Source organism: Ancylobacter sp. 3268 (assembly GCF_031456575.1).
In the GTDB taxonomy this organism is placed as follows: domain Bacteria; phylum Pseudomonadota; class Alphaproteobacteria; order Rhizobiales; family Xanthobacteraceae; genus Ancylobacter.
The window spans coordinates 1-53832 of record NZ_JAVDUX010000005.1; the positions used below are offsets into that span (position 1 = coordinate 1).

Genomic DNA, 53832 nt, shown 5'->3' on the forward strand with positions numbered 1-53832 from the left:
CTGTCGGGATCAACCGAGGAGCGTCAGCACCGCGTCAGCGGCGCGCCCCGTCGATGAACGGCGTTATAGGGGGGGCCGTTCCGGGTGTCAACAGCGATTTGGCAGGGCATTCGAAAAATCGACATCGATGCGTCGCCGAACCGTCACGAGAGCCGCCCGAATGCCTTGTGACGCAAGGCTTCCGTGCGGCTCAGATTTTCACACCAGATAGCCCTGGCGCTGTAGATAGGCCACGATCTCATCCGCCAGCACTTCGGGAGCCTGCTCCCCGGCCGCAAGATGGATCTCCGGGTTCGCCGGCTCCTCGTAGGGGCTGTCGATACCGGTGAAGTTCTTGATCTCGCCGCGCCGGGCACGGGCATAGAGGCCCTTGGGATCGCGGCGCTCCGCCACGTCGAGCGGCGCATCGACGAAAATCTCCACGAACTCGCCCGGTTCGAGGATCTCTCGGGCCATTTGCCGCTCCGCCCGGAAGGGCGAGATGAACGAGGCCAGCACGATCAGACCGGCATCGACGAACAGCTTTGCGGTCTCGCCCACCCGGCGGATGTTCTCCACCCGGTCGGCCGCGGTGAAACCGAGATCCTTGTTCAACCCATGGCGGACATTATCGCCGTCCAGCAGGTAGGTATGCCGGCCGAGTGCATGGAGCTTCTTCTCGACCAGGTTGGCCACCGTCGACTTTCCAGAACCCGACAACCCGGTGAACCACAGCAGCACCGGCTTTTGCAACTTCATCGCCGCACGGGACGCTTTGTCGACCTCCAGCGCCTGCCAATGGACATTGGTCGCCCGGCGCAGGCCGAAATCGATCATCCCGGCGCCGACGGTAAGATTGCTCATCCTGTCGATGACGATGAAGGCACCGGTCTGAGGCACGTCGGCAAAAGGATCGAAGGCGATCGGCTGCTGGGTGGCGAGATTCACCACCCCGACCTCGTTGAGCGCCAGCTGCTTGGCGGCCAGCTTCTGGAAGCTGTTCACATCGACCTTGTGCTTGATCTCGGTGACGCTGGCGCTCACCGTGCGGGTGCCGATCTTGATGAGATAGGGCCGGCCCGGCAGCAGCGCGTCGTCATGCATCCAGATCAGGTGCGCCGCGAACTGGTCGGACACCTCCGGCCGCGCGGCGGCGGCGGCGATGATGTCGCCACGGGATATGTCGACCTCGTCCTCCAGGGCGAGGGTAACGGCTTCGCCGGCTTCCGCCCGCGGCCGCGCACCATCCTTGGTGACGATCGCCTTCACCTTGCTGGTGCGCCCCGAGCCAGCCACCACGATGGCGTCGCCCGGCCGCACCGAGCCGCTCGCCACCGTACCGGAGAAGCCGCGGAAATCGAGATTGGGCCGGTTCACCCATTGCACCGGCATGCGGAACGGCCGCGCCAACGCATCGTCGGCCACCGGCACGCTCTCCAGATGCTCGACCAGCGTCGGGCCATCGTACCAGGGGGTGCGCGGGCTTCGCTCCAGCATGTTGTCGCCATAGCGGGCCGAAAGCGGCACCGCGATCAGACTTTCAAAGCCAAATCCGGCAGAAAATTCGCGATAGGCGGCGACGATGTCCTCGAAGACCTTCTGCGAGAAGTCCACTAGGTCGATCTTGTTCACCGCCAGCACTACATGGCGGATGCCCAGCAGCGAGACGATGAAGGAATGCCGCCGCGTCTGGGTAAGGATGCCCTGTCGGGCATCGACCAGGATAACCGCGAGATCGGAGTTCGAGGCGCCCGTCGCCATGTTGCGGGTATACTGCTCGTGGCCGGGCGTGTCGGCGACGATGAACTTGCGCTTGTCGGTGGCAAAGAAGCGATAGGCGACGTCGATGGTGATGCCCTGTTCGCGCTCGGCGGCAAGGCCATCCACCAGCAAGGCGAAGTCAAGATCGTCGCCGGCAGTGCCATGCTTGCGCGAGTCGGTCGACAACGCCGCGAGTTGATCCTCGAACAGCAGCTTGGTGTCGTAGAGCAGACGCCCGATCAGCGTCGACTTGCCATCATCGACACTGCCACAAGTGAGGAAACGCAGCAGGCTCTTGTTTTCCTGCGCGAAAAGATAATCGGCGACGACGGTCGCTTCGGCGGGCACGCTCATCTCAGAAATACCCTTCTCGCTTCTTCTTTTCCATCGAGGCCGAATCGTCGTGGTCGATAAGTCGCCCCGCCCGTTCCGAGGTGCGGGCGATCAGCATTTCACGCACGATGTCCTCCAGCGATGTCGCCTCGCTGTCGATGGCGGCGGTGAGCGGGTAGCAGCCGAGCGTACGGAACCGCACCATCCGCTGCTCGGGCGTCTCACCCGGTTTCAGCGGCATGCGCGTGTCATCGACCATGATCATCTGCCCATCGCGCCACACCACCGGCCGGCGGGCGGCGAAATACAGCGGCACGATGGGGATGCGCTCGGCCAGGATATATTGCCAGATATCCAGTTCGGTCCAATTGGACAGGGGGAAGACGCGGATCGATTCACCCGGCCGGACCCTGGTATTGTAGAGGTTCCATAGCTCGGGGCGCTGGCTCTTCGGATCCCAGGCATGGGTTTCGGTGCGGAAGGAGAAGATGCGCTCCTTGGCGCGGCTCTTCTCTTCGTCGCGCCGGGCACCGCCGAACGCCGCGTCGAACCCATAATGAGTCAGCGCTTCCTTCAGCGCCTCGGTCTTCATCACATTGGTGTAAAGCGAGGAGCCATGATCGAAGGGATTGATGCCCTGCGCGATGCCGGCCTGGTTGGTGTGGACGATCAGATCGAAGCCGAGTTCCTTCGCCATCCGGTCGCGGAAGGCGATCATCTCGCGGAACTTCCAAGTCGTGTCGATGTGCATCAGCGGAAAGGGCGGCCGGGAGGGATAGAACGCCTTCACCGCCAGATGCAGCATCACCGCCGAATCCTTGCCAATGGAATAGAGCATCACCGGCTTTTTGAACTCGGCCGCCACTTCGCGGATGATGTGGATCGACTCGGCCTCAAGCCGCCGCAAATGGGTCATGCGCTCTGACGACACGGCACAGTCCTTTCAACATACGCGCCCAAAGCTCCGTGGAAGAGCCGATCGGGCAGCGCCTCATTCATGATGGCGTCACGTCCGGCAACCGAGCGACGCCCGCTGCGAGCGCCGGATCGCCGAAGGCGACGAAATACGGATTGGCGAAGTCTGAATCGCCAGCCTGCCGGCGCTTGCCGTAGTGCAGCGGAGCACCGTCGAGCCTCACCACCGCGCCGCCGGCCGCGCGCAGGACGGCGTCGCCGGCGGCGGTGTCCCATTCCATGGTGCGGCCGTGGCGGGGGTAGAGATCCGCCACCCCTTCCGCAAGCAGGCAGAACTTCAGCGACGACCCCGCCGAGACGAAGGCATGTCCGGGGAAGCGCTTCAGCCATTCCGCCGTTTCCGGCGAGCCATGTGAGCGGCTGCCCACCACCTGCAGGCAGGATGTGGCCGGGCGAACAGCAATAGCGGTCTCGCCGACCAACGCGCCGTCTTGCACCTTCGCCTTGAAGGCATGCCCCGGCCGACCGGCGTAGAGCAGTCCGAGCGCGGGGGCGTGGACGACGCCGACGGTGGGGATGCCGTTCTCGATCAGCGCGATATTGACGGTGAACTCGCCATTGCGGGCGAGAAACTCACGGGTCCCATCGAGCGGATCGACCAGGAAGAAGCGTTCACCGATCTCTGGCATACGCCCGGCAGCACACTCCTCCTCGGCGACGACGGGTATTTCTGGCGCGATCTCCCGCAGGCCCGCCAAAATCACCGTCTCCGCGCGCTCGTCCGCCTCGGTCACCGGTGAATTGTCCACCTTGTTCGAAACGGCGAATTCCGTCGCGTAGACGTCGAGAACGACCCGGCCCGCCTGCAGCGCCAGCTGCGCGAGACGAGAAAGAAATTCTTCGTTACGAGAAAAAACCGCTTCTTTCATGTTTTGGCTCTATATCTTACACAAGCCATCAATGGAATATATTTAATTACAATTATTCTATGTTGTTTTAGCTTGGCCGCGGCCCGGCATGAGGCGCCTCAGCGGCCCACCGCTCGCTGCTCCCGGCGAGATATGATAGGCAGCCCCCGGTCGCAAAGACCCTGTTTTCCTGCTGGCAAAAGCAAGAAAGGACAAGGCTGTGAGCAGCAATGCCAATCTCTATGCGGCAATTGAGGCAAGTGCCCGGCGCGCTGACGACGCGGTCGCCTTCTCGCTGGACGGCTCGACGCTCAGCTATGCCGAGCTGCTCGCCTTGGTGGCCCGCTATGCCAATGCCTTGACCCAGCTCGGCGTCGGGCGCGGGGTGCGCGTCACCGTGCAGGTGGACAAGTCACTCGGCAATGTCGCGCTCTATCTGGCGACGCTGAAGATCGGCGCGGTGTACCAGCCACTCAATACCGCCTACACCGCCGCCGAACTCGACTACTTCCTCGGAGACGCCGAGCCGACACTGCTGGTCGCCGATCCGCATCGGGTTGAAAAGCTACGCCCGATCGCCGCCGCTCGCGGGGTGCGCCACGTCGAGACACTGGATGCCGCCGGCGAAGGTTCACTCGCCGAACTCGCCGCCACGCTGGCAAGCGAGGCGCCGACCGCCATTTGCGAACCCGATGATCTCGCGGCGCTGCTCTATACCTCCGGTACCACCGGCCGCTCCAAAGGAGCGATGATCACCCATCGCAACCTGTCTTCCAATGCCGAGGCGTTGCTGGATAGCTGGGCCTTCCAGCCTGGCGACGTGCTGCTGCACGCCCTGCCGATCTTCCATGTCCACGGGCTGTTCGTGGCACTGAACACCGCGCTGCTGAACGGCTCGGAGATCATCTGGCTGCCGAAGTTCGACCCCGACACGGTCATCACCCATCTCCCGCGCGCGACGGTGATGATGGGCGTGCCGACCTTCTACACCCGCCTGCTCGCACATCCCGGCCTCACCCGCGAACTCTGCGCCGGCATGCGGCTGTTCATCGCCGGCTCGGCGCCGCTGCTCGCCGAAACCCATCGTCAGTTCCAGGCCGCCACCGGTCATGCCATTCTCGAGCGCTATGGCATGACCGAATGCGGCATGATCACCTCCAACCCCTATGTCGGGGAGCGGCTACCAGGCTCGGTAGGCTATCCGCTGCCGAATGTGTCGGTGCGCATCGTCGGCGAGGATGGGACGGAGCTGCCCCGCGGCGAGGTCGGCATGCTGGAAACCAACGGCCCCAACCGGTTCCTGGGCTATTGGCGCATGCCGGAGAAGACCGCGGCCGAGATCCGGCCCGATGGCTTCTTCGTGACCGGGGATCTCGCCAGCATGTCCCCTGACAACCGGGTGACCATCGTCGGGCGAGGCAAGGATCTCATCATCTCCGGCGGGCTGAACATCTACCCCAAGGAGATCGAGATGGAGATCGACCAGTTCCCCGGCGTGGGGGAATCCGCGGTCATCGGCGTGCCGCACCCGGATTTCGGCGAGGCGGTGGTGGCTGTGGTGGTGGCGCGAGCCGCCCCGACGCTCGACGATCAGGCGCTTGGCGAGTGGCTGGCCGGCCGGCTGGCCCGCTTCAAGCTGCCCAAGCACATCGCGATCGTGGAGGAGTTACCGCGCAACGCCATGGGCAAGGTGCAGAAGGCCGAGTTGCGCACGCGCTACAAGGCCCTGTTTCCCGGCGAATGAACGTCTCCAGGTTCGAGACGCCGGTGAAAGGATGACGAAAGCTCTGGAACCGCCGGCCCTTCCACGACGTTTGGCTAGAAATCACCATTCGCAAGCGGGCCAACCTCAAGGTCCGATAGGGAGATTCACGCCATGGGCTTGTTGTCCCGGGATATCAAGTCACTCAACGATCTGCTGGTCCAGGGGCTTGGCGAGGCGCTTTATGCCGAGCGGCGTTGTGCGCGCGTGCTGCCAACCCTGAACGTCAAAACTTCCGACATCCAGCTAAAAGGCGAGCTGAATGCGGTACTTGCGGGCAGTGCCGCGTGCGTCGGCCGGGTGGAGGCGGTGTTCCGCCTGCTCGACCGATCACCCAAGGCGGCGGAGTGTCCGGCTATCGATGGGCTGTTCATCGGCGCGGAGGAAATCAATGGCGAGATCGACGATCCGCATGTGCTCGATTCGGCGATTGCCGCGGCGCTGCTGGACGTTGGCACCTATAAGACCGCCCGCTACGCCACGCTGATCGGCTGGCTGCGGCAGCTCGGGCGGAAGGACGCGGCGGAATTGCTGCAGCCCAACCAAGCCGGGTGCCGGCGCTTCGTGGAGGCGCTGCACATGCTGACCGAACGCCGGTTGAACCCGCGCGCCGGCGGACGACTGGAGCCGGCGCCGCGCCTCGCCAGCTGAGGCCGGCGAGGTGTACGATGCGGCCGATCCGAGGCCGATAGACCGATGTCAGCCGCCGCACGAGCAGCGCGCCGGCCGATAAGCGTATGGGCGGCGTCAGCCCCAGCCGACGATGCCCTTGATCTCCAGGAAATCGTGAATGGCCCAGTCGGCATATTCACGACCGTTGCCGGACTGCTTGTAGCCGCCGAACGGCGCCATCGTGTCCCATTCCGGGTAGTTCAGATACACCGAGCCGGCGCGCATGCGCGCCGCCACAGCGCGGGCATGCTCGATTTCCTGCGACTGGATATAGGCGGCGAGGCCGTACACCGTATCGTTGGCGATCTCCACCGCCTGGTCCTCGCTGTCATAGGACAGCACGGAGAGCACCGGCCCGAAGATCTCCTCGCGGGCGATGGTCATGTCGTTGGTGACATGGCCGAACACCGTCGGGCGGATGTAGTAGCCGCGATTCAGCCCCTCCGGCCGGCCGGGGCCGCCGGTAACGAGGGTGGCGCCCTCCTTGATCCCCGCCTCGATCAGCCGCTGGATCTTGTCATACTGTATCTGGCTGACCACCGGGCCGAGATCGGTGGCCTCCGCCTTGGGATCGCCGGTGACCAGGGCCTCGGCGGCCTCCTTGGCGATGGCGATTGCCTCGTCGTGGCGTCCGGCGGGCACGAGCATGCGGGTCGGGGCGTCGCAGGACTGGCCGGTGTTGGAGAAGCAGGAGCGCACGCCCTGCGCCACCGCCGCGGGGAAATCGGCATCCGGCAGGATGATGTTGGCCGACTTGCCGCCGAGTTCCTGCGCCACCCGCTTCACGGTATCCGCCGCGGTCTTGGCGACGATGATGCCGGCACGGGTCGAGCCGGTGAAAGACACCATGTCGACGTCCTTGTGGCCGGCCATCACCTGGCCGACATCCGGGCCGGTGCCGTTGACAAGGTTGAACACACCCTTGGGGGTGCCGGCCGCCTCCATCACCTCGGCGAAGACGATGCCGCTGATCGGGGCGATCTCCGAGGGTTTCAGCACCACGGTGCAGCCGGCGGCGATGGCCGGCGCCACCTTGCAGGCGATCTGGTTGAGCGGCCAGTTCCACGGGGTGATCAGCGCACACACCCCGATCGGCTCCTTGACCACCATGGTGGTGCCGCGGTGCTCGGTGAATTCATAGGCCTCGAAGGCCTTGATGGTGGCCTCGATATGGGCGCGGCCGGCCCAGGCCTGCGCGTCACGGGCGAAGGAGAGCGGCGCCCCCATCTCCTGGCTCACCGCCTGCGCGATGTCCTCGAAACGCTCGTTGTAGGCGGCGAGGATGCGGTTGAGCAGCGCCAGGCGCTCTTCCTTCGGCACCTGCGAAAAGGTCGCGAAAGCGGCCTTGGCGGCGGCCACCGCCTTGTCCACATCGCCCGCCGAACCGATGGCGATCTGGGTATAGGCTTCCTCGGTCGCGGGATCGATGACGTCGAGCAGGCGCGGCTCGACCGGATCGACCCAGGCGCCGTCGATGTAGAATTTCTGGTGGTGGCTCATCTGCGCTCTCGTTTGAACGGATCGGCAAGAAAATCGGCAAGAAAACCAGCGGTGCCGGCGACAGGGATTCGCCACGCCGGCCACGCCGATTTATGCACGGCGGACGCGGGATGAACATGGCGCACTTCCGATGATGTCGCCGCGTTACACCTTATGCCATATACCACGCCGTATATAAGGTACGCGCGCGCGAGGCCGGTCCGCCGAACGCAGGCGGGCCGAACGCAGATCCGCCTCAAGCGGCCTCGTGCGCCCCGCTTGCCGGCATGGCGAAGCCGAGCGTCTCGGCCCGCGCGGCCAGACGATGCCGGACAGACTGGGGCAGCTGGCGGGCCGACTTCACCCGCGGCAGGTCGAGCTCGGCAATCGGCGCTTCCGGCGCGTCCCGCCAATTGTCGAACCGGCGGCGGGTGACATTATCGACGAAGGTCTCGGCGGGAATGCCCTCGGCGAGCACCAGCGCGTGGTCGTCGAGCTCCACATGGTAATAGACGAAGCTGAGCGGCAGGGCGCCATAGCGCGCGATACTGGTGCCGTTCACCAGCGCGCCGGCCTGTACCATCAGCCCATCGACGAGCAGCGCATGATCGGCGGAGACGAACAGATCGCGCCGCGGCAGGTTCTCGTCCAGCGCGCCGGCGGCGATGCGGATCGGCAGCACCCGCAGCGGATCGGCGAACAGCCGGCTTACGGTCTGCCGGGCCAACCAGCGCACCGGCCGGGCCGGGCCATCGCTGGTGAGGACCAGGTCGCCCACCTTCAGCGTCTCGATCGCCACCTCGCCCGTCGGCGTTGCGATCCGGGTGCCGGCGAGGAAGCAGACCACGAAGCTGTCACCGTCCCGCTCCGCATAGGCGCCGGCGATCTGCGACGTATCGGTGAACCACAAACCGACCCCGCTGCCGAGTCCGGCGACCAGCCCGTCGCCGCTCGCCCAGTAGAAATAGGCATTGCCCGATCCATAATCGGGAGCGGAATAGGCGAAGACCGGATTGAGGGAATCCAGAACCGGATCGTCGACCGTGCCGACAAGTACATCAACCAGAGGATTGTCGGCCTGTCCGGGTTCGCTGCCGCCGATGACATACCCATCGGCGTCCACGCGATAGGCGAAGCGAAATATCTTGATGTCCATGCACCGCCCCCACCGGCGTCATCGGCGATGCCGCGACGCCTTGAGCGCCCCGCCTCCGCCAGCGGGCACCCAATCGGCGACAGGAGTATCAAACCACCGGCGATCTGGAAATGGCCGCCAGGTGGGCCCGGATGGCCCCGCCCGGATCGCCCAAGCATTGGGCAGCCGATCGGCGACGCATCGGCATACCTGCCCTTGCGTCACAAACAAAACCGTATCACCACAGGCTTGGCGGCGGATTTGCATGCCGATTGGCCTCCCTTGCCGCCGGACGCGGCCGCCGGCAAGGACTGCGTTCCGCCCATCGCCCGACCGGAGGTGCCCACCATGTATCGCGTCGTGTCTCGTGCCATCTCGCGCGCCATGCCCCGCCTGATCCGCCGTGTCCCGTCCCACCACGCGCCGGAGTGCCCGCCGCAGCCGGCCGCCTCATCCATTCGCGCCGCCGGCTGGCGCGCCGGAGCGTTCGGGCTTGCCGCGACGATGGCGCTGGGTGCCGCCGGCGGCGCGCAGGCCCAGACCCAGGCACCCACACCGGTCAAGTTCACGCTCGACTGGGTGTTCCAGGGCCCGACCTCGCCCTTCCTCGTCGCGCTCGACAAGGGCTACTACAAGGCCGAGGGGCTGGACGTGACCATGGATCCCGGCCAGGGCTCGGCCGGCGCGGTGCAGCGCGTGGCGTCGGGCGCCTACGACATCGGTTTCGCCGACGTGAACTCGCTGATCGAATACAACGCCAAGAACCCCGGCAAGGAAGTGCTGTGCGTGTTCATGGCCTATGATTTCCCGCCCTTCGGCGTGTACACGCTGAAGAAGACCGGCATCGCCAAGCCGGCCGATCTCGCCGGCAAGAAGCTCGGCGCGCCGGTGTTCGACGCCTCGTTCCGGCTGTTCCCCGCCTTCGCCAAGAAGGTCGGCATCGATCCGAAGAGCGTCGAGCACGTCAACCTCACCCCCCAGCTGCGCGAGCAATCGCTGGTGCAGGGCGCCGTCGACTTCATCTCCGGCCACTATTTCTCCTCGGTGCTCGACCTCAAGGCGCGCGGGGTGAAGCCGGAAGACATCGTCGCCTTCACCTATAGCGACGCCGGCATGGACGTGTATGGCAACGGCATCATCGTCTCACCCGCCTTCGCCGGTAAGCCGGAGGTGGTGAAGGGCTTCCTGCGCGCCACCGCGAAAGCCTGGAAGGAGGTCGCCGCCGACCCCGCCCTCGGCATCGCCGCCGCCAAGGCCCGCGACCCGCTGATCGACGACAGGCTGGAGTTGGAGCGGCTCAACATGTCGCTCGCCATGAACGTGCTCACCCCCTATGTGAAGGCGAACGGCATGGGCGACGTCGACCCGGCGCGCTTCGCCCGCTCGGTGAAGGATGTTGCCGAGGCCTTCGGCCTGCCGACCGCGCCGACGCCGGACAAGGTGTTCACCAATGCCTATCTGCCGCCGAAGGAGGAGCGGATGGTGGCGCCGTGAGGTGCCGCCCCGGCGCCTGCCGGCGGCGGGCCTCGATCCCTTCCTCGTGAGTTTCTTGCCCGCATGACCGCCTCCGCCTCTCCTCCCCTCGTCGAACTCGACGCCGTCAGCCTCGCCTATGGCGAGGGGCGCGAGCGCACGCTGGCCCTGGCCGACGCCACCATGACGATCGCCAAGGGCGAGTTCGTCGCGGTGGTCGGCCCCTCCGGCTGCGGCAAGTCCACGCTGATGAAGCTGGTGACCGGCCTCATCCCGCCGAGCTCCGGCGAGGTGAAGGTGCGCGGCGTGCGCGTCACCCGCCCGATCAAGGGCGTCGGCATGGCGTTCCAGAACGCCACGCTGCTGCCCTGGCGGACCACCCGCGACAACGTCATGCTGCCGCTGGAGGTGGTCGAGCCGCACAAGAGCCGGCTGCGCGCCGAGCGCGGCGCCTATTTCGACAGAGCCCAGAGGTTGCTCGCCTCGGTGGGGCTGGGGGAATTCGGCGACAAATATCCCTGGCAGCTCTCCGGCGGCATGCAGCAGCGCTCGAATGTCTGCCGGGCGCTGATCCACGAGCCGGAAATCCTCATGCTCGACGAGCCGTTCGGCGCGCTCGACGCCTTCACCCGCGAGGAACTGTGGGGGATCATGCAGGCGCTGTGGCTGGAGCGGCGCTTCACCGCCGTGCTGGTGACCCACGACCTGCGCGAGGCGGTCTATCTCGCCGACACCGTCTATGTGATGAGCCGGCGCCCCGGCCGCATCGTCCAGATCCGCACCGTCGACCTGCCGCGCCCGCGCACGCTGGAGACCACCTTCCGCGCCGAGTTCGTCGATATCGTGCACGAGTTGCGCGAGCGCATCCAGATGGAGCACGGCTGATGGCGCTGACCGCCCGACAGGAACGTCTCGCCCGCCTCGCCATGCCCTGGCTGACGCTGGCGGTGCTGCTCGCCGCCTGGGAGCTCGCCTGCGTCCTGCTCGACGTGCCGGAGATCGTGGCGCCGCGTCCCTCCCGCGTGTTCGAGGTGATCGTGCAACGCTGGGACCTGCTGCTGCGCTTCTGCCTGGAGACGCTGTGGACGACGATGATCGGCTTCGTGCTGGCGATCGGCTTCGGGCTGCTGCTGGGGCTCGCCATCGGCGCCTCGCCCTTCGTCTATTCCGGGCTTTATCCGCTCTTGATCGCCTTCAACGCCATCCCGAAGGTGGCGATCGTGCCGATCCTGATGATCTGGCTCGGCATCGGTGCGCTGCCGGCGATCATCACCGCCTTCGTCATCTCGTTCTTCCCCATCGTGGTGAACGTCGCCACCGGCCTCGCCACCATCGAGCCGGAAATGCGCGACCTGATGCGCTCGCTCGGCGCCAGCAATTACGAGATCCTCACCAAGGTCGGCATCCCCCGCGCCATGCCCTACCTGTTCGCCAGCCTGAAGGTGGCGGCGACGCTGGCCTTCGTCGGCTCGGTGCTCTCCGAGACGGTGGGCGGCAATCGCGGCATCGGCTTCCTGATGCTGTCGGCCTCGGCGCGCAACGACAGCGCCACCACCTTCGCCGGGCTGTTCGCCATCGCCATCATGGGCGTCGCGGTGTACGCCGCCTGCGCGCTGGTGGAGCGGCGCATGACCCGCTGGGCGTTCCGCGGCGAGCTGGTGCGCTAGATCCCGGGCCGGAGGCCGATGGGCGCCGGCGCGCCCGGAGGATTCCGACCGCCTTATGCAAACGATATTCGGCGCGCCGGCGGGCGGGCGCCTTCATCCAACTGACACATGCCGCGGCTAACCAGCCCTCGGGCGGTGTCCCTCACCGGGCCGCCCCGCGGCATCGGCGCGGCGACCGGCCGAAGCGGTGCAGCCGAAGGAGCGCCGTCATGCCCATCCGCCGCCCGGTCCACTTTTTACCGGACAGAACCCCGCCGGCCGCGCCGTCGCGGCGCCGGCTTCTGCTCGCCTCCGCCGCCCTCGGCTTGCTCGCCCTCCGCCCGGCACAGGCGGCGGACCGCCTCGGCTTCGAGGAGCTGTATGGCAGCCAGGGCGTGTTCGGGCTCACCTTTTCCGACAAGACCAAAAGCCTTGCCGGCCGGCGCGTGGCAATGCGCGGCTTCATGGCGCCGCCGCTGCAGGCGGAGGCCGATTTCTTCGTGCTCACCGAGATCCCTATGGCGCTGTGCCCGTTCTGCTCCTCCGATGCCGACTGGCCGGACAACATCATCGTGGTGCGGCTGGGCCGCGCCCAGACCTTCGAGCAGGCCAATGCGCTGATCGAGGTGACCGGCACGCTGGAGGTCGGTTCCTGGACCGACCCCGTGACCGGCTTCGTCAGCCTGCTGCGCATTGTCGGCGCCCGTTTCGGAAAGGCGTGACGTGCCGACCCTCACCGTGGAAGAATTGGAGGTCCGGTTCCCCGGCCTCGACACCCCGGCCCTCGCCATCCCCCGGCTCGGCATCGCCGCCGGCGCCCGCATCGGGCTCACCGGCCCTTCCGGCTCCGGCAAGACCACGCTGCTCAACCTGATCACCGGGCTGGAGCGCGCCGGCACCGGCCGCATCCTGTGGGATGGCACCGACATCGCCCGCCTCTCCGAGGGAAGGCGCGACCGCTGGCGGGCCGCCAATGTCGGACTTGTGATGCAGGATTTTCACCTGTTCGACGGGCTCTCCGCCCGCGACAACGTGCTGCTGCCGCTGCGGCTGGCGCGTTTCGCCCTTCCCGCCGGCGCCGGCGAGGAGGCCGACCGGCTGCTGGGCCGCGTCGGCATCGAGCGGCGCGGTCAGAAGGTGGAGACGCTGTCACGCGGCCAGAAGCAGCGGGTGGCGGTGGCGCGGGCGCTGATCGCCCGGCCGGGCATCCTCATCGCCGACGAGCCGACCGCCAGCCTCGACGCCGAGGCCGGGGCGGTGGTGGCGGCGCTGCTGACCGAGCTGGCGATGGAAGCCGGGGCGACGCTGATCGTCGCCAGCCACGACCCGCGCCTGCTGGAGCGGCTCGACCGCGTGGTGCGGCTGGAAGCCGGCCGCATCCGACCGGCGGAGGGCTGAGCCATGTTCCGTCTCGTCGCCGCCGACCTGCGGCGCAACGCGCTCGGCGCGCTCGCCATCGTGCTGATCGTCGCCTTCGCCGCCGCGCTCGGCGTCGCGGTGACGCTGCAGGAGCGGGCGCTGCGGCTCGGCAGCGCCCGGGCGGCAGCCGCCTTTCCGGTGATTGTCGGCGCCGCCGGCAGCGAGACCCAGCTGATTCTTTCGGCGGTTTTCCTGCAGCCGGCGCCGCTCGGCCTGGTGCCGGGCAGGGTGTTGGCCGCGCTCGCCGCCGATCCGCGCGTCGCCTGGGCGGCGCCGGTGGGATTCGGCGATTTCGTCGAGGACTACCCGATCGTCGGCACCACGCAGGCGCTGGTCGACGGCCTCGGCGGCCTGCGCGAGGGCCAGGGCTTCGCCCGGCTCGACCAGGCGGTGGTCGGCGCCCATGTGCAGCTGCGGACCGGCGACCGGTTCCACCCGCTGCACGGCCAGGCCTCCAGCGGCGGCCACATGCATGGCGAGACCACCTATGAGGTGGTGGGCCGGCTCGCCCCGACCGGCACGCCCTGGGACCGGGCGGTGCTGGTGCCGATCGAGGCGGTGTGGCGTACCCACGGCATGGAAGCGCTTGAGGAGGCGGCCGAGGGCGCGCATGGGCACGCCGGCGAGACGCCGGGCGAGGACGGGCATGCGGGGCAGCAGCCCGCAGGGGACGAGCCCGCAGGGGAGGAACTTGCTGGCGACGGCCATGCCGATCCGGCGCAGCAGCACGCCGGGCCGGCGACCGACCCGCATGCCCGCATCGATGCCGCGCGGGTGACCGCCGCCGGCGCTCCCGGCGTGCCGGCCATCGTGGTGAAGCCGCGCAGCATCGCCGATGCCTACAAGCTGCGCCAGGAATGGCGCACCGACACCACACTGGCGCTGTTCCCCGCCGAGGTGCTGACCCGGCTCTATGCGACGCTGGGCGACGCCCGCCGCGTGCTCTCCGCCGTCGCCATGGGGGCGCAGGCGCTGGTGGCGGCGGCGATCCTGCTGGTAATCCTGCTGCATGTCGGCCAGCGCCGGCGCCAGATCGGCGCGCTGCGTGCCTTCGGGGCGCCACGGCTGGCGGTGTTCGCGGTGGTGTGGATGGAAGGCTTCGCGCTGCTCGGCCTCGGCCTGCTCTCCGGGATAGGCCTCGGCTATGGCGCGGCGCTGGCGATCGCCGCGCGGCTGCAGGCGCAGAGCGGCGTCGCCCTGCCGGTGCTGTTCACCGCCGACGATCTGGCGCCGCTGCTGCTGCTGGCCGGCGCCACCGCGGCGCTGGCCGCGGTCCCCGCTTTGCTCGCCTATCGCCAGTCTCCCGCCGCGGCGCTGCGCGGCTGAGCGGCGCGACGGCGCGGGGCCCAGCCGCTGGGAGAGAGTGGAGCGCCGTTCCGCGAGCCCGGCTGCCTCGATGGCCGGAGATGACGGAACCGCCGAAGCGGGCAACGACGGCGCTGGCCTCCCGGAAGGGACTACAAATATTGAATAAAAACAACATCTTATGGAAGAGTGGGAAATTCATTTCCGGCACGTGTTCGCATGGGTTTGCTGGGTGTCTCTTTCCCACCAAGCGAAGCTAGAATGGCACCGTGCACGTCCACTCTTTCGACGCCGCCGCGGACTTCAAGATAACCCACCGAGCGCCAAGGGTTCCGCAGGGCGCACACCTGACGCGGCGGGCGGCATTCTCCAAAGCATCCGTGTCGGACACGTTCGGGCCGCGCAGCAGGTCATCAGCCGCGAGGACACCTCGGTGAGCGCATTTCGGGCACTCGACGCCCATCCTCCAGCCATAGGCGCGGAGCCCTTTGATGTTCACCGGCTCCTGAGCAGTGCTCATGCAGCACGGCCTCCCCGCACAACCTTGAAGCCGGAAAAGGGTTCATCCGGTGGGCGGGTTGGCGGCCAGTCCAGGCACCGCGCTTGGCAGCCAGGGTTGTACGGGTGCGTCTGCCGGCGGTGCATGCAGTCGATCGACAGTTCCTTGATGACCTCGCTGAGAAGGGTTTCCGGGCCGTAGCGGGCGGCGAGCCGCGCGAGCTTATAGACGCCGTACCGTTCGCAGCGCGGGCATTGCACGCGGACGGTAACGTACGGGAAATCGGAAAGCCGGGTGTCCATTCCTGATGAGAACGAAAACGGAACAAAAGAGTCAAGGCGCTATCTGGTCGGACGTCATGGTCGCGGATAGTCGCCCCGCTCCGCACGGTCGCAGGCAGCGAGGATGGCATGGGCGAGTGCGCGCAAATCATCCATCGTTCCCACGATATCGTTGTGACCTCGCACCAGGATGATGCGTCCGGTCGGCAGATCGAGCACTGCCCGCTCCGCCCCCGGCACACCAAGCTGCACGCATTCCGGCCGCCGGCTACTTGAGGACATGGGCCTTGATCCCGGCCCAGACCACCACCATGGCGGCGCCGGTGACTATGGCGAGCACGGTGTAGCCGATCCTCCCCGCCGCGGCGTCGGTGGCCCGCCGGAGCCGGCGCACAAACCGCATGTCTTCGCGCGCCTCGCGGCGGTCTTCAGCGTCCTCGGTGTAGAGACCGACATCTTCGAGCCCTCGCCGAACGGCCTTCTCCATCTCCTCCCGCAACTCATCGCGCGAGATGGAGACGACGACGGATTCAGACATTTCGTTCCGCATCAACTCACCACCCGCACACGGCCTTGCCGACCGCATTGTTCGCCTTCACCTGTCGGATGGTATCGTCGGTGTCCTGCACCGACCACGACACCGGGCGCAACTGGCGGCACACTGCCTCACCCGTCGCGCCGGAACCCGTCGTCGTCGCGCAGCCGGCCAGATATAGCGTCGCGATCAGCGCGCTCGCGAGCCGCAGCACCCTTGCGTTCGATGTCATTGACGATCTCCTGTTCCTTGGCCTTGGCGCGCTCGGTGGCGCCGGATGCACCGCGGTTGCGGCCGGCGAAATAGGCGAGAGCGGCGGCGGCAAGGCCGCCGAGCGCGACACGGAGGGGCTGCGGGAGCATCAGCCAGAACGGCCACCACAACTGCCATGTGGCGGCGAGGGCGGCGCCGACGGCGAACAGCCATGCCCACCACGGCACCCAGTCGAGGATCCAACCGAGCACGGTCATGACAGCGCCCCTATCAGGAGCAGGAGAGCGCCAGCACAGATCCATGAGACCACCCAGGCGACCAAGTAACCGTCGCCATAGCCGTAGCTACGCAGATGGGATGTCGGAGGCGGGGGCGGCGGGATGTCGCGAGCCCGGTTCATGCCGGCACCGGCAGTTCGGAAAGGTTTCCGATCGCCTCACCGGATAGCGCCGCAGCGATCTTCGCCTGACGGGCGTTCGCGTACTGGCGCCAGCAGATGCCGGCGACGGCGGCCACGGCGCCTACCACCGTGAGGGCGAGCACGATGTTGCTGACGACCGGCAGCGAGCCGGCCAGCGGCTCGATCTGCGCCTTGACCTGATCTAGCGCGCCGCCGGTGACGAGCGCGCCAGCGCCGGAGCCGGTGACGGCATCGGCAATGCCCTTACCGGGCAGAGGCTTGATATCCTCTGGTGTCGCCTTGGCCTCCATGCCGGCCATGTAGACCGGCTGAGGACCGACGGAGCCCATGGCCATCGCCTGGCCGTTCGCCTTCACCGATGCGATACGGTTGGACCAGCCCTTGCCGAACGTCTTCCACGTCTTCAGCGCCTTCAGCATGCCGAGGCGGCGGGCAAGGATGTCAGCGATCAGCGCGTCGTGGTCGGGATGTTCGCGGGCGGCCTTCAGGGTCGCCTCGCCCAGGAGACCGTCGGCGGCAACGCCAAGCGCACGCTGTAGCCAGATCGTCGACTGCCGGGTCCCGGAGTTCACGCCGCCGTCGAAAACGACGAAATCGACGCCGGCCGGCAGATCGTCGCCGCGGATCTTGTCCCAATATTGCAGGCGGTAGATTTCGCGCACCTCGGTATCGGTGATCAAGCGTACCGATTGCTTCGAGAGGCCCTTGCGGGTCCGGAAACCGTCATAGACCGCCTGGGTGATGCCCTTGTTGGTGGCGCCGCCGGGGTCGGCCGGGTGGTTCACATAAGCCCCCTCATAGACAAGGACGCGCGCAAGCGCATCCGCGTAAGACGCTGCGGACATTTCATGCTCCAGAAATGGAAAAGCCGCCCAGCGGGCGGCGGATGTGAAGCTGAGATGCACCGCGACGACGGCGCCCAATCAGCAATTTGTAACAAGTTTTTGGGTTGCGTAATGGTACGGCGCTCGCATACCGTGCGCGCCGCCATGATCGTCAGTGCCGGGAACCGACTCCGATGGGAACAGTCGTCGCAGAAATCGACGCCGCAATCGCCAAGCTGACCGCCGCCGCATCGGCGGAGCGGAGGCAGCGGGCATCGGAAGCTGGCATCGAAGGGTTCGGGGAACTCGACGCCTTCAGCAGTGCGCTGCTTGAGGCCGTCTTCACCGCCCTCAACGGCATCAAGGAAAGCATGATCGACGCATCACAGCTCGCCGAGGCGCCCAATCGCCGCCCGGCGGAAGGCTAGGCCACCGCGTCACCGCTATGGCGTTGCCATGGCGATCAGTTCGGCATCCGTGACCGCCGCCGCGATCACCGCCACGCGCGTGGCCGTGCCGCCCCAGGGGCGGGCATAATCGATGCCGCGGTTCTTCACCGTAACGCGCGTGAGCGAGGTCGGCAGGAGCGCCGTGCCGTTGGTCCGCACCGCCGCGCCATTATACGAGACACCGAGGTTGGACGTCGCGAACCGCGCGGCGACGCTGACATGGGTGCTGTTCGGCAGCACCGCCAGCGAGCGCATTTCGTCGCCGGTCTGGATGGCGCCGCCACGGTAGCAACCGATCTCGCCGCGCCCGGCCGGCGAGACCTGGGTACGGTCGATCCAGATGGCATTGTCGAGCAGATCGCCATCTTCCCCGTCATCGAGCGACAAGGCCCATTGAGCCGCGCCGCTCGGCGTCGTGCCGGCGGCAACACCTTCGAAGAAGAGCGAGCACGTCGTGATTGAACTCGGGAGTGTGATGGAATCTCCGCTCGGGTTCTCGGTATAGAACCCCGCCGTCACCATGTCGGCGAGCGCGTCATAGACGGTTCCGTTGTAGTAGAACCTCTCATTGGCGTAATCGAAATCCAGTATCGCACTCACGAAAGGCCAGGGGTATTTCGCTACGACAGCCTCGGCATCGAAATTGATGTCGGAGACGAGCAGGATCGTCATTATGGTCTCTCCTTAGAAAAGCCAGGGGACGTCGATGAAGTATTGCTCGGCCCACCGCTCCAGGCCGGGTGGGTTCGCGTGGACGCCGTCGCCGTTGTTGTAAGCGGAGTTCCAGGCCCCATCGTCGCCGCCGAGCGACAGCGCCCGCGCCACATCCACATAGGGGTAGTCACCGAAGTACCGGCTCCGGATCCATCCGTTGATGGTCGTGTTCTTGGCCGTGGCGCCCGTGCGCGGCGCCAGCGTCTGCAGGATCGGTGTTGCGCCGCGCGCCAGCACCTTGGCGATCGCCGTCGCCGTGTTGGTCTGCCAGGTCGCCGTGTCGGTATCGTTGGTGCCCTGGCCGAGCACGACGAACTGCGGATTGAAGATGTCGAGATCGACAGGCATGCGAGCGAGCATCCCGCCGGACGTGTCGCCGCTGCGGCAGACATTGAGCATGTCGCCGCGCCCCCGCAGCGCCTCGACCTGGTGTGCCCAGCCATAGCGCCAGTCGGGAACGCCGCCGAACCCCTCGCCGTTGCTGTCGCCGAACAGCAGGCAGAACGGCTTTTGCTGCACGCCGGCATAGAACTCGAAGAGCCGGACGAACACATTGCCGGACAGGAAGGCCAGGCCGGGCTTACCCCACTGGCGGCCGGCACCGTCCGCATCATCCTGCTCACCGGAGAGGCTGACGACCTTGCCGGTGATCGTGTCGGTGAAGCGGGCGATGTTCACGCCGCCGAGCTTTTCGAGGTCGACGACATAATCGCGGCCGGCGACCAGGGTGAACGGGATGGCGACGGACTTGCCGCCGGTCGGCGCGCCCGATCCGTTCCATGGCTGCATCAGCAGCACGGCACTCGATGCGCCAAGGGAGGCGTCGACGGTGACGACGGTCCCGAGCGTATAGGAGCCGCCATCCATGGGATAGGTGACGACGGCCACCTTGGAGGTCGGATCATCGAGGCGGATATGCGCGACGATCCGCTTGCGGCCGAGGGCGGAGAAGGTGTCGAACATCGCTAGGTTCGTCCAGCCGCCCGACACCGGCGAGACCAGCCCGTTCGAAACCGTCCAGCCGGTGACGGACCAGCCCGCGGGGGTTGAGGTGCCGGTGAAGAACTGCCGAAAGACCGTCGTGAGACCCGCATTCCGCGCTACGCCGGCAATGGTGCTGTAGATATTGTCGATCTCCTTGCAGAGGATCCGGCCCGATCGGGTGACGGCGAAGCCGCTTTTGCCGTCCGGCCCGACAAGGGCGAGCAGATCCGCAGAGGGAACGACCTTCACCGAGAGCCCAGCCTGTGCTCCCGCCTCCGCCTTGCTCTCGATCTCCCGAATATGCTTGTTCAGGATCTTGCCCGATCGGGTGACCGCGAACCCGCTCTTGCCGTCGGCGCCAACGACGGCAAACAGATCGGCATCCGGAGTGACGGGTGCCCGCGCATCCAACGCCGCCTTGCTCGCGGCCGGCGTCATCGCCTTGCTGGTGATCGCCCCCGCCAGCGCCTCGGCATTGGTTGCCGCCGGCACCGTGATGGTGCGGCTGGCTTCCAGCGTGCCGCCGCCGGCCGCAAGGCCGCCGCCGGTTATGGTGAGGCCCTGCAAGGCGGTTACAGCAGCAGCAGCACCGTCGGCTGTATCGGCGGCGCCAGCTGCTGTGGAAGTGGCCGCTGTGGCGGCGCTCGTCGCCGCCTCGGCGGCTGCTTCCGCCGACGAAAGCCCGTCGAGCAGTTCTTCGATCGCGTCCGGATCTCCCGTGCCGGCAAGGGCCGCGTTCACGGCGCTCTCAACCGCCGTCGCCCAATCGCGGACTTCCGGCTTGGGCGGCTCGCGCCGTTTGCTCGCAGGGTTGCCGGCCTCGTTCCAGTCGCGCCAGATATTGGCGCCGCCACCATGCGGAAAGTCGACCATGATGTTTCCCAATAAAAAAGCCGCCCGGAGGCGGCTGAGGAAGAGCGATCGGCGAAAGGATTATGGTTCTTCTTCGATCGTGATCGGGTTGCCCAGGCAGGGCACCCGGGCACTTTCGACGGAACTACCGTTCATCGCGGCGACGAAGAAGTAATAGTCGTCAGGTTCAAGGTCTTCGACCACACGGCTATTGTTCGTGGTCGAGGGGGCACCGAAGGCCGGCGGCGGCACCAGCGTAGCCGTTGCCGGATTGTTCGTCGTGTTCCGATAGATACGCGCCGCCTTGTAGTTGCTGCTGTTCGGCGCATTCCAGATCACTTCCGCACCGTCGGTGCCGGAGGGAATTACCCGCACCAAGGAGGGTGCGTCCGGCGCCGTCGGGTCCGACTGCGTCGTCACCCCCAACACGGTCGACCAATTGGACGTCGGGGTCCGCCACCTCACCCGAAGATCATAGGGGGTATTGTCCGCGACGTTTTCGGCGACGGCCTTGCGGTACTTTTCGTCGCCACTTTTCACCATGGTGATGTCGGTCCATTGATCGGTGCCGGCCGGCGAGATCTGCGCCTGCGCGGTAGATGACGGACGCGGCAGTGCCCCCCATGTCATTTCCAGCGTCGGCACATAGGAACCGGCGCTCACCTCCCTGGCGCTGGTAATCACCACAACATCGGTTGGCGGGCCGACCGCGGCCGAACTCAATGGCTCCGGCACCGGTGGCGCGGTGCCCTCCTCCGTGGCGGGATCGAAGGCATAGGCCGAGCCGTCCATCGCCACCACCTGAAAGGTGAACTCCTTTGAGTTGGTGTCGAAATCGACGCCCCGCACCTTGAAGGGGCGGTCGATCTCCAGCTCGTCGATCTGGAAACGAACCCAGCGCTCGCCCCAGGCGCGGATGGCCGGGAAAGCGCAGCGGATCCATCCCTGCATCTCGGAACTCGCCTCATGCGCCGCGATCTTGGCGATGCGCCGCGCATGATTATGGTGCTCGATCTCGTAGGCCTCGATCGGCAGCCGCTTGCGCTGGCCGGAAAACGAGATGTCATCCTCGATCCGCCAGGGATCCATATCGGCTTCGGCATAATCCGCCGCCACATGGCTGTACTTGACGCGGACTTCGTTGGCCTCGCGCAATGGGCCGGAGCGGTCGCTCAGGTGGAAGTCAAGGATCAGCCGGTTCGGAATGGTAACGGTCGGCTCGGTATACATGCCCGCGTCGATTGCCAGCATGCCGTCACCGACAAGATCGATCGTGCCATCCATAGCGGTCAGCATCCGCTTTATCACCGCACCCGGCGTCTCGTCGAAGGTCCAGTCGAGCCCTCCATGGTAACGCGGGATCGTTCCGCCCGCCTTGATCGGAACCGCCTCGTCCGCGAGCGTCGCGGCCGCCGCGAGCCGCCCGGTGTGGATGTATTCCGGCGCGATCTGTGCGCCATCCTCACGGCACACATACTCGGCCAGTTGCAGCGGCAGATTTCGGGTGAAACCCGACGTGCCGGTGCGGGGGTCGTAGCAACTGCCGAAGCGGCCGATCCGGTTCACCGTCGGAATGCGGTTCGGATAGACCTTGCCGACCTCGTCATCGTCGACGGGATAGCACCGCATGTAGGAGAGCGCGATACCCCGGCCACGGTGATCAGCCGTCCACCCGCCGGGAAAGGCCGAAACGAGGTCGTCGAAGGCCGTCTGATCGTTGCTGCCGGGGCGATCCTGAATGCGGATCACATTGGCCGGGTAAGGCTCACCGCTTGCCCAACCCGAGCCGTCAAGCTCCACCTCGTTATTGTCGATGAACGTCTTTTCCCAGCCGTCGACAATGGTGTCGCCATGCGCGAGCACCTGGTGGAGGGTGCCATCCTTCACCTCGGCGAAGAGCCAGCTGCCGCCGACCCGCCGCCGGCCGAGATGGCCTGTCCGGGTCGGAATATCCTGCTTGTAGGTGCCGGAGATGTCGGAAGGCTTGGGAGCCGAGGATTTGGAGCCGAGCAGCGCACTGACACCAAACGTCACGCCAGCGGTGATCGCCGCCGAGGTAATCGTGCCAAGAGCGGTAAGGCCGCCGGCGGTAGTGCCGAAGGCCGGGCCGAGCGACAACACCAATGCCGTCGAAAACGGCTCAGCCTCGGCCGGTCGCGGCGCCGTCACCAGCACGGTGAGCAGGGCCGTCGACGCCAGCAGCAGACGACGCAGTTTCATCCAAGGCTCCATGCGATGACGTGGTGGGTGCGTAGACGCGACACGCCGTCAGGGCTCTTGCCGATCCAGCGCCCGTCGCCGAGCGCGATGGCGCCGACAAGCAGATGCCCGGCGCGTACCAGGGCGACGTCGCCGAGCCGCGGCTCGAAAGTCCGGCGAGCCCCGACGCGCCGCATGCCGGAACGCACGACGCGCAGAAGTCCGCCATGCTCGGCGAGCCGCGCACGGCAGCTGGCTTCGTCGCTATAGGTGCCGCGCCAGCCCTCGGCCGGGTCGGTGCCGTGGTTGACGCGCCACCAGTCGGCGGCGATCAGGATGCAATCGCGCTCTCCCCAGACATGAGGATGTTGCGCGAGCTCGCGCAGATAGCCGGCCAGCATCAGGCGAGCTCCGGGAACACGATCACGCGGTTGGTCATGCCCATCACCCGCTCGCACGCCCGGTCACCCGGGAAGCGCGCCTGCTGGTCGCGATCCGTCCAGCTGCCATTGACGGCCCGGCCGCGCAGGACGAGCGGCGATTCCGCCTTCAGTGTGATGATGCGCTGGAAGCCATTGCCGGACCGCGAGCGGTCGATGTCGAGCGAATGCATGCGCCACCAGGAGAAGGGCAGCGGCAGGTCAAGGCACTGCCAATGTTCGTCGAAGAATTGCAGGTAAACGAAGCACAGCCGCCCGTAATATTCGGCCGCCGATGCCTTTGCCTTCACCCAGAAGGTGGGATCGACCCCCGACAGCGTGAAGGTTTGTTGCGGAGCGCTCCCGTCGAAGGTCTTCTTGATCGGGCCGAGCCGGCCCATATTCTGCGTGCCGCCCCACAGATTACCGTCATTGGTACGCACCGCGCCGAAGCCTGGCCAGCAGCGCACCATGCCGGACTGGAAGTCGAAGCGCACCAAAGGGGCGAAGCGTATCTCCCGACCGTCGAGATAGGCCTCGATCGTTTCAGGAAAGTCCATGAGCGCTCTCCCGCAGCTGGATCGAGCCCTCGCTGGGCGCCCGGGCGATGCGCTCGAGGCCTCCCTCATCGTCGCTCACCAGCTGCATGCGGCACACCGGATGGCCGAATTCGACCGCCGCCCCGGCTGCGGCATAGGCGCGGGTCGGCGGGCGGATTTCGAAGGTGCTTTCCGCGCCGGAGACGGTGGGAATGCTGGTGATGATGTGCATCCGGTCGACGATGGAGAATTTCATCCCGCGCCGCAGGTCGCCGCCAAGCTCGCGCGTGACGGTGATCTGCGTCGCCCGAAGATCGGCGTCGGCCGCGAGATGAAATCTCGTGGTCGGCTGGGTATGGCCGGAACCATCGGAAAACATCGCCCCGTCGGAATAGGGGATGCCGCCGATGTCGACGCCATAGCCGGGCAGGGACGGCGCCAGATCCTCGGCAAAGGCCGGGATCAGGACCTCGCCGAGCGTTCCATCGAGCGAGGCGATGAACCCTTCCCATTCCCGCATCTGATCCGGCGTGAAGACACCGAAGGAAAGCGTCGCGCTCCAATATCCCGCATCGGTGCCGATGCCCTGTTGCAGGCCGGCGGGCGACACCGGGCCTGTCATAGTCATCGGCACGATACGGAAGAGCGCCCGCTTTGGCCGCAGCGCATACGGCCAGTTCTGGGGCGACGGCATGATTGCTCCTACCCGCCGTCAGCCGGCGCGATATTGCTTCTCTTCGATGTTCGGCAAGAGGTTCGCGTCATACTCGGCGAGCGCCTGCTCAGCCGCCGCTCGCGAGATCCTCGCGATCGTCTCATCGCCATTTGCGCCGGCGAGATTGATCGTCATCTCCACCTTGCCGCGCGATTGGCCGGCGGTTCCTGCCGTGGCGGCCGCATTCCCCTGAGTGGCGAGAGCCGCCAGAGGCGATGCCGTCACCCGCCGACCCTGTTTTGCCATCTGGTGGATGGCTTCCAGCCTGTCGGCACCGATATTGGCGGTCGCCGTGGCGTCGAAGACGAACTCCTCGCCATGCACCATGCCGGCCAGCTTGCCGCGCTTGCCGCCGGTATAGCCGCCCTCGTCAAAGCCGAAGATCTTCCCGACTATGCCGAGCACGCCGCTGAACAGGCTGCCGAGGCCGCCGAGGCCGCCCCCGGCGGTCGCTCCTGCCGCCGTCGTTCCCGCCTGGCCGAGCCCGCCCAGGATGCTCTTCGTCGCGTCGCCCAGGCCGGTGGAGAAATCTCCGGCGGCAGAGGCGGCCGACTTGGTCGCATCGGCCATGGCTGTGGACGCCGTGGCGATTTCCGTGGTCGCGGTACGGAAGCTGACGACGTCCGACATCGGGAAGGCGGCGGTGGACACCCCGTTGCCCTGATTGCCGCCCGATACCAGAACGCTGTTCCCCTGCATGCCGGCGAAGAAGCCGACATGGCCCGAGGCTCCGGCCGCCTGCGGCGACAGGTTCACGATGTCGCCCAGCTGCGGATTGCTCGTCGCCTGCCCCCAGGACTGGAACGACGATGCGAGGTTGGAGCCGGTACCGGTCAGTCCGGATTTTGCCAGCACGGCATTGGCATAGGCGGCACACCAGGCCTGATCGGCCGGGTTCAGCTTGGCCGTGCCGGAAGCGGAGAGCAGGGTCGAGAGCGCCGCGTTGTCCCGTCGCTCATTCAACCCCTCATAGGACTTCGACAGCGAGAGAACGCCCGCCATCGAATCCCCACCCGCGACGTGATCGGAGCCGATGCCGCCGCCCGCTGCCTTGCCGGCAATATTGTCATTGGCAGACGAGCCGATCAGCCCGGCGGGGATGCTGCCCTCGGCAAACCGTACCCACATGGCATTATCCGAGCTCGACCCGAGCGGGCCGGACTTGGCGAGACCGGGCACCAGCCCCGGCATGGCGCCGGAAATCAGCTTGCTGATACCGTCATCGATCGTCTTGCCGATCTGGGCACTGGCAACCGACTTCACCCGATCAAGCAGAGCGGCGCCGACATCGCCGCCATTGAGGAAGGCCGACGCGATCTGCTGGCCGGTGCCGCGCCACAGATCCTGCATCTCGGCGACCTTGGCGTTGAGCTCGATCTGCTTGGCAATGGCCTGGTTCTGGGCGCCGACGATCTCGTTGTTGGCGTCGAGAAGCCCGGCCGAGCGCATCGTGCCATAGACCTGCTGGTCGATGTCGCTGCGGCCAAGCTGCTGGCGCTCGAAGATCAGGTCCTGCTGCAGACGCGCGCGGCTGATCGCCTCCTGCAACTGGCCCCAGGCCTCCGCCTCGGCCTTGATCTGGCGGATGCGGTCCGCCGAGATGCTCAGCGAGCCGGTCTCCTGCCACGCCTCGCGGCGGGCCTGCGCCTCCGCCTCGAGCGCGTAGCGCAGCTTCTCCGATTCGGCGATGCCACTGCTGATCGACTGCAATTCCAGCCGGCTCGCCGCAAAGCGTTCCTGAATGGAGAGCGAACGCTCGATCTCGGCATCCTGCTGCTGTCGTGCGGCCTCCGCATAAACGGTTGCCACCGCGCGCTGTGCTGCGGCATCAGCATCAGCCGCCGAAGCCGCCTCCTTCAAGGCATCGGCGCGCGCCCTGTCGGCCGCGATGGCCGCACGCTGCGCCACGGTGCGGGCATTGATCGCCCGCATGTCGAGGTCGTGCGCCTCGGCGGAGCGGCGCGCCTCAGCGATGCCGAGCACTTCCTCGCGCGCGCGCCGCGCCGCTTCCTCGAGGGCCGCGGCGCGGGCGGCCATGGCACCTTCCGAACCGCCTTGCTCGGCGTTCTTCTCCAGCGCGTTACGCAGATTGCCGTCGATGATGCGCAGGTCTTCCATCACCTGACGCTGCCGCTGCAACTCCGGCACATAGTCGGTGATCGCCTTCAGGCTGTCTCGGAAGGAGCGCATGCCCGGCACGCCATCCCGCGCCGCGTCGGCGACGGCGTCGATCGCGGCCTTGGCGCCCGGGAGCGAGCGCTCGGTCTGCGAGGCCGCGTCGGTGATCTTGAGCAGCTCATCGGCGATCGGCCGCAGGTTGGGCTTCGCCTCGGCGAGCTTCGCCACTTCCTCGCGGAACTGCACGATGCGCGGATTGCCGGCGGCGACCGACTTCTGCAGGTCGTCGATCTGTTGGCGGAAGGCCGCATACCGGTCGTTCATGACGAAGACCGGATCGTCGAAACCGGTGGCGATGCTGCCGAAGGCCTCGGGCGCGCTCGGCCGGGTCTGCAAGCCAAGCTGGCTGACGACGCTATCGGCCTGCAGGGAAAGCTGCCCGCGCAGGGCCGAGAGGTTCCGCTCGGCCTCGCGACGCTGCAGCCGATCGCTCTCATTGACATATTCGCGCAGGCTGGATTGCGCCTCGCCATAACGATCGCGGATGCGGCCGACGAGCGCCTCATGCTCCTTGAGCACGTCCTCGGCGGATTTCCCGCCATCCTCGATCTCGGAGAAGAAGTAGGCCGCCCCGGCCGCGACGGTGGCAAAGCCGAGCACGGCCAGGTTGACCGGATTGGTGACGAAGGCGAGCAAGCCCTCGCCGAGTGCGCTGACGGCGCCCTTCAGGCCGCGGTCACCCAACTGGCCGGCAAGCTGGCCGCCCTGCTGGATGATCGGGAGGAAAAGGCCTCCGCCGGCCGCGATCTGGGTGCCAAGATCCATGAACTGGGCGCCCATGAGCCCGATCTCATGGTTGGCCAGCTTGGTGGACGCCTCCACCTCTCCCATCGCCTGCTTGGAGGCACCGCCAAGGCCCCGCAGCTGCGCATTCGCCCGATCAAGCGCCGACATCTGCGCCGCGAACGGCGCCGAGGCGCTGCCGAGCGAGGACAGAGCCGACTGTGCGGCGCTGTTGCGCGAGGCGAGCAGGCCGGGCGCCATGCCCTCGACGGTGCCGGTCAGGCGCGCCATGGCAAGGTCGCCGGAGCGGCGCAATTCGTCGAGCCGGCGGGTCGCGTCGGCCGCGGCCTGCCCCATGCTGCGCAGCTTCGCTTCCGCCGTGCCGATATTGGCCAGCTGCGCCGTCACCGGCGCCGACGCCGCACCGAGCGAGCGCAGCGCCTTTTCCGCGCTCACGAGCTCGGAGGTCAAGCGCTCGGTGCGCACCGATCCGATCTTGGCCGCGAGCGCGTCCATGGAGGCCGAACCGGCGTTGCCGACTGCCTGCAACTCGGCCTTCACCTTGCCGCCGTCGAGCACGGCAAGGCGAACATTCACATTGCGCTCAGCCGCGGCCATTGGTCAGTCTTTCATTGATGGCGGCGATCGCCGCGCCCTCGACGTCATGGAACATTTCGGCGAGATAGGCGGGCCGGAGCCCGAAATCGCGCGCGAGGGCGGAAAGCGCCGGATAATCGAAGCCGATCGCCATCAGCGGCTGGCCGGCAGTGCGCAGCTGCGCGCCGGCCGCCTCGAAGACGCGCCAGGCGAGGCGCCCCTCGCGCGAGCGCGGCCGGTTCACTTCATACGGGCACTCTTCGCAGCGCGACGGGCAGGCCGCGCAGTAGCCTTCGCCTTCGCCGAAGTGCCACGCGGCGAGGGCGACGAGGCGTTTTTTTCCGCCACCAGCGAGAAGCCGGGCAGCACATACTTCTCATGGAAGCGTCCGCCGAACACCGGCAGGTCGAGCAAGGCCTCGACCGCGGCCGGGCTTACATCGATCGGATTGCCGTCGACATCGCCGACACCGGTCCACCCGGTGATAGCGGCGATGCCGACGCCCTTGGTGAAGGCGGTCTCCTGCAGGCCGGCCAGCACGGTGGCGCTTACGGTCTCCGGCACGGCGCCGAGAATGCGGGTCATCTCGGCCCGTGCCGTGAAGAGCACGTCGGATTTGAACGGGCGCACCGTGACGGTGACGCCATGATCGAGGTCGAGGGTCTGCACGTCGCGGGCGGTGCCGAGGTTGATCATGATGTCCTGCGAGACAGGGGCCGTTGTGGCCGATGAAGGGTAGGGGGATCAGTAGGAGGCGACGTCGTTGACGAGCGTCGCCGTCAGCATCGGCTGGCCGATGGCCGGCCGGGCCGCCTGGGCGGCGAAGGTGTGCTGGATGCCGCCCGGGCCGCTGATCGGGCGCTTGGGCTTGGGCAGGTACATCGACGGCATGTTGAAGGTCAGCGAGAGATCGGCACCGAAGGCGAAGCCGAATTCGAGCTCCATTGGATCGCCGGAGGTGGCAAGCGTCACCAGGGCCGTCGAGTCGAAGCGGGCGACGAGGTTCACGGTCGCACTGGTGCGGATCGCATTGAGGTCGGAAATCAGGCTGTCGCCGCGACCGACATCCTCGCCGACCTCGACGCCGTTGCCGAACGAGAACTCGGCCGAGGTGATCTTGCCGAGCGCCGCGCCATCCTTGCGGATGAAGCCGTGGAACTGCGTGAAGCGGGTCATGTCGCCGAGCGAACCGAGCACGCCGGCGGCCGTGGCGTTGATGGGCGGCCCCTCCTTCTGGCCGCGAAGGCCGATCGTCGCCTGCAGGCTGCCATTACCGCGCGACTGGGTCAGCGACAGCGTGTCGGCGACATAGCCGGAATGCATGGTGAAGGCCGGCACTTCCGGCGTCTGCACCTCGATCGATGCCGACGGCAGCGGGAACGCCCCGGAGGTGAAGACGTGGGTATAGACGTCCTCATCGGCCGTGGTGAGGGGAGCGCCGAGCAGCAGCTTGAGCCACACCCCGAAATAGCGCGGATCGACGCCGACGACGACATCGCCGCCGGCTTCCGTGGCGCCCTGCTGCGGCCTGATCGGATCGCGACCGAAGCCCAGCTGATCATCGGCGACGAGCGGCCGCTCGGCGCCGATGGTAGTGGAAATGAACGGCATCTTGCGGAAGCCGGCCACCGGCGCCGTGCCGAAGGTCGCCTCAAAGGCGAGCCCCATGGCCGAGTTGATACCGAAGGCAAGGCCCATGGCACTCTCCTCTATGTCAGGATGTCGGGGAACCTCAGCCGAGCGGCGAGGTGGTGGTGTAGACGAGCGTGACGGTCACGATGGCGGAGGCGAGCGCGGCGCCGCCGTCGGACGGCTGATCGCGGCGGCTCGGCGCCGAGGGTTCCGCCCACAGCACCGCACCGCCGAGCGTCGGATCGGCGATAATGGTTGCGCCGAGATCCATCAGCAGCGCGTCGAGCAGCGATCCTCGCGCCGCCGTCGTGGCGCCATCGGCATAGATCTCGACGTCGGCCTGGTGCTGCCACTCATAGGATGGCGGCGACAACGACACCGAGGGCTCACCGGGCTCACCATCGCGAACGATGAACAACCCACCCGGCCCGACGCTCGCGGGCACGTCGACGTTGCGCTTTACGTCACTTGCCGGCCGAACCGTGGCGATTGACTGCCTCAGTGCTTCGAGGGCGGCCTCGCGCACGCTCATCGATTCCCTCCCGGCCAGCTGTCGACGATCAGGCTCGGCAGCCGCGCCCGCCATTTCTCGGTCGCGGCGTCGATTTCGAGCCGCTGGCGCAGGGAGACCTGCGGCACCAGGATGAAAATCACCGTGGTGGTGCGACCTTCCAGCCGGGTGGCAATCGCACCCTTCCGGGTTCGCTGGTTGCGCGCCGCCTGGCCGCGCGCGTCGACGCGGACATTGTCCGCGACCAACAGCGACGGGCGCCCGCGCCGATAGACGAAGCGCAGCCGCAACCCGGTGCGTCGCTCCCAGCCTCCCGGCGTGATGCGTTCGCGTCCCACGCCGTCGCGTTTCACACCCTTTACGCCGGCAGCAGCGGTCGGGATGGCGAGAAAGAAGCCGTTCGGCGAGCGGATCGTCACGCCAGAGCTAAACGAGTAGACGATCTCCGGCGCGCGGGAGAAAACGAACCCGGCGGCGCGCAGGCTCGATTGGCCGGACGGATAGATTTCCGACCGCCAGGTGTTCGCTAACCGCTGCCCGAGACCCGCACCCGTCACCTGCTGGCGCAGATCCGTCTGCAGCCCCCGCGTGGCGGTCCTGACGCCCCGCGTGACGGCCTGCTCCGTCGCCGCGAGCTCCTCCCGCATGAAGATGTTGATGTCGCCATCAAGCGTCGCGCCGAGCAGGCTCATGCCGCCACCTTGCGACATCCGCAGGCCCAGATCCGATGATCGTCATCGCGCCGCCGCGGCTCGCCATCGATCATGTAGACGATGCCGTCAATCTCGAAGGTATCGCCCTCGGCGGGAACCGCAATATCGGCCTCGCGCACGTCAATGATGGTCGTTGCTCGCACTAACTGAGTGCCGGCGATGGCGATCAGATCATCGGGGCGGCGCGTGACAACCCGAAGCTCGACGACTGGATCGTCACCGCCGGCACGGAAAAGCGCGTCGGCGCCGAGGTGGACATCGTTGAAATAGAAGTCCACCCCATGCGCATAGGCGGACATCAGACGATGCCGGGCAGCAGCACGAGGCCTGAAGCGTCGCCATTCGCCGCCGCCGCCACGGCCACAGCAGCCTTGGTGTTGGTGGAAACCGTGGTGGTGAAGTTCTTGGCTGTGTTGTCCCAGTAGAGCACCGCGCCCTCAGTCCAGGCCTGACCGGTAGCCTTGGGCAGGGTGAAGACGCCCCTGCGGGAGAAGGCCACCTTGACGCCGGCGTCGGCGCTGAAATTGGCGACGGCGACGAGCGCGCCGAGCAGATAGGCGGTGCCGCTGACGACGCCGCCGGCGGGGGCGGTAAGGTCGAGGGTATCCCCCGGCGCAACGAAGTTCTTCATGGAGATGTCTCCGATTGTCGGATTGAGGGGAAACGCCGGCCAGGCCGGCCGGCGTCAGGATCGTGGATTAGGCGCCGGCGTTGCGGTAGCCGAAACGGAAGTCGATAGCGCCACAGCCGAAGTCATGCTCCAGGCTGGCCGCGACACCCTGCGTGCCGAACGGTTCGTCCATGCGGATGCGCGGCGCGGTGTAGCCATCGAGCAGTCCCCACTGCCAATTGGTGCCGAACGCCGGATCGGCGTAGAGCTCCCAGGCATTGCCGGTCATCTGACCACCGACGACAACGTCGAGCCTGCCCGAGAACGGGTTTACGTTACCCGCCTGCTGCGGCTGCACCGCCGCGACCAGTTGTTCCGCCTCGGTTTCCTTGTCGGGGGACACCAGCAGAATGCGCGCCGCGACATTCATCGCCGCACCGTCGAGCCGCTTCATCTTACGCAGCGCCGCACGACCAAGAGAAACCGAGGCGACATTGATGGCCGCCGCTGCGCCGGCGAGATTGCCATGGTCCGCATGGAACACCGCCTTGCCATCCTCGATCAGCGTCGGGCCGACGCCGGCGGCGACCGCCTTCATGGCAAAGAAGGTCACTTCCTCGAAAAGAGCGACGGTGGTGCCCTGACCGGCGAGAATCTGGTCGATGGCGCCGAGATTGTCGTTCACCAGCATCTGGCGGGTGAAGTTGATAGCGATGGCGTAGGGAACGACGATCACGGTCTCCTTCTTCTCGCCGAACGATCCGTACTGGATCTCGCCCGACTGCGTGACAGGCTTCAGCATCGGGAAATCGCCGACGCGGATGACGTCATGCGCTCGGAAGTCTGAGAAATTCCGCTGCTGGGCAATGCGACGATACACGGGCTGGGCGGCCGCATAGGCAGCCTCCAGCCGGGCATTCAGCGCGCCGGAGAAGATGATCGGGAAGTCGCTGGTCGAATGGAAGGCGCGTTCCAGAACTTCGATCCGCTCCCGACCGGTGCGGGGCATGTTGCGCTGACCGATGGCGACCGCCGCCATTTCGGCAAGGCTCAGTCCCATGAAACTCCGGGCACGGTCGCTCACCTGCCCACGCTGGCCGGAAGATTCCGAGAGCGTGACGGTCAGCGCCTCGGTCAACGCCTCGCGCCGGCCCTGTGGATCCTCGGAGGAGCGCCCGACACTCGCCCGGATGCCAGGCTGGTCGGCGCGGGTGGCGAGATGATCGAGCACGATGCCGCGAAAGGCGTCGATGGTCGTACCGGCTTCGATCGCCTGCTCGACGATAGCCGCGTCCACATTGTGAGTGCGACCGAGATTGCCGATATCGAGCACCCGCTGGCGTTCGCCGCGCACCGCCTGATCGGTGCTCGCGGTCGGGGCCGGCGCCGGAGCCGGGGGAACGGGAGCGGCGCGGGTATCCGCGACGGTCGGCGCAGCCGGGGTGTTGGTGTCGACGACGGGCGGCGTCGCCTGGGGCACGTTGCGACGCATGGCGTCGTTCTCCTCTGCAAGGGCCTCGGCCCGGGTGGAAGGGGTTGAAGCGGCGCGAACCATCGCGCCGGGATCGGCGGGCACCGCGACGAGCGACACCTCGAGGAGCTCCCAGCGGTCGGCCCGCCAGATTTCCTGATCGTTTTCGACGGCAGTAAGCGTCCAGCTGGTCACGCGATAGCCGACCGAAAGGCCGGTCAGGTCGCCCGATCGCACCCGCGCCTCGGCTTCACGACCTTGATCGCTTTCGGCGAAGCGAATTGTGCCGAGCAACTGCCCGCTGGCGACATGCGCCTCGGTGATCACGCCGAGCACGTTGCCGATGCTCGACGAATTGTGAGAATCGAGCAGCCGCACCTGACCCGCGACGACGCGAGACAGGTCGATTGCCTCCGGCGTCACCGCCAATTCCTCGAAGATCCCCCAGCGGCGGACACGCGACCCGGTCGAAAAGATCGCCGTAACGGTGCGCGCCCGTTCGTCATAGGTGGCCGGCGCAATGCGGGCGAGCGCGTCCGCATTGGCCTCGCGATGCACGAAAGCGCCCGGCTCAAAGCCGTCCGGGCTCGTCCGCGGCTCGACGGATCGCCTCATTCTTCTCTCCTGATGTGGGTCAGTTGGCGCCGGCGTCCGGCGTTTGCTGTGCGGTGCCGGCCCGGGCCGTCTTGCGCGGATCGACGTCGAGGATGATGCCCTGAGCGTCGAGCAGCTTGTTGATCTCGGCGATTTCCTCGATCTGGGCATCCGGGTCGATACCCCACGCCGCGATGAACTGGCGGAGCGTCATCCGCCCCGACCGAACTGCCAGAATGTCGGCGGTCATGTCCTTGACCGGGTCGATCGGCTCATTGGCCGGTGTGATCCAGTCGCAGGGATAGCCGTCCCTGCGTTGCGGCAACGCGCCGGAAAGCACCGAAAAATCAATGAAGCGACGCCAGGTCGGCGCACAGAACATCGGGATGATGTTGTGATACTGGATCTGCTCGACGAGGCGGCGGAACTCGATCTTGCCGGCTCGCAGACTGGAGTAGTTTGCCTGCCGTAGATCGCCCGTCAGTTGGTCATAAGTGATCCCCGCGCCGGCCGCCATCGCCATGAGTGTGTGGATCATGAACGGGTCGAACACCGGGGCGGAAGTCGGCTGCGCAAAGGTGATCTGTTCGCCGGCCTTGAGATAGGTGATCATGCCCGGCTCGAAGGATTGGAGCCGTTGGCCGTCGCCATCCTTTCCGGGCCTGCCGATAGCCGGCTGATCACCCTCGACATTGGTGACGAAGCCGGAAAAGCAGGCTTCGACGCGAGCCTTCACCAGCGACGACTGGTGATAGTCGGCGATATCGCGCGCCGTCATGATGATCGGCGCAAAGGTCGACACGCCGCGGATCTGCCCGGCCCGCTGCTTACGGTAGACGTGCAGCACGTCGGAGGCGTCGATGCGAACGCTCTCCAACGACTTCAGCCGGCGGATTTCGCCGGGGTGCTCGGGGAACAGCCAATAGGCCGCGCGCTTGCCGAGAGCGTCGAATTCGATCCCCAGCAGTGTGTTCGGGTCCTGCGGCATCTGGTGGCGGGCATCGTCGATATGATCGGCCTCCAGCAACTGGATCTGCAGCGGAACCGGAAGGCCATCACTGGTACGGCGGGGCCGAAAGCGCGCGACGACTTCACCAGCCTCGACGATCTCGCGCACGGCAAGCGACTGCAGCCCGTAGAAATCCAGCTGACCATCGGCGTCGCACTGATCGCTCCAACGTCGCCACAGGTCGTTTACCTTGCGGTCGATGGTGCGGGAACCGGTCTTCGATACCGGCATGATACCGGCACCCACCAGGTTCGCCGCGAGCACGTCGACGATCCGAGAGGCGTGCGGATTGTTGCGCACGAGGCTTCGGGCACGATTCCTCAGTTCCGAACTCGCCGGGCCGATCTCGGCATTCGCCGACGTGGCTGGCGCGCGACCGTTGCCGCGCCCACGCCGCGCCCCGTCATAGGCACGGGTCGCGCCATCGAGGGCTTTGATCGCCGAACGGGCACGCACGCGACTGAGGCCGGCGGCGGGGTTCACCCACGACACCAGCCGATCGAGCATGTTCATGACGTCACCAGCACCGATCGTTGACAGCGATCACGCTGCGAGAGGCGGAAGAGGCCGCATCCCCCGCAACCTCACTTTCCATGCGCGTCAGCTGCGCTTGCATTTCCGCGAGCGAGTAGAATTCGTGAGCGCGACCGTCCGAATAAGTGACCTTGCGGACACCCTGCGCCATAGACTTCTTGAGCCGGTCGATATCCGCCTGCGTATAGGCCATCGCAGCCCTCTATCTCTGCATCCAGGATCCGCCCCCATGCGGGCGGGCGAAATTCGATGCCGGAGCCGGTTCCGGTCCGGCCGCAGCTGATGCGGCAACCTCGATAGGCGGCGGCGCAGCGGTCACCGGCACGACATCGAACAGGCTAGCCTGCTCTTCCGGCGGCGCCGTCTCCCGTTCATTCTCAAGCTGTTCCCACACCGGCTCCGGGAGATCGCGGCAGCCCAGCCGGATGGCTGCTGCCTCGGCCTGAAGATGCGTATCCAGCATCTCGTTCGCCTGGCCCGGATCCGGCACCCATTGGTACTTCACATAGCCGTCGCGCCGCTTTACCGGCTTGCGGCGCTCCGCCGTCAGCTGGCGGAAATACTCATCGTCGAGGCCGCGCGGCATGCCGATATAGCCGCGCTGGAGCGGATCGGTCTTCGCCAGGTTCCGATACAGCGCCATCTTCAGGATGGACGTCCCGAAATTGTAGAACCGGCGGGAGTAGCGGAGCAGCGTGCCATCGCGCCGGCGTTCTTTTCGCACCCGCTCCAGCAGCGGCACATGATCCTCATGGCGACCGCGCACCATGATTACGCGCGTATCGGGATGCCGACGCGCCCATGCCCAGACGTCTTCCGTCCAGGCATTGCCGTCGATCGCCAGCAGATCGACGCCGATCATGCGACCGAGAGCGTTGCGCCATTTCTGACCAAGCAACGCATCAAGCGTCTGCTGGCAGGTAGCGTCGGTGATGTGACCGCGGATGACGCCGGCATCGATCACCCAGCGGCGGCGATCGCGGCCCCACCCGACAGCCTGCCATTCGACGCGATCGGTCTGACAGTCGACACCGACCGTGACGAGCAGAGCTCCCAGAGGAATCTGGCCTTTGGAATAGTCAGATCCGGCTGCCCGGTCGCGGATCTCTTCCCACGGAACAGATTCACCAGCCGCCCGATACGCCAGCCCCACGGAATCGTTGGTGAATGTCTGTTCGGTCGCGGCATCGCCGCGGGCCTTCAGCCATTCCCGCGCAATACGCTCCCAGCTTTGCAACGGCGAATAGGCCGACCAGATCCAGAACGACCTATGCTCTCGCCGAGCCGACGGGTTCGCGGCGCGCCACTCGATCTGCGAGACCATCCAGCGCCGATGATGTTCCTCAATAGGCTTGGCGCAATCCGGATCGACGCAGACGAAATGCGCCGCCTCCGGCTTCGTCTCGTCGAGATGGGCAAGCATGTTGTCCCATTCGAGGACCTGCATGACACCGCAATGCGGGCAAGGCACGAAGGGCCGCTCCTGGCTGCCTGCCTCGAAATTCCGCGTGATGCGACAGCCGGGCATGACCTTCGGCGTCGAGACCTTGAAGATCTTGGCGAACTCATAGCCGCGCGAACGGCTATCGGCCTGTACCTCCGGGTCGCCGGCGGTGTTCATCTCCCATTTGACCAGATCGTCCTGCACCTGCCGCGGCATCGAAACCTGCGACAGTGACGCCGCGGAATTGGCGCCCGAGATCAGCAGCGATCCCCGTCCATCCTTACGCTCCTTGTAGAGCACCGCGTCGGCGCCATCGCGCGATTTGGAGTTGAACAGCGCGGCGAGCGAGGCCGTCCCCTTGATGAAGGGGGATAGTTTCAGCCGGCTCCAGCGCGCCGCATTGTCCGTAGTCGGGTGGACATAGAGCACGTTGCCCGGATCCATATCCAGGGCGCCACCCACGAACACATTTGCAAGCACGGTCCCGCCCAGCTGCGCCGATTTCGCCAGCGTGACGATGCGGCAAGGATCGTCGGGACCGAGAGCTCGAAGGATCTCGTCGAAATAGCCAAATAGCGCCCGGTTATAGGGACCGGCAAACTCGCTCTCGACGTCGGAGAACACGATATTGTTCTCTGCCCATGCGAGAAAGTCGACGGGTGGTGGAGGTTCCAGCACCGTGGCGAGCGTCGTCGCCGCAAGGTGCTCGGCGTTCGCCACGTGCAAATCCATGACGGCTCACTGAACGGTTGGCGCCGGCTCTTCGTCGACGGTGATACTGACCTCGGCAGGTAGCTCCGCTGCATGCTTTCGCGCCGCAAGAGCGGCACGCTCGCGGACACCTCGGAGCTCGCGGCGTAGAAGGTGCAGAATGTCGCGCTGCGGCAGCCCAAACTGTGCCGCCAGTGCCGCCGCGAAATCCGGCATGGCGCCCTCGAAGACTGTCAGCATGCCCGTGGCGATCTTCGCCATCTCGCGGGCCGCATCCTCTCGCAGCATGAGAGTGCCTCGGCTTTGCAGCTCCTGCTCGGCATTCCGGCGGTTGCGATATTCGATTTCGCGGAGCCGCTCTCGCTTGATTTTCTCCTCGACAGGATCGCCAGCAAGCGGTGTCGGCGTCGAAGAGGTGGCCGGAGCGGGCTGCAGCATTGCCGAAGATGGCGCGGGCTGCAGGTTGGTGTCGAGGCCGTTACCGAAGCGCTGCCCGATGTCGATCCGCTGCCGTAGCTGCGACTGCGCCACCTGCACACGGATCCTGGCACCGCGACCTTCGCCGACGAGCGCGTCGCCCGTAATCTTGCCCTCGGCGATCCACTGCGACACCCGGCCAGCCGAGACATTGCAGAGCGTGGCGAACTGGCCCTTGCTGACCACGTCCGCATCCATCTTTAGCGTCCCACTTTAGCTGATCTTTAGCTCTTTAGGCTTTCAAAACCGGCTTCATCTGCCGACACTCTGCGCTATCGCCGCCCGCATACGTGGGTGGCCGGGGAAGGACCCAAAGGGGGTGGGGCCCCCTCGATCCGACGGGACGGCCATCGACCACCCCATCAAGCGAAAGCCCCGGTAGCGTCTCCGCTCCGGGGCCTCTTTATCCATGCGCAGTGAGCACCAAAATCCAGGCGCGCGTCAAGCGCCCTTTTCGCCGGACCGGTGGAGAACGGGCAGAACCCTTGACCCGCCTGCATTCCCGCTCTCCCACGGCCGGGCTGGCCGGGCTGGCCCGGTGACGCGGTAGCGCTCAAGCGAATCACGCAGTGCGTCGGCGAGCACCACCAAGCCCGAATGCCACACCTCATATTCAGCCCGATCGACGGCCGCATAGAAGGGCGAGGGGACCAATTCCCATTTGTTGTACGCACCCTTCACCGGACGGCGTCGGGTCGGGCTCCACCCGTCCTGCTCGCAATCGGCATAAGCTACCACCTCGCCGCCGACGATCTGCGGCACGCTGCGCATGACGAACCACTTCGCCTTGCCGTTCCCGCCGCGGACCATCCGATATTCGGGAGCCTCAGCCTCCCAATCGGGCACCCCGCCGACCATGGCGTATTTGCGCACCAGCCATGAGGGCGAGGCCTTGAAGCGAAGCGCACCCATCGCTGCCGGCACGCACATCCGGTCCAGCGCATCGCGCACCACCTGCTGCCCGACATCACCCCATGCATCAGGGCTTGCCATATCGCCAAACGGCCACCAGCCCACAGGCGCCTCGATCACTAGGCCATCCAGATCGGCCACCGCCTCGGCAACGGCAATGGCATCGGCATGCGGAGCACACTGAGCGGTGCGGTCCGGCGTAACACCCCAACGGTTCCGAACGTCGGCACCGTCGATCACGGTGAGCAATTCGCCGTAGCGCGAGACGCCAGCCCAACCCGCCGCTGCCGCCAGCGACAGCGACGGCACCGGGTTCGCCTCCTTCGGTAGCTCTTCCCGGTAAGCCCACACCAGCAACTGCTCTATATCGATGCTCGTCTTCATCACCTTCCCCTCATTTGGGAGGCTAGGGAGGCAGTGGGAGGGTAGGTTTCAAAGAGAGAACCATCCGCCTGTCTCGCCAAACCGTTGATATTACTCACGCCTGCTTTTCTGTTGGGAGGCTAGGGAGGATAGGGAGGATAGAAGCTCGCTACGCATAGAGAGAGATCGTCGACCAAATGGCCGATAGAGGCCTCCTCGCGCTCCTCGTTTCTCTCACGCGTACATGCGGGCTACCCTCCCTAGGCTCCCTAGCCTCCCAAAACGCCAACTAAGTGCCTGATCCCCCACGCCCCCGGCAGAATGGCCCGCGCAGATCGCTACCCTCCCTAGGCTCCCTAGCCTCCCAAGCGGGCGCTTCCTTCCCTAGCCGCGGATCACACCATTGGGGTGTGCGAGGGGTCGAACTCGGCCTTGAGCCGGATGCCGACATATATCGACAGCGAGCTCTTCCCCTTTTCGAACCCGAAATCATGCGCCGCCTTCGGCATGCGCCGCGCGAAGGTGGTGGCGCCAAGCGGCGTCTTGCCGTCACGCTTGGAGAACTTCACGAACGCCTCGTAGAGCGTCCCCTGCTCGACGGTGTCATGTGGGTAGCCGGTGACATCGAGCGCGGCGCGCACGAAGGCGCCCATGGGATCGCTCTCGTCGCGATACTCCTGCGTCGCCGCCAGCACCGCCTCGGGCGGGTGCAACCCTCCCATATTGAGATAGTCGAGCGCACCTTCGATCATCCAATTGAGGATGCCCGTGATCTCGCCCTTCAGCTTTTCCGGTAGCTTCTTGTCGCGCTCACCCTTCGGTATCTGCACCTCGAACGGCACAAGCGAGACACGCCGCCAGATGCCATCGTCATTGCCATGAATGCGAGGTTTCCGGTTGCACGAGATCGCCAGCTTGAAGCGCGGATAGACCTCGATGAACTCGTGATTGAGGCGCCGCACATTGATCGGCTCGCCGCCGGTGAGGTCCTTGATCAGGCTTTCATCGAGCGGCAGGCCTTCCTTCGGCTCGGCCGAGCGGACGAAGCGTGCCGCCGGCAGGCGGATCAGGTCCGGCGTCGCCTCCGAGCCCTTGCGGTTGTTCTCCGTCACCAGCGACATCACCGGCACCGAGGTCGCATAGTCGCCCATGAGGTGCGCGATGATGTCGACGAGGGTCGACTTACCGTTCGAACCCTCCCCGAAGAAGATACAGAACATCTGCTCGGTGGTGAGCGCGGTCAGGCAGTAGCCGAAGAACCGCTGCACATAGGAGCGCACCGCCTCGTCCGGCAGTATGCGCTCGATCATCGCGGTGAAGATCGGCGCACCGGCCTCGGGACAGTGGAACACCGGCGCCAGCTTGGTGATCAGCGCCCGCCGGTCATGCGGCAGGATGGAGAACACCCACCGCTTCACCATGCGCACGACATCGGGATCGGGACAGTCGAGATCTTCTACCTCCGCCTGGTGAAAATGGATCGTGCCGTTCAGCACATTGAAGGCGAGCGGGTCGCGGTCCAGCTGGTCGAGGCCGTGCACCAGATAGGGCCGCGCCTCGCCAAGCATGCCATCGAGCTTGCCGGCATTGCCGGAGGTAATGGCGAAGCGCCGCCGCTGCGTCTTGCGCGAGGACCATGACTTGGCCGCGACTGCGCCGCGTGCCATGGCCTTTTTGGCCGCATCGAGCTCGCGCCGCAGCTGGAATTTTCGCCGCTCCTTCTCCCGCTTCGGCAGCTCCTGATCGTCGAGATCATGGATCTCGTGCGGGATGTCCTCGCTGCGACGCTCGGCCTCCTGCGCCTGCGCCATCGCATCGGCCTCGGCCGGGGTCGGCGCGATGACGAAGGCCTCCAGCATGATCGCCTCGGCGGTGTCATGCGCGAGCGCGCGGACATCGTCCTCGTCATCCTCGGCACGAAACCACCGACGTCCATCCCAGCGATGCCAGCCGAGATTGGGCACATAGGCGAGATTTTTGCCGTGCCGGTAGCGCAGCCTCCGGCCATTGCCGATATCGTTCTGCGCCTCGCCGGCACAGGCCAGCAGCGCCGGATCCTCCGGCTCGAAGCCCGGCGGCGGACCGTCATCGTCGAAGGGCGGTTCACCGCCGCCATCGGCATCCGCGCCGTCGGGGCCGTCATCATACGGGTTTTCGGTCGCCTCCGGCTCGCGCGGTGGACCCAGCTGCGCGTCATCCGGCCACTGCGGACCCTCAATCTCGCCCGCTTCATTCCCCTGCGGCGGGACAATCCCTGCGGGGGAAGCCGGGGGCTCAGGGTCGACGATGGCCGCGATGCGCGCAAGCGCCTCCAGCCCGCCCTTCGGCGCGTCATCGTCAAGCATGGGCCACCCTACAGAAGGTCATTGAAATCGCGGCCGTCGGGCGGCCACACGATGCGCACGCGGCGCCAATCCACCCCAGCGCTGAAGCGCACACGCGCGCGCTCCAGCGCTGCCTCGACCGTGAACCGGTCGCTATCGGCGTCGCCGAGCAGGGTCACCTCCTCGACGCCTGCAGGAATCGGAATGCCCGGCGCTTCCATGTCCGGAACAGGACCGGGCACGCGCCGGGCGCGGCCGGCGGCATCCTTCAGGGTCGGGTGCTTCACCGTTTCGGCCGCGCGGCCGCCTATATTGCCCAGGGCGATGCCGGACCAGAAGGCGACGCCCTCGGCTCGGCCGAGCGCGAGCAGCGCGCAGGCGACCGACAGCACGGTCTCGATGCCCTCGCCGATCACCAGCCGGCGCGGTGCCGGGAGCCGGATCAGTTCGATCCGCCCGCCGCCCATGCTGCCGCGCACCTTCTTGGCCGGGAGGATTTCACCAGTCGCCGGATCGGCAAGGCACAGCTTGCCCTTGGCATCAGCCATGTCGAGCCAGGTGATATGCAGCCCAGCGAACCGACCATCGGGGCCGAGGATCGGCGCCAGCATCGCCGGGCCGGTGTGCAGAAGGTTCGGATAGTCGCGGCCGCGCGAGCCGTCCGCTCGCAGATGCGTCGTGCGTGGCCCGTAATACGGCATGCGCGGATGGAACCGCAGCCGGCCCCATAGTATCGGCGGGCTTTCAGGCGGCAGGCCGCGCGGCCCGGTCAGGTACTGCTCGACCGTCGTATGGTCGGCCGGCATCGCCTCGTTCCAATAGGCCCAGCAGCGTTCCCGCTCATCCTCGCGAAACTTCGCCGCCGCCGCCTCGTTGCGCGCCTTCTTCTTCGCCGCCTCGGCATCCCGGCGCTTCTGCTCTTCCGGGTCAATCTCCTGTGTGCCACCCAACCATGCCACGGCCTTGCGAAAGGACAGGCCTTCGCGCTTTTCGACCAGCTTGATCACGTCGCCGCCGTCGCCACACACTACGCAAACCCATCGCTCGGCATCGCACTCGAACGACGTGCTGTCTTTCGCGAAGGGATCGGTCGAATGGAGCGGACACGGTCCGACCAGCCACCCCGGCTTGGAGCCTCGCCGCTCGCGCAGGCTCACCCATTTGCCGGCTATTGCGGTGACGGGGTTGCGCGCGCGCAGATCGTCGAGGGCAGCATCAGAGATCATGCCGCCACCTCGAAAAACGTATCATCGCACGATACTTTTCCCTTGCCGAACGTATCATATTGAGATACGTTATCTTCATCGGAAGCGGCGAGGCGGCGATGATCCTGAACTTCAAGAACAAGCTGACGGAAACGGTGTGGAACGGCACCGTCGGCAAGGGCTTTCCCGCCGATCTCGTCCGCCCGGCCCAGCGCAAGCTGGCCATGCTGAACGCCGCCGTCACCCTCGATGCCCTGCGCGTGCCGCCGGCCAACCGGCTGGAAGCCCTCAAGGGCGACCGCGTCGGCCAACACTCCATCCGCGTGAACGATCAGTTCCGCATCTGCTTCATTTGGCGCGACGGCCACGCCGCCGACGTCGAAATCACCGACTACCACTGAGGAGAAACCGCCATGCTCGGCCCCAATCCCGTCATCCACCCAGGGGAAATCCTGCGCGAGGAGTTCCTCTCCCCCCTCGGCCTCACGCCCTATGCCGTGGCGAAGGCCGTCCATGTGCCGCGCACCCGCATCGAGCGGCTGGCGCGCGAGGAGGTGCCGGTCACCGCCGATACCGCGCTGCGCCTCGGCCGCTTCCTCGGCACCGGGCCGGAGTTCTGGATGAACCTGCAGACGGCCTACGACCTGACGTCCGCCGAGAAAACCGCGGCGGACATCGCAGAAATCCAGCCGCACCAAGCGGCGGCATAGGACAATCGTACACGCGCACGCCATCACTCGGCCGCCTCCAGCACTGCGCCCGGCGCCTCATCCGCCATGATGGCGCCGACGCAGGCCTTCATCTTCGCCACCGACACCGCATTGCCGATCTGCTTGATCTGCTCGGTCTTGGTGCCGGCGAACTCGTATTTCGACTCTTCGGTGTTGAAGCCCATGGCGGCGGCGAGCTCGTGCGGTTCCAGCATGCGGAACAGGATGTCGAATTGCTCGGTACCCTCGACGAGGTTCACCCGGCCGGTGGCGCACAGCGTCGGCGCCGGCTCGTCGACGTCATGAACACGTGGCGCCTGCCCCTCGCGCTCGCCGAACTGGGCGGCGATGAAGGCGAGGTCGCCCCGGTTCGCGCCGGTGACGGTCGGTAGCGGATCGACGGCGGCGTCGCGCGCCCGGCTGCTGCCGTCGTCGTGCGTCACCGGCATGACGATGGCGAACTCGCCGCCCTTGGCCGTCGTCAGGGTTGGGATTGGATCGGCAACATCCCGCGCCGTGGCGCCGCCGCCGGATTGCGTCACCGGCACCACCATGCCGAACCGGCCCTTGGCGGTCACCGTCGGCAGAGGATCCTCGACACTGACGCAGGTCTCGCCGGAGCCGGAGCCGTAATAGGGCGAAATCAGCGCCGTGCCGCTGCCTCGTTGCCCGCCGGTGACGATGGTCGGTAGCGGCTCGCCGACTTGGCGCGGGGCGCCGCCGGAGGCTTGCGAGAGCACAAACGGCTGAACCAGCATCGGCCGCGCGCAGCCCGGGTGTTCCACCGTGCCCGCGCCACCAGTGGTGATAGTCGGCAGCGGATCACCGGCCGAGCGGGCGGCGCCGCTATTGTGTTGGGACAGCACGAAGGGCTCGGCCAACCAGACGCCGCCCTTGGTGTCGAGTGTCGGGATTGGTTCCGCCGACACCGGCTTGGCCTGGTTGCCTTTCCGCCCGTTCATGATGATCGGCTCGGCGATGCCGATATGGCTCGCCGCCGCCGTCTGCGTCGGCAGAGGAACATCATCGCCCGCCGGCGCCGCGCCCTTCTTCAGGTTGACAAGCACCGGCTGCGCCAGTCCGATATGCTGCCCGTTGGCCGGGATGGTCGGCAGCGGTGCGTCGATCCCCTGCGCCGCCATGTGGTTGCGCAGGATGACGAGGAATGGCTCCGGCCATCCGTGTTTCACGGCGCCGGCATAGATCCGCGCCATTGTCTTCGGCGCCAGATCCTTCTTGCGGTCGAAGATCGACCGACCCTTGATCGACCAGTCGATTATTTCCCGCGCCGGCCGCCACGGCTTGGCGCCCGAGAACAGATCGCCGGCGATCTCGGAGCGCTTGCGATGCGTCGGCATTGGCCAATGCACCCGCCGCCCGTCGGAGCGCGCCATCAGGATAAAACGCTGTCGGGTGGTGGCGTCGCCATAGTCGGCAGCGTTGAGTTTGCGCCATTCCGGTTCGAAGCCGAGCCGCTTGATGGTCTCGATCCATGCGAGGAAGTATTCGCCCTTGCGCGAGGCGATCGGCTTCTGCGTCTCCGGATCGACCGGTCCCCAGCCGATAAATTCCCACACGTTTTCGATGATGATCCGCTTCACCCGCAGTTCGGTGAGCCAGGTGATGATGTGCCAGGGGTCGCTGCGCTGCTGATCGCTGGTCGGCTTGCCGCCGCGCGCCACCGAGTGGTGTGTGCAGGTCGGCGAGGCCATCAGCAAATCGAGATAACCCTCCGGCACCAGCATATGCGGGCGCACCGTCGCGATGTCCTGCACATAGTGCCGGGCCTCGGGATGGTTGCGCTGGTGAGTGTCGATCGCCACCGGCCAATGGTTGACGCAGGTGAGGATGATCTGATCGAGCGTCCAGCCGAGCGCGAGCAGTGCCTTGATCGCGCCCGTCGACGAGCCGCCGGCGCCGCACAGGAGGTCAGCCACAAGAATTTTCCGGGTCATGCTACCGCCCTCTCGACAACCGGGAGGCGAGCGGGCAGCGTCGGACCGGGGGAAACGATATGAAGCGGCTTGTTGAACCGGGAGTGCTGATCGGGGTTGGAGTAGTACTCGGCGTGCCATTGGGCATGTCGATAGTGCCGTTTCTCTTGCGATGCATAAGCGACGCATGGGTCGGCTTTTCGGGGTCCATCGTTGGCGGAATTGTCGGCGGCGTCATTACCGTTGTAGCGGCAGCGATTGCCGCCGCGCCCGTCTTCCGACAACTCCAGCTCAGCGAACGACAAACGGCGCTTTCCGTCCGCGACGCTCTGCAACGCGTGGTGGATGCACTCGAAGAGGAAATAAGGTGGCTTTATGCTCAACGCAGCCTTAACTATGCGATAGGAGCCGCCTGCGACAAATCGGTAGAAGACGAAGAGCCAGGTCGCCCTGATGCGCGTAGGGCCGTCGCTAAAGTTCTCATTCATCTTGATGAGTTTCGGCAGCGCCTCCGGCGATACTGCAATGAGAACCCCAGCGAAGGGCGGATAGCCAAGCAACGCCGATCGGTATTGGCCGGGGCCGTGCAGACTAAAGCGGAACTCCTCGACCTGTTCGAAGCATTGGGGGCATACGGCTCTGTTCTTAGCGATGCAGAGCAAAACCGCATCGTTTCGGGCGCCAGCAATGCCGCAAATCTCAACGAAAAGTTTCGTAAAGACCAACGAGCATTCAGAGTTCTGCTCAGTGCAGAGCGGCGACTGATTTGGAAGGAGATCCGCAACCTCGAACTGTTGGCAATCGGCAAAACCGCAGGCCTCAGGACATACAACGATGATGAAGGGCAAGTGCCGCATCACGCCACCGCCTCCGGCTCGGCCGAGGCCTCGACGTCGAGCAAGTCGAACAGGCCGGGCATCGCCACCTGATTGGCCGCGGCCTCGCAATACTTCATCCCGTCCCGGAAATAGGTCGGCGAGAGCTCGATTCCGTAGCCGCGCCGCCCCTTGAGCAGCGCGCGATAGGGCACCGTCATCAGCCCGCCGAAGGGATCGAGCACCAGCTCGCCGGGCTCCGAGCGCTGCGCGATCTCGCGGTCGACGATGTCGAAGGGCAGCGGGCAGAGGTGCTTTTCCGCCCCCTTCTGCGCCTGCATCGTGTTGAGCGACAGCATCTGCGCGCCGCCGGTGACGATCTCCTCCATCCAGCTATGGACCGGCAGCAGGGCGAAGTCGGGCGGCAGTTGTCCGTGAAGCTCCCGCGCCTCGGCGATGGCGACGTGGTGCTCGAAATCATAGACGGTGGCGAGGTTGAAGCTCTTCCACAGCCGATAGGCGACATCCGCCTTCAGCCCGACGAGCTCGTGCGGCATCAGCAGCCGGTCGCCGGAGGATCGCGTCACCGGCGCCGCGTCCAGCTGCCAGCGGGCGCGGCTATAGCCGTCGCCGGTCCAGGCGCCGCCCTTCGCCTCGCGCTTCACCTTGCGCACCGGCCGGTCGGCATAGCCGTCGCTGCGATCGGTCGGCGGCTTGCGGAAATACAGCATGTATTCCGGCATGCCGCACCCCATGCGGGTGCCATCCTTGCACTGCTCCGACCAGCCGAGCCGGTAGGTCTGGGCGTTCTCCCGTACCACGTCGGTGCCGAGCGTCTTGCGGCCGATGAAGGCGAAGCCGTGCCGCACGAAATGCGTCACCGTGGCGTCGGAGAAGGGATAGACGGTCTGGAAGCCGAGCCCGGTCATGCCGCCCGGCACGATCCGGTCCTTCACGTGGATGCAGGCATTCCGGCCCGGCTTGAGCGCGCGCAGCAGCTGCGGCGTCAGGAAGTCCATCTGCTGCCAGAAGTGATTATTGTCGTCGGTGTGGCCGAAGTCGGCATAGTTCGGCGAGTATTCGTACTGTGTCGAAAAGGGGATCGAGGTGACGATCAGGTCGACGCTGTCGGTCGGGATCCGGCCCATCTCGTCGACGCAGTCATTATTGACGAGGGTATAGCCGTCGCCCTTCACCTCGACGCGCTCCACACCCATGGCGCGCGTCATCTCTTCGGCCATCGCGGCGCGCGACAGGCCGTATTCGCGGATGATCTCTGTCATAATGGCGACCTGCTCGATATAGCGACGCCACTTCGCTTCCAGATCCTCGCGCACGGCACGCTCGGCCTCGGTGTAGATGAGGTCGATACGCACCGTGTGAGCCTGACCGAAGCGCTGGATGCGATGGATCGCCTGGATGAAATCGTTGAACTTGAAGCCGATGCCGAGGAACACCGCCCAGCGGCAATGGCGCTGGAAGTTGCAGCCCGAGCCGGCAATCACCGGCTTGGCGGCGAGCTCGGCGAACGCGCCGTCGGAAAAATCGATGATCCGCTGCTCGCGCGCTTCCAGCTGCTGCGTGCCATAGACCGACACCACGTTCGGGATCGCCGCCTCGATGGCGTGCCGCTCGGCCTCTAGGTCGTGCCAGAGGATGCGATGCGCGCCGGGATCCTCGGCGCGGATCTCCATCATCTTGGCGATGCGCGCCGGCAAGCTGTCCCGCTTCTCCCGCGCCGCACCGACCACGCCGATGGCGTGATCCTTGAACATCTTCACCTGCCCGCTACGCTCGACGCCGGCGTCGCTGTGATCGGCCGGAATCTCGTGCCAACGGATATCCAGCGGCGGCAGGTCATAGCCCTCGTCGGAAAACCCGAGGTCGGAGGGCTTGGAGACGAATAGTGCCCAGGTCGATACCCACAGCCAGAATTCGCGCTCCTTGTGCGGGTGCAGCGTCAACTCGTCGGCCTTCTCGCTGTTGCGCTTGAAGAACCGCGTCTTGGCCTGGCCGACATCCATCACACCGAGGAAGGCGGCATAGGCCAGAAGCTCGATGAACTCATTGGGCGAGGGCGTCGCCGTGGCGACGAATTTGTACGGCACTTGGTCGAAGAGCCGCATGAACTCGCGGAAGGTCTTGCTGCCGCCAAAGCCGCGCAGGCATGAGGCCTCGTCGAGCGTGACGACGGTGAACAGGTTCGGATCGAGCTTGCCGTCCCGCACCGTCTCGTAATTGGTGAGATAGATCGTCTCGTCGTCTTCGATCTCGGCCGCGCTGCGGATGAACTTCAGCCGAACCGCGTACTCGCCGGTGAAGCGCAGCGCCGCGTCGCGGGTGAACTCCTGCCGCACGCCGAGTGGCAGCACGATCAGCGCCCGACCGCCGACAGCCGCCTTCAGCAGCCGCAGCAGTTCAATCTGCGTCGACGTCTTGTGCAGGCCGAATTTTGCGAAGAGAGCGCGTCGACCGCCCTTCGCCATCCATTGCACGATCGCCCGGGTGAAGCCCTTCAGCGCCGGATTGATCGCTTCAATCGGAATATCGATGCCTGTCACGGCCGCGACCGGCCGCTTCGCCTCGAGGAAGTCGCGATAGTCGATGGGGGCGTTCATCGAGCTACCCTCCGCTCGCCGGTGTGGCCAGCGTCGGCCGGCACGCGGAAGCCCTTGCGGAAGGCATCGGGCGAAAGGCGGACGTGTCGCTCCTTCACGATGGTGCCGAGATCGGGATTGCCGCGCGAGTGCCCGTCGACCCAGATCCAATAAGGCTCGATAACGCCGTCGATCAGCCGCCAATGGCCGATCACCATGTGCATGCGGGTGCCGGAGAGGCTTTCAGCCGAACGCAGCTCGCCGCGATAGAGGGCAGTCTGCGGGCGGATGAGCTCAACCTTGTTGTAAGAAAACACGGGCAGGCCACGCTGCGCCCGCCGGAGCGCAAAGGCCTTCAGTCCTCGGTCAAGACCAACGCCTGGGACAACGCGTCGCGCCGTGGCCGCCCTTGGCGACGACAGGGCATAGATGATCTTGACGACGGCACCCGCGGCAGTCGCCGCTTGGATACCCTCGGCAGCACTGCGGATGAGAGCATCCCAGGCAAAGTCCGAGAGATCGACCCACAGATTATCATCAGGATTGACCGTCAGACACACCTGCCCGACACACCGGATGCCCCAGTGCGCGCAATCGTGGAAGGCATAGGCGATCCCGCCTGAGATCAGCCAGCCGTACCGGCCCGCAATGTCGATCCACATTGGGTTGCAAGGAACGGGAAGCCGATCGCCGGGGGGGGCAGCTTCGACGTCGAGAGCGGCATATTGTAAAGCTTGGAAGTCCCGCTCACCGAAAACGAAGCGATCACACAGCGCGGTGGGAGCGGGCGAAGGCAAATGATTGGCCTTAGGCAACTTCAGAAGACCATGCGCCTCGTTCTCGATATGACCTCGCGGCCGGTCGAGCAGAAAACGATCCGCCAACAGTTTCATATCCGCACCTCCCGCACCAGCGCGGCGCGCATCCGCGCCATTTCGGCCGGGCTCCAGATGCCGGCGCCATCGCTGAGGGCGAGCCGCACCCGGCTCCGGCTGATGCCGAGCCGGCTCGCGATCTCCCATTCGTGCACGTTCCGCCGTGCCAACCCGCGCACGGTCGCGACCAGCCGACGCCAGGGCCGGCGATACACGATGACGAAGGGACGGGGCGCGCGGCGGTTCATGCGAAGTTCCACCGGCCAGCCGCACGCTCGTCGTGCCGATCGCCACACCCACGCGCCTCGCGCGGCCGGAACGCCAGCGTGCGGCAGGCCGGGCAGTAAGGCCCGTCCCGCATCACCGGCGCGCCGCACATCCGCTTTTCCGCCGGCGGCGTGACGCCGCGATCCGGCCACAGCGGCCACCGGCATTGCCCCTCGCGGATCGCCAGCATGGCGATACCCGGCCGGTCCGGTGCCAGCGGCAGCACCGGCTCCAGCGGCGGCGCGACGACGATCTTGTGTGCCGCGCCGGCCTTCGGCTTCGCCGTCGACAACCGAAGGCGAGGCTGGCGCTTGGCCGATCCTCTCGTTACCGCATGGTCGACCAGATTTTCCGGCCGCTGCCGCAAGCCGAGCCGGTTCGCCCGGCCTAGCACCGCACAGCGTGTGCGGGCGGGAAAGCCCTCCATCGCCAGCTGCGCGGCGATCAGCGCGTAGGAAAGCCCCTCGGCCAGCAGCACCCGCAGGCGCCCATCTTCCTCGGGAGTGCGATCGGTGACGCCGGGCATGGTCACGCCTCCCGCACAAGGCGAGGCGTGGGCGCCTTGATCGACGCCAGGCCGGCCCGCAATTCCTCGGCTTCGCGGATGAAATGCGCGACGGCGCGGTCGATCCGCTCGGCTTCGGACGGCGAGATGCGGCCATCTTCCTTGGCGATGGCATACTCCGAGGTAGCGGCGGCGAGGGCGCCCAGCACGTCGGCATAGGCCGCGTCGACATTCCCTGTCGCTTCGGCCGGCGCGCCATCCGTCAGATCGCGCCCATTGAGATCGGCCATGATGCTGGTCACCAGCGCCCGGCCGCAATCGCCCTCCAGCGCGACCACCGCCGTGATCGGCATGAGATCGTTGTCGTTCGGGTTGTTCCAGCGGCCGACATGGCCGGCGCTGTAGTTGCAGATCTTGGCCGCGCGGGCGATGCCGCCGCAGGCGTCGATCAGGTCGCGCTGCGCCGCGCGGAGGCGGAAAATCGTGCTGTCGGAAATGGCGCGCTCGGCCATGGCATCCTCGCGAAAGTCAAGCGTCATCGCGCGAGAAAATGCGTCGCATTTTCTCGGAGGGAGAATCGTCAGGGTGGTGCGATGGTCCGGTCGTCAGATCACGGCGGGGGCCGGATCAAAGGGGTAGGAGAAGGCAAGACATGGCGAAGCGAACCGGCAACAGCCTGCAGGCCCACCTTGCGGCGATGGATATGGTGCTGCTTGCCCTGGTGGCGCGCGGTGTGGCCGGCTCGCAGGAACCGGTTGGCGACGCCGCCCGGCTGCTCGGCGCGGCCGAAAGGATGCTGCAGGCATCGGCCGACGCCGCGACAGGGCGCGCGCGGGCGGCCGCGCTCGATGCGCTCGATGCCTATGAAGGCATGTGCATGCGCGTGCTGGCCTATGTGGCCGAGCAGGCATACCCGGAGCCGGCCGAATGATCCGCGCATCACGACACCCGATCCGGCTGCAGCGTTCCGGCGCCATCGGTCGGCGCCAGCAGATCGCGGAACACCTCGATGGAGGTCGGCCGCACCGGGCGGAAGCGGCGGGCACGAAAGCCGTCGTCTGGCGAGAACTCCACCAGTCCGATGAAGATGGCGCCCATGAACGGGTACACCTCGCGGACGGTGTAGACGCAGCCCTTCACCGGGGCTGGATTGATGTTCTCAACGACGTTGCCGAACCCATCGGTGCAGGGACCCCATGCATCATCGATGCAGGCGGCCATCTGCCCCGGCACGAGGCTGGTGCCCTCGCCCAGCATATCGTTGATGATCTCGCCGATGCTTTTCATCTAGCAGCCCTTCCCATCAGGCTCGGGGCACCATCCGCGGATAGGATGCCAGCGATGCCACCCAAGGTTCGGAACGAAGACAAAAGACGACGCGCCTTCCGGATTTCGGGGCAGGCGAAAGACAGGCTCAATGGAGATGAAGTCATGACCGAGGATCTGGACGCCGAGCTTCGCGGGCGGGTGATCGCCCTCGAAACCATCGTGATCGCGATGGTCGCCCACATGGCCGCGCATACCAGCAACCCGACCGGGTTTACCGCGCAGGTGATGGACAACGCGGACCAGATGCTGAACCGCTTTGCCGCAACCGCGCCGAAGGAAATGGAACGGACGTCGCTGTTCGCGTTGGAGAGCTTCAGCGCGCTCTCGAATGATCTGCTCGCTCATCTCAACCGCTATGCGGTGCCAAAGGGACGTTCGTGACTTGCTCATGCTGCAGTCTCCTCGGCGAGGGGTTCAGCGGCCAGCGCGGGGCGAGGAAGAAAATCGTTGATCGTGAGGGTGATGCCCTTGCGGCGCGCCTCGTCGATTAGTGCCGGATAGTGCCGCTGCGGAATGATGCCGCCCGTCCCCCCAGCCTCTTTCGAATACGTCCAGCGATAGACGCGGCTCAGGTTGCACCCGACCGCAAGTGCGACGGCCGTCGGGCCACCTAGTTTTTCGATCAACGAGGATGCGGGTTCGTGCTTCATGCTCCAAACTTTGCGAGTGTCGCAAATTTATGTCAATCGCAAATTCGCGAACATCGCGATAGAAAATTTTGCGTAGATCGCAAAAATTCAATCATGAGAACGGATCAGGCTACATTGCGCCGCTGGTTGGCAGAGCAACTTGAAGAGCGCGGGCACGGCGCCAAGAAGGCGCTGGCTGATCATCTAGGCGTCCGCTCGGATGCAATCACTCGCATGATCAATGAAGATCCGAACAAGGAGAACCGTGAGATACGCTGGGAGGAGGTTCCGAAAATTGCCGCCTTCTTCCGGACCGATCCTCCTGTCGCCCTTCCAAGCCTCGCACCACAGGGCCTCAAGATCCCCCTCATCTCGTGGGTAAGTGCCGGGGCCATGCAAACGCCAGAGGCGGTGCACGAGATTGAGGATGCGGAAAAGCTGGACGACCCCGGCCTTGACCCTTCCGGCGAGTGGGTAGCCTTGACCGTCGTGGGAGACTCGATGGACCGCATCTCGCCACCGGATTCCATCATCTTTGTAAATCTTCGTGACCAGCGCCTCGTAGCGAACGCGTGTTATGTGATCGTGGACGCAGAGACAGGCGAGGCTACCTACAAGCGCTGGCGCCCAAGTCCCGAGCGCTGGGAACCTGTGTCGACAAATCCGATTCATGAGCCGATCTTCGTCCGTCAAGGTCGTGCGCCGCGGGTAATTGGACGGGTTCGAAAGTCGGTACTCGGCATGTAACTTTGCGATGCTCGCAAAATTATCCTTGACATAAATTTGCGACTGTCGCGAATATCGCCCCCAATCCGCACCGATTGGGAGCGTGCCAATGCATTCCGAAAACCCGCAGGCCGCCCTGTCGGCCTTCTTCCGCCGCTGCGGCGCCACCGTGCCGGAAGGCGAGGCGCCGTTCGTCGCCCGCATGGGCCTTGTGCTCTTCCTGCACCGCAGCCTCGATGCCGCGGCCTGGCACGTCCGCCTGCGTGGCGGCAACCCCGGCATCTTCGTCAACGATATCGGCTTCGACCGCGACGAGTTCGAGCTCGGCCTCGTGCGGGCGGTGAAGGTCGAGGCCCGCTACGCCATCGCCTCCGGCCTGCCGCTGCCGGAGCCGGATGAGGGCGGCGACTTCATCGCCGTCGACTGCATGGTGCAGATCATGCGCCGTGCCGCCCGCGACGGCCTCGCCGTCGATGCCGACTTCCTCGCCCGCGCCGGCATCCCCTCGGCCGTCATCGTCGAGCACGCGCCGGATGCCGTCGCCCTCGCCCGCGCCATGGATCATGCCGAGCGGGAATATCGGCAGGTGCGCCAGCAGCGCGAAGCCGAGCGGGAGGCCGCGTGATGGAAAAGGCGGAGATCATCGCTCCGAACGGCATCCGCTATTCGGTCTCGCTCGACGGCAACGACCTCTACGTCCATGTCTCTGCGCCGGACGGATGGCGGCCGAAGCCGCTCGAATTCGAGCTCCTCCACGGTAATGAAGGCCTGGTGAAAACCGGGCTCCGATTGCCCGTCCCCTCAGCTCCCATCGGGGACAACCGAAACCGGAGGGCCGCATGATGGTCCTCTTCACCGAAGCCCTGCGCGGCGCCGCGCTTCTCGTCTCCATCGTCGGCATGCTCGCCGGCCTCTACGCCCTCGCGCTCATCGTGGGAGGCGCCTGATGGAGGAGACCCCGCAGGAAGCCGCCCGCCGCATCGTCCGCGCCGGTGAACTCGCCGTG

General features: G+C 66.2%; 58 protein-coding genes (1 of these 58 only partly in view). 18 read left to right on the top strand and 40 right to left on the bottom strand.

Annotated elements, in window-relative coordinates; genetic code table 11:
* Nucleotides 1-198 precede the first annotated feature (198 nt).
* From cysN to cysQ, 3 genes are all read right to left on the bottom strand, one after another.
* A complete protein-coding gene (gene cysN / locus J2X65_RS08040) occupies nucleotides 199-2094 on the bottom strand; it encodes a sulfate adenylyltransferase subunit CysN (protein WP_310200097.1) in 1896 nt (631 codons plus the stop codon).
* Between the two features lies 1 nt (nucleotide 2095).
* Nucleotides 2096-2989, bottom strand: a complete 894-nt coding sequence (gene cysD, locus J2X65_RS08045) for a sulfate adenylyltransferase subunit CysD (RefSeq protein WP_310200722.1) — start codon at nucleotides 2987-2989, stop codon at nucleotides 2096-2098.
* Between the two features lie 79 nt (nucleotides 2990-3068).
* Nucleotides 3069-3917 (bottom strand): 3'(2'),5'-bisphosphate nucleotidase CysQ, encoded by an 849-nt coding sequence (gene cysQ, locus J2X65_RS08050; protein ID WP_310200099.1) that lies wholly within the window; start codon nucleotides 3915-3917, stop codon nucleotides 3069-3071.
* A 199-nt stretch (nucleotides 3918-4116) separates the two neighbouring features.
* On the opposite strand from cysQ, the gene J2X65_RS08055 reads away from it, so the two are divergent.
* Nucleotides 4117-5640 (top strand): malonyl-CoA synthase, encoded by a 1524-nt coding sequence (locus J2X65_RS08055; RefSeq protein WP_310200101.1) that lies wholly within the window; start codon nucleotides 4117-4119, stop codon nucleotides 5638-5640.
* A 132-nt stretch (nucleotides 5641-5772) separates the two neighbouring features.
* Entirely contained in the window at nucleotides 5773-6309 is a 537-nt protein-coding gene (locus J2X65_RS08060; RefSeq protein ID WP_310200102.1) for a DUF892 family protein, read from the top strand.
* A 96-nt stretch (nucleotides 6310-6405) separates the two neighbouring features.
* Here the strand turns inward: J2X65_RS08060 and J2X65_RS08065 are convergent, their stop codons facing one another.
* A complete protein-coding gene (locus J2X65_RS08065; RefSeq protein WP_310200104.1) occupies nucleotides 6406-7830 on the bottom strand; it encodes an aldehyde dehydrogenase family protein in 1425 nt (474 codons plus the stop codon).
* Nucleotides 7831-8065: 235 nt separating this feature from the next.
* On the bottom strand, nucleotides 8066-8965 hold the full coding sequence (locus tag J2X65_RS08070) for a Hint domain-containing protein (RefSeq protein ID WP_310200105.1): 900 nt from the start codon (nucleotides 8963-8965) through the stop codon (nucleotides 8066-8068).
* 327 nt (nucleotides 8966-9292) lie between these two features.
* On the opposite strand from J2X65_RS08070, the gene J2X65_RS08075 reads away from it, so the two are divergent.
* From J2X65_RS08075 to J2X65_RS08100, 6 genes are all read left to right on the top strand, one after another.
* A complete protein-coding gene (locus J2X65_RS08075; protein WP_310200107.1) occupies nucleotides 9293-10438 on the top strand; it encodes an ABC transporter substrate-binding protein in 1146 nt (381 codons plus the stop codon).
* A 63-nt stretch (nucleotides 10439-10501) separates the two neighbouring features.
* A complete protein-coding gene (locus J2X65_RS08080) occupies nucleotides 10502-11302 on the top strand; it encodes an ABC transporter ATP-binding protein (protein WP_310200109.1) in 801 nt (266 codons plus the stop codon).
* A complete protein-coding gene (locus J2X65_RS08085; RefSeq protein WP_310200111.1) occupies nucleotides 11302-12084 on the top strand; it encodes an ABC transporter permease in 783 nt (260 codons plus the stop codon). Before J2X65_RS08080 ends, J2X65_RS08085 begins: the two co-directional genes overlap by 1 nt.
* A 209-nt stretch (nucleotides 12085-12293) precedes the next feature.
* Entirely contained in the window at nucleotides 12294-12785 is a 492-nt protein-coding gene (locus J2X65_RS08090) for a hypothetical protein (RefSeq protein ID WP_310200113.1), read from the top strand.
* Between the two features lies 1 nt (nucleotide 12786).
* Nucleotides 12787-13461 carry an ABC transporter ATP-binding protein gene (locus J2X65_RS08095; RefSeq protein WP_310200114.1) on the top strand — a complete coding sequence of 225 codons (675 nt, stop codon included), beginning with the start codon at nucleotides 12787-12789 and terminating at the stop codon, nucleotides 13459-13461.
* A gap of 3 nt (nucleotides 13462-13464) precedes the next feature.
* On the top strand, nucleotides 13465-14808 hold the full coding sequence (locus J2X65_RS08100; RefSeq protein WP_310200116.1) for an FtsX-like permease family protein: 1344 nt from the start codon (nucleotides 13465-13467) through the stop codon (nucleotides 14806-14808).
* 495 nt (nucleotides 14809-15303) lie between these two features.
* Here the strand turns inward: J2X65_RS08100 and J2X65_RS08105 are convergent, their stop codons facing one another.
* From J2X65_RS08105 to J2X65_RS08125, 5 genes are all read right to left on the bottom strand, one after another.
* Nucleotides 15304-15588, bottom strand: a complete 285-nt coding sequence (locus J2X65_RS08105; protein ID WP_310200118.1) for a hypothetical protein — start codon at nucleotides 15586-15588, stop codon at nucleotides 15304-15306.
* A 54-nt stretch (nucleotides 15589-15642) separates the two neighbouring features.
* Entirely contained in the window at nucleotides 15643-15849 is a 207-nt protein-coding gene (locus J2X65_RS08110; protein ID WP_310200120.1) for a hypothetical protein, read from the bottom strand.
* Nucleotides 15836-16117 (bottom strand): hypothetical protein, encoded by a 282-nt coding sequence (locus tag J2X65_RS08115; RefSeq protein ID WP_310200122.1) that lies wholly within the window; start codon nucleotides 16115-16117, stop codon nucleotides 15836-15838. The genes J2X65_RS08110 and J2X65_RS08115 overlap by 14 nt, the downstream gene beginning before the upstream one ends.
* Nucleotides 16118-16233: 116 nt before the next feature.
* On the bottom strand, nucleotides 16234-16572 hold the full coding sequence (locus J2X65_RS08120) for a hypothetical protein (RefSeq protein WP_310200123.1): 339 nt from the start codon (nucleotides 16570-16572) through the stop codon (nucleotides 16234-16236).
* Nucleotides 16573-16711: 139 nt separating this feature from the next.
* Nucleotides 16712-17659, bottom strand: coding sequence for a glycosyl hydrolase 108 family protein (locus J2X65_RS08125; protein ID WP_310200125.1), 948 nt, complete (start codon nucleotides 17657-17659; stop codon nucleotides 16712-16714).
* Nucleotides 17660-17754: 95 nt separating this feature from the next.
* Here J2X65_RS08125 and J2X65_RS08130 point away from each other — a divergent pair, with 95 nt between their 5' ends.
* Nucleotides 17755-17988 (top strand): hypothetical protein, encoded by a 234-nt coding sequence (locus J2X65_RS08130; RefSeq protein ID WP_310200127.1) that lies wholly within the window; start codon nucleotides 17755-17757, stop codon nucleotides 17986-17988.
* 15 nt (nucleotides 17989-18003) lie between these two features.
* On the opposite strand, the gene J2X65_RS08135 is transcribed toward J2X65_RS08130, so the two are convergent.
* The 22 genes from J2X65_RS08135 to J2X65_RS08240 all read right to left on the bottom strand — a co-directional run bounded on the left by J2X65_RS08135 (nucleotide 18004) and on the right by J2X65_RS08240 (nucleotide 42460).
* Nucleotides 18004-18681, bottom strand: coding sequence for a hypothetical protein (locus tag J2X65_RS08135; protein WP_310200129.1), 678 nt, complete (start codon nucleotides 18679-18681; stop codon nucleotides 18004-18006).
* 12 nt (nucleotides 18682-18693) lie between these two features.
* Entirely contained in the window at nucleotides 18694-20580 is a 1887-nt protein-coding gene (locus J2X65_RS08140; protein WP_310200132.1) for an SGNH/GDSL hydrolase family protein, read from the bottom strand.
* Nucleotides 20581-20640: 60 nt separating this feature from the next.
* Nucleotides 20641-22734, bottom strand: coding sequence for a hypothetical protein (locus tag J2X65_RS08145; RefSeq protein ID WP_310200133.1), 2094 nt, complete (start codon nucleotides 22732-22734; stop codon nucleotides 20641-20643).
* Between the two features lie 41 nt (nucleotides 22735-22775).
* Nucleotides 22776-23159 (bottom strand): DUF6950 family protein, encoded by a 384-nt coding sequence (locus J2X65_RS08150; protein WP_310200135.1) that lies wholly within the window; start codon nucleotides 23157-23159, stop codon nucleotides 22776-22778.
* Nucleotides 23159-23737, bottom strand: coding sequence for a hypothetical protein (locus tag J2X65_RS08155; protein WP_310200137.1), 579 nt, complete (start codon nucleotides 23735-23737; stop codon nucleotides 23159-23161). The genes J2X65_RS08150 and J2X65_RS08155 overlap by 1 nt, the downstream gene beginning before the upstream one ends.
* Nucleotides 23724-24410, bottom strand: coding sequence for a hypothetical protein (locus tag J2X65_RS08160; RefSeq protein ID WP_310200139.1), 687 nt, complete (start codon nucleotides 24408-24410; stop codon nucleotides 23724-23726). The genes J2X65_RS08155 and J2X65_RS08160 overlap by 14 nt, the downstream gene beginning before the upstream one ends.
* 18 nt (nucleotides 24411-24428) lie before the next feature.
* Nucleotides 24429-27950, bottom strand: a complete 3522-nt coding sequence (locus tag J2X65_RS08165; RefSeq protein ID WP_310200141.1) for a TIGR02594 family protein — start codon at nucleotides 27948-27950, stop codon at nucleotides 24429-24431.
* A complete protein-coding gene (locus J2X65_RS08170; RefSeq protein ID WP_310200142.1) occupies nucleotides 27937-28173 on the bottom strand; it encodes a hypothetical protein in 237 nt (78 codons plus the stop codon). The genes J2X65_RS08165 and J2X65_RS08170 overlap by 14 nt, the downstream gene beginning before the upstream one ends.
* The gene (locus J2X65_RS08175; protein ID WP_310200143.1) at nucleotides 28170-28625 is read right to left on the bottom strand and encodes a hypothetical protein; all 456 of its coding nucleotides are present in this window, start codon (nucleotides 28623-28625) and stop codon (nucleotides 28170-28172) included. The genes J2X65_RS08170 and J2X65_RS08175 overlap by 4 nt, the downstream gene beginning before the upstream one ends.
* 48 nt (nucleotides 28626-28673) lie before the next feature.
* Nucleotides 28674-29627 carry a phage tail tube protein gene (locus tag J2X65_RS08180; RefSeq protein ID WP_310200145.1) on the bottom strand — a complete coding sequence of 318 codons (954 nt, stop codon included), beginning with the start codon at nucleotides 29625-29627 and terminating at the stop codon, nucleotides 28674-28676.
* A 34-nt stretch (nucleotides 29628-29661) separates the two neighbouring features.
* Complete coding sequence (locus J2X65_RS08185; RefSeq protein ID WP_310200146.1) at nucleotides 29662-30093, bottom strand: hypothetical protein; 432 nt, start codon at nucleotides 30091-30093, stop codon at nucleotides 29662-29664.
* Nucleotides 30090-30764, bottom strand: coding sequence for a DUF6441 family protein (locus tag J2X65_RS08190; RefSeq protein WP_310200147.1), 675 nt, complete (start codon nucleotides 30762-30764; stop codon nucleotides 30090-30092). Before J2X65_RS08190 ends, J2X65_RS08185 begins: the two co-directional genes overlap by 4 nt.
* Nucleotides 30761-31084 carry a hypothetical protein gene (locus J2X65_RS08195; RefSeq protein ID WP_310200150.1) on the bottom strand — a complete coding sequence of 108 codons (324 nt, stop codon included), beginning with the start codon at nucleotides 31082-31084 and terminating at the stop codon, nucleotides 30761-30763. Before J2X65_RS08195 ends, J2X65_RS08190 begins: the two co-directional genes overlap by 4 nt.
* A complete protein-coding gene (locus J2X65_RS08200) occupies nucleotides 31084-31416 on the bottom strand; it encodes a DUF2190 family protein (RefSeq protein WP_310200152.1) in 333 nt (110 codons plus the stop codon). Before J2X65_RS08200 ends, J2X65_RS08195 begins: the two co-directional genes overlap by 1 nt.
* Nucleotides 31417-31483: 67 nt before the next feature.
* Nucleotides 31484-33481 carry a prohead protease/major capsid protein fusion protein gene (locus J2X65_RS08205; protein WP_310200154.1) on the bottom strand — a complete coding sequence of 666 codons (1998 nt, stop codon included), beginning with the start codon at nucleotides 33479-33481 and terminating at the stop codon, nucleotides 31484-31486.
* A 19-nt stretch (nucleotides 33482-33500) separates the two neighbouring features.
* The gene (locus tag J2X65_RS08210; protein WP_310200155.1) at nucleotides 33501-34982 is read right to left on the bottom strand and encodes a phage portal protein; all 1482 of its coding nucleotides are present in this window, start codon (nucleotides 34980-34982) and stop codon (nucleotides 33501-33503) included.
* A gap of 4 nt (nucleotides 34983-34986) precedes the next feature.
* Nucleotides 34987-35196, bottom strand: a complete 210-nt coding sequence (locus tag J2X65_RS08215) for a phage head-tail joining protein (RefSeq protein ID WP_310200157.1) — start codon at nucleotides 35194-35196, stop codon at nucleotides 34987-34989.
* 9 nt (nucleotides 35197-35205) lie between these two features.
* Nucleotides 35206-37179: a terminase gpA endonuclease subunit gene (locus J2X65_RS08220; protein WP_310200159.1), complete on the bottom strand. Its 1974-nt coding sequence runs from the start codon at nucleotides 37177-37179 to the stop codon at nucleotides 35206-35208.
* 6 nt (nucleotides 37180-37185) lie between these two features.
* On the bottom strand, nucleotides 37186-37833 hold the full coding sequence (locus tag J2X65_RS08225; protein WP_310200160.1) for a hypothetical protein: 648 nt from the start codon (nucleotides 37831-37833) through the stop codon (nucleotides 37186-37188).
* 243 nt (nucleotides 37834-38076) lie between these two features.
* Nucleotides 38077-38931 carry a hypothetical protein gene (locus J2X65_RS08230; RefSeq protein ID WP_310200163.1) on the bottom strand — a complete coding sequence of 285 codons (855 nt, stop codon included), beginning with the start codon at nucleotides 38929-38931 and terminating at the stop codon, nucleotides 38077-38079.
* 374 nt (nucleotides 38932-39305) lie between these two features.
* Nucleotides 39306-41255, bottom strand: coding sequence for a phage/plasmid primase, P4 family (locus tag J2X65_RS08235; RefSeq protein ID WP_310200164.1), 1950 nt, complete (start codon nucleotides 41253-41255; stop codon nucleotides 39306-39308).
* 8 nt (nucleotides 41256-41263) lie between these two features.
* A complete protein-coding gene (locus J2X65_RS08240; protein WP_310200166.1) occupies nucleotides 41264-42460 on the bottom strand; it encodes a CHC2 zinc finger domain-containing protein in 1197 nt (398 codons plus the stop codon).
* A 98-nt stretch (nucleotides 42461-42558) separates the two neighbouring features.
* Between J2X65_RS08240 and J2X65_RS08245 the strand changes: the two genes are divergently transcribed.
* Both J2X65_RS08245 and J2X65_RS08250 read left to right on the top strand, forming a co-directional pair.
* A complete protein-coding gene (locus J2X65_RS08245; RefSeq protein WP_310200167.1) occupies nucleotides 42559-42840 on the top strand; it encodes a type II toxin-antitoxin system RelE/ParE family toxin in 282 nt (93 codons plus the stop codon).
* Nucleotides 42841-42852: 12 nt separating this feature from the next.
* The gene (locus tag J2X65_RS08250) at nucleotides 42853-43149 is read left to right on the top strand and encodes a HigA family addiction module antitoxin (RefSeq protein ID WP_310200169.1); all 297 of its coding nucleotides are present in this window, start codon (nucleotides 42853-42855) and stop codon (nucleotides 43147-43149) included.
* A gap of 23 nt (nucleotides 43150-43172) precedes the next feature.
* Here J2X65_RS08250 and J2X65_RS08255 read toward each other — a convergent pair whose 3' ends face one another.
* The gene (locus J2X65_RS08255) at nucleotides 43173-45104 is read right to left on the bottom strand and encodes a DNA cytosine methyltransferase (RefSeq protein WP_310200170.1); all 1932 of its coding nucleotides are present in this window, start codon (nucleotides 45102-45104) and stop codon (nucleotides 43173-43175) included.
* Between the two features lie 59 nt (nucleotides 45105-45163).
* On the opposite strand from J2X65_RS08255, the gene J2X65_RS08260 reads away from it, so the two are divergent.
* On the top strand, nucleotides 45164-46012 hold the full coding sequence (locus tag J2X65_RS08260) for a hypothetical protein (RefSeq protein WP_310200172.1): 849 nt from the start codon (nucleotides 45164-45166) through the stop codon (nucleotides 46010-46012).
* On the opposite strand, the gene J2X65_RS08265 is transcribed toward J2X65_RS08260, so the two are convergent.
* The 5 genes from J2X65_RS08265 to J2X65_RS08285 are packed head-to-tail and all read right to left on the bottom strand — an operon-like array spanning nucleotide 45940 to nucleotide 50654.
* Nucleotides 45940-48516, bottom strand: a complete 2577-nt coding sequence (locus J2X65_RS08265) for a DNA methyltransferase (protein ID WP_310200173.1) — start codon at nucleotides 48514-48516, stop codon at nucleotides 45940-45942. The two genes, J2X65_RS08260 and J2X65_RS08265, sit on opposite strands and share 73 nt — an antisense overlap.
* Nucleotides 48513-49388, bottom strand: coding sequence for a hypothetical protein (locus J2X65_RS08270; protein ID WP_310200175.1), 876 nt, complete (start codon nucleotides 49386-49388; stop codon nucleotides 48513-48515). Before J2X65_RS08270 ends, J2X65_RS08265 begins: the two co-directional genes overlap by 4 nt.
* Nucleotides 49385-49618 carry a hypothetical protein gene (locus J2X65_RS08275; protein ID WP_310200176.1) on the bottom strand — a complete coding sequence of 78 codons (234 nt, stop codon included), beginning with the start codon at nucleotides 49616-49618 and terminating at the stop codon, nucleotides 49385-49387. The genes J2X65_RS08270 and J2X65_RS08275 overlap by 4 nt, the downstream gene beginning before the upstream one ends.
* Complete coding sequence (locus tag J2X65_RS08280; RefSeq protein ID WP_310200177.1) at nucleotides 49615-50163, bottom strand: GcrA family cell cycle regulator; 549 nt, start codon at nucleotides 50161-50163, stop codon at nucleotides 49615-49617. The genes J2X65_RS08275 and J2X65_RS08280 overlap by 4 nt, the downstream gene beginning before the upstream one ends.
* Before the next feature lie 2 nt (nucleotides 50164-50165).
* Entirely contained in the window at nucleotides 50166-50654 is a 489-nt protein-coding gene (locus tag J2X65_RS08285; protein ID WP_310200179.1) for a hypothetical protein, read from the bottom strand.
* Between the two features lie 140 nt (nucleotides 50655-50794).
* Here J2X65_RS08285 and J2X65_RS08290 point away from each other — a divergent pair, with 140 nt between their 5' ends.
* Nucleotides 50795-51073 (top strand): hypothetical protein, encoded by a 279-nt coding sequence (locus J2X65_RS08290; RefSeq protein WP_310200181.1) that lies wholly within the window; start codon nucleotides 50795-50797, stop codon nucleotides 51071-51073.
* Between the two features lie 8 nt (nucleotides 51074-51081).
* Here the strand turns inward: J2X65_RS08290 and J2X65_RS08295 are convergent, their stop codons facing one another.
* The gene (locus tag J2X65_RS08295; protein WP_310200182.1) at nucleotides 51082-51429 is read right to left on the bottom strand and encodes a hypothetical protein; all 348 of its coding nucleotides are present in this window, start codon (nucleotides 51427-51429) and stop codon (nucleotides 51082-51084) included.
* A gap of 144 nt (nucleotides 51430-51573) precedes the next feature.
* Between J2X65_RS08295 and J2X65_RS08300 the strand changes: the two genes are divergently transcribed.
* On the top strand, nucleotides 51574-51852 hold the full coding sequence (locus tag J2X65_RS08300) for a hypothetical protein (protein ID WP_310200183.1): 279 nt from the start codon (nucleotides 51574-51576) through the stop codon (nucleotides 51850-51852).
* A gap of 5 nt (nucleotides 51853-51857) precedes the next feature.
* Here the strand turns inward: J2X65_RS08300 and J2X65_RS08305 are convergent, their stop codons facing one another.
* Entirely contained in the window at nucleotides 51858-52121 is a 264-nt protein-coding gene (locus J2X65_RS08305) for a hypothetical protein (protein ID WP_310200184.1), read from the bottom strand.
* Nucleotides 52122-52214: 93 nt separating this feature from the next.
* Here J2X65_RS08305 and J2X65_RS08310 point away from each other — a divergent pair, with 93 nt between their 5' ends.
* From J2X65_RS08310 to J2X65_RS08325, 4 genes are all read left to right on the top strand, one after another.
* Nucleotides 52215-52847, top strand: a complete 633-nt coding sequence (locus J2X65_RS08310; RefSeq protein WP_310200185.1) for a S24 family peptidase — start codon at nucleotides 52215-52217, stop codon at nucleotides 52845-52847.
* Nucleotides 52848-52935: 88 nt separating this feature from the next.
* Nucleotides 52936-53451 carry a hypothetical protein gene (locus J2X65_RS08315; RefSeq protein WP_310200186.1) on the top strand — a complete coding sequence of 172 codons (516 nt, stop codon included), beginning with the start codon at nucleotides 52936-52938 and terminating at the stop codon, nucleotides 53449-53451.
* Nucleotides 53451-53669 carry a hypothetical protein gene (locus J2X65_RS08320; protein WP_310200188.1) on the top strand — a complete coding sequence of 73 codons (219 nt, stop codon included), beginning with the start codon at nucleotides 53451-53453 and terminating at the stop codon, nucleotides 53667-53669. Before J2X65_RS08315 ends, J2X65_RS08320 begins: the two co-directional genes overlap by 1 nt.
* A 103-nt stretch (nucleotides 53670-53772) precedes the next feature.
* A protein-coding gene (locus J2X65_RS08325) for a hypothetical protein (protein WP_310200192.1) crosses the window boundary here: on the top strand, nucleotides 53773-53832 show its 5' portion. 90 nt of this gene lie beyond the right edge of the window; the window shows 60 of its 150 coding nt (coding positions 1-60); its start codon is at nucleotides 53773-53775; its stop codon lies off the right edge, out of view.

Excerpts from the sequence above, each read along its gene's own strand:
- J2X65_RS08155 (WP_310200137.1), bottom strand. The coding sequence starts at position 23,737 with ATGGACTTTCCTGAAACGATCGAGGCCTATCTCGACGGTCGGGAGATA.
- J2X65_RS08315 (WP_310200186.1), top strand. The coding sequence starts at position 52,936 with ATGCATTCCGAAAACCCGCAGGCCGCCCTGTCGGCCTTCTTCCGCCGC.
- J2X65_RS08285 (WP_310200179.1), bottom strand. The coding sequence starts at position 50,654 with ATGGCCGAGCGCGCCATTTCCGACAGCACGATTTTCCGCCTCCGCGCG.
- J2X65_RS08240 (WP_310200166.1), bottom strand. The coding sequence starts at position 42,460 with ATGATCTCTGATGCTGCCCTCGACGATCTGCGCGCGCGCAACCCCGTC.
- J2X65_RS08260 (WP_310200172.1), top strand. The coding sequence starts at position 45,164 with ATGAAGCGGCTTGTTGAACCGGGAGTGCTGATCGGGGTTGGAGTAGTA.
- J2X65_RS08185 (WP_310200146.1), bottom strand. The coding sequence starts at position 30,093 with ATGAGCGTGCGCGAGGCCGCCCTCGAAGCACTGAGGCAGTCAATCGCC.
- J2X65_RS08060 (WP_310200102.1), top strand. The coding sequence starts at position 5,773 with ATGGGCTTGTTGTCCCGGGATATCAAGTCACTCAACGATCTGCTGGTC.
- J2X65_RS08080 (WP_310200109.1), top strand. The coding sequence starts at position 10,502 with ATGACCGCCTCCGCCTCTCCTCCCCTCGTCGAACTCGACGCCGTCAGC.
- J2X65_RS08175 (WP_310200143.1), bottom strand. The coding sequence starts at position 28,625 with ATGATCAACCTCGGCACCGCCCGCGACGTGCAGACCCTCGACCTCGAT.
- J2X65_RS08110 (WP_310200120.1), bottom strand. The coding sequence starts at position 15,849 with ATGTCCTCAAGTAGCCGGCGGCCGGAATGCGTGCAGCTTGGTGTGCCG.
- J2X65_RS08200 (WP_310200152.1), bottom strand. The coding sequence starts at position 31,416 with ATGAAGAACTTCGTTGCGCCGGGGGATACCCTCGACCTTACCGCCCCC.
- J2X65_RS08190 (WP_310200147.1), bottom strand. The coding sequence starts at position 30,764 with ATGAGCCTGCTCGGCGCGACGCTTGATGGCGACATCAACATCTTCATG.
- J2X65_RS08140 (WP_310200132.1), bottom strand. The coding sequence starts at position 20,580 with ATGGTCGACTTTCCGCATGGTGGCGGCGCCAATATCTGGCGCGACTGG.
- J2X65_RS08105 (WP_310200118.1), bottom strand. The coding sequence starts at position 15,588 with ATGGACACCCGGCTTTCCGATTTCCCGTACGTTACCGTCCGCGTGCAA.
- J2X65_RS08300 (WP_310200183.1), top strand. The coding sequence starts at position 51,574 with ATGACCGAGGATCTGGACGCCGAGCTTCGCGGGCGGGTGATCGCCCTC.
- J2X65_RS08120 (WP_310200123.1), bottom strand. The coding sequence starts at position 16,572 with ATGACCGTGCTCGGTTGGATCCTCGACTGGGTGCCGTGGTGGGCATGG.
- J2X65_RS08090 (WP_310200113.1), top strand. The coding sequence starts at position 12,294 with ATGCCCATCCGCCGCCCGGTCCACTTTTTACCGGACAGAACCCCGCCG.
- J2X65_RS08265 (WP_310200173.1), bottom strand. The coding sequence starts at position 48,516 with ATGAACGCCCCCATCGACTATCGCGACTTCCTCGAGGCGAAGCGGCCG.
- J2X65_RS08270 (WP_310200175.1), bottom strand. The coding sequence starts at position 49,388 with ATGAAACTGTTGGCGGATCGTTTTCTGCTCGACCGGCCGCGAGGTCAT.
- J2X65_RS08115 (WP_310200122.1), bottom strand. The coding sequence starts at position 16,117 with ATGCGGAACGAAATGTCTGAATCCGTCGTCGTCTCCATCTCGCGCGAT.
- J2X65_RS08255 (WP_310200170.1), bottom strand. The coding sequence starts at position 45,104 with ATGACCCGGAAAATTCTTGTGGCTGACCTCCTGTGCGGCGCCGGCGGC.
- J2X65_RS08305 (WP_310200184.1), bottom strand. The coding sequence starts at position 52,121 with ATGAAGCACGAACCCGCATCCTCGTTGATCGAAAAACTAGGTGGCCCG.
- J2X65_RS08065 (WP_310200104.1), bottom strand. The coding sequence starts at position 7,830 with ATGAGCCACCACCAGAAATTCTACATCGACGGCGCCTGGGTCGATCCG.
- J2X65_RS08135 (WP_310200129.1), bottom strand. The coding sequence starts at position 18,681 with ATGACGATCCTGCTCGTCTCCGACATCAATTTCGATGCCGAGGCTGTC.
- J2X65_RS08085 (WP_310200111.1), top strand. The coding sequence starts at position 11,302 with ATGGCGCTGACCGCCCGACAGGAACGTCTCGCCCGCCTCGCCATGCCC.
- J2X65_RS08295 (WP_310200182.1), bottom strand. The coding sequence starts at position 51,429 with ATGAAAAGCATCGGCGAGATCATCAACGATATGCTGGGCGAGGGCACC.
- J2X65_RS08245 (WP_310200167.1), top strand. The coding sequence starts at position 42,559 with ATGATCCTGAACTTCAAGAACAAGCTGACGGAAACGGTGTGGAACGGC.
- J2X65_RS08160 (WP_310200139.1), bottom strand. The coding sequence starts at position 24,410 with ATGCCGTCGCCCCAGAACTGGCCGTATGCGCTGCGGCCAAAGCGGGCG.
- J2X65_RS08070 (WP_310200105.1), bottom strand. The coding sequence starts at position 8,965 with ATGGACATCAAGATATTTCGCTTCGCCTATCGCGTGGACGCCGATGGG.
- J2X65_RS08220 (WP_310200159.1), bottom strand. The coding sequence starts at position 37,179 with ATGGATTTGCACGTGGCGAACGCCGAGCACCTTGCGGCGACGACGCTC.
- J2X65_RS08215 (WP_310200157.1), bottom strand. The coding sequence starts at position 35,196 with ATGGCCTATACGCAGGCGGATATCGACCGGCTCAAGAAGTCTATGGCG.
- cysQ (WP_310200099.1), bottom strand. The coding sequence starts at position 3,917 with ATGAAAGAAGCGGTTTTTTCTCGTAACGAAGAATTTCTTTCTCGTCTC.
- cysD (WP_310200722.1), bottom strand. The coding sequence starts at position 2,989 with ATGACCCATTTGCGGCGGCTTGAGGCCGAGTCGATCCACATCATCCGC.
- J2X65_RS08230 (WP_310200163.1), bottom strand. The coding sequence starts at position 38,931 with ATGAAGACGAGCATCGATATAGAGCAGTTGCTGGTGTGGGCTTACCGG.
- J2X65_RS08320 (WP_310200188.1), top strand. The coding sequence starts at position 53,451 with ATGGAAAAGGCGGAGATCATCGCTCCGAACGGCATCCGCTATTCGGTC.
- J2X65_RS08280 (WP_310200177.1), bottom strand. The coding sequence starts at position 50,163 with ATGCCCGGCGTCACCGATCGCACTCCCGAGGAAGATGGGCGCCTGCGG.
- J2X65_RS08075 (WP_310200107.1), top strand. The coding sequence starts at position 9,293 with ATGTATCGCGTCGTGTCTCGTGCCATCTCGCGCGCCATGCCCCGCCTG.
- J2X65_RS08195 (WP_310200150.1), bottom strand. The coding sequence starts at position 31,084 with ATGTCCGCCTATGCGCATGGGGTGGACTTCTATTTCAACGATGTCCAC.
- J2X65_RS08250 (WP_310200169.1), top strand. The coding sequence starts at position 42,853 with ATGCTCGGCCCCAATCCCGTCATCCACCCAGGGGAAATCCTGCGCGAG.
- J2X65_RS08180 (WP_310200145.1), bottom strand. The coding sequence starts at position 29,627 with ATGGGCCTTGCCTTCGGTATCAACTCGGCCATGGGGCTCGCCTTTGAG.
- J2X65_RS08205 (WP_310200154.1), bottom strand. The coding sequence starts at position 33,481 with ATGAGGCGATCCGTCGAGCCGCGGACGAGCCCGGACGGCTTTGAGCCG.
- J2X65_RS08130 (WP_310200127.1), top strand. The coding sequence starts at position 17,755 with ATGGGAACAGTCGTCGCAGAAATCGACGCCGCAATCGCCAAGCTGACC.
- J2X65_RS08235 (WP_310200164.1), bottom strand. The coding sequence starts at position 41,255 with ATGCTTGACGATGACGCGCCGAAGGGCGGGCTGGAGGCGCTTGCGCGC.
- cysN (WP_310200097.1), bottom strand. The coding sequence starts at position 2,094 with ATGAGCGTGCCCGCCGAAGCGACCGTCGTCGCCGATTATCTTTTCGCG.
- J2X65_RS08290 (WP_310200181.1), top strand. The coding sequence starts at position 50,795 with ATGGCGAAGCGAACCGGCAACAGCCTGCAGGCCCACCTTGCGGCGATG.
- J2X65_RS08210 (WP_310200155.1), bottom strand. The coding sequence starts at position 34,982 with ATGAACATGCTCGATCGGCTGGTGTCGTGGGTGAACCCCGCCGCCGGC.
- J2X65_RS08275 (WP_310200176.1), bottom strand. The coding sequence starts at position 49,618 with ATGAACCGCCGCGCGCCCCGTCCCTTCGTCATCGTGTATCGCCGGCCC.
- J2X65_RS08100 (WP_310200116.1), top strand. The coding sequence starts at position 13,465 with ATGTTCCGTCTCGTCGCCGCCGACCTGCGGCGCAACGCGCTCGGCGCG.
- J2X65_RS08150 (WP_310200135.1), bottom strand. The coding sequence starts at position 23,159 with ATGCTGGCCGGCTATCTGCGCGAGCTCGCGCAACATCCTCATGTCTGG.
- J2X65_RS08310 (WP_310200185.1), top strand. The coding sequence starts at position 52,215 with ATGAGAACGGATCAGGCTACATTGCGCCGCTGGTTGGCAGAGCAACTT.
- J2X65_RS08165 (WP_310200141.1), bottom strand. The coding sequence starts at position 27,950 with ATGGCCGCGGCTGAGCGCAATGTGAATGTTCGCCTTGCCGTGCTCGAC.
- J2X65_RS08225 (WP_310200160.1), bottom strand. The coding sequence starts at position 37,833 with ATGGATGCGGACGTGGTCAGCAAGGGCCAGTTCGCCACGCTCTGCAAT.